This window comes from Streptosporangium pseudovulgare (genome assembly GCF_014648055.1).
Taxonomy (GTDB): domain Bacteria; phylum Actinomycetota; class Actinomycetes; order Streptosporangiales; family Streptosporangiaceae; genus Streptosporangium; species Streptosporangium pseudovulgare.
The window spans coordinates 1-41706 of sequence record NZ_BMQJ01000034.1; the positions used below are offsets into that span (position 1 = coordinate 1).

The following is a 41706-nucleotide window of genomic DNA, read 5'->3' on the forward strand; positions in this document are numbered from 1 at the left end:
TCGTCGCCGGAGGCGCGGAAGCCGTCGCCGTGGCCGCGGACGTGGACGCGTAGGGCGGTGTACTTGTCCTGGCCGATGCCGGGCAGGGTCTGGCAGCCGGAGGCGGGTCCGATCGTCGAGTCGGTGATGGTGAACCGGAAGGTCCTGTCACCGTCGGCGTTGACGACGTATCCGTCGATCTGGCTGTTCCTGATGGTCACGCCGTCGGCGTGGACGAGCAGCACGCCGGGGACGCGCACGCCGTCGAGGACGGTGCCGGACTTGGTGACGCGGTAGGCGGCGCCGTCCTCGTTCAGCGCCAGCGTCCGAAGCCTCGTGCCGGGCGGCACGCCCGTGCACGCCGGCGTCGGGTATCCGGGGCAGCGGCCGGCGGCCCCGGGAGCGGGGCCGGTGGTGGGCACGACCGGTCCGGGGGTGGGCCCGCCGCTCCTCGCCGGAGGAGCCGGTGCGGGGGTGCCGCACCCGGCCAGCAACGTCACGGCGGCCACCGGGACGGCGGCGAGCAGGCTGCCCCATCGCATCGCGTCGTTCACCTCGTCGCTTCCGGGCTCCGGAGCCGGTCCCGTAGTCGTTCCCATGATCCCGCGGAAAGATCCCGGTCGCTGATCGCGGAGACCGGAAGCGGCCAGTCGATCCCCAGCGCCGGGTCGTCGTAGCGGACCGACAGGTCCTCGACGGGGTCGTGTTCGCGGTCGATGCGGTAGCACACGTCGGTCTGCTCGGTCAGTGCCTGGAACCCGTGCAGCAGCCCCGGCGGCACGTAGAGGGTCACGAAGCTCTCGTCGTCGAGCAGCACCGAGATCCGCTCGCCGAAGGTGGGCGAGTCCGGGCGGGCGTCCACCAGCACGTCGTGCACTGCCCCGCGCGCGCAGCGCACCAGCTTGGCCTCGCCCCGGCCGGAACGGCCGTGCAGGCCGCGGATCGTGCCCCGGCGCGAGCGAGACTGGCTGTCCTGGACGAACGCGGCGGGGTCGAGCCCGGCCCGCTCGGCGACGACCGCGTCGAAGGTCCGGGTGAACAGCCCCCGGTCGTCACGGTGCGGCGTCGGTACGAACAACAGCACCCCGTCGATGGCGGTTCGCTCTACTCTCAAGGCGTCATCCCATTTCTCGCGGTTTCACGGTCGGTCGGGAGGCGTTCCGGTGAGCGACCAGGTGAACGACCCGGTGCCGGGCCCGGCGGACGTCCCGGCGACGGTTCCCGGGTGCGACCCGGCGGACGGTCCGGACGGCGCCGGCGGGGACTCCCCGTCCCCCGCCGGGTGGCCGGTGGTCAGCATCGTGGTGCCGGCGCACGATGAGGAGGCCGTCATCGCGGGCGGCCTGGCCCGGCTGCTCGACGGTTCGGCGCCCGGCGAGTTCGACGTCGTGGTGGTGGCCAACGCCTGCTCCGACCGTACGGCGCGGGCCGCCCGGCGGCCGGGCGTGCGGGTCCTGGAGACACCGGTTCCGGGCAAGGCCCACGCGCTGCGGCTCGGTGACGCGGCCTGCCGTACGTTCCCCCGTCTCTACCTGGACGCCGACGTCGAGCTGGACGCCGCGTCGGTGCGCGCGCTCGTCGCCGCCGCGGCCCGGCCGGGGGTGCTCGCCTGCGCCCCGGTGCCCGACTGGGACCTCGCCGGGACCGGCCTGGTCGCCCGGCGCGTGCACCGGGTGCACGACCGGCTCGTCGCGCCGCTGCGCGGGCTGGCCGGGGCCGGGGCCTACCTCCTCACCGGACGGGGGCACGCCAGGGTCTTCCCCATGCCGGACGTGATCTCCGACGACGGCTGGGTGCACGGGAGCTTCGCCCCGCACGAACGGGTGACCGTGCCCGAGGCCCGGACCCTCGTCCGGCCCGCCCCGACCGTCGCGGCGCATCTCAACCGGCGGGTGCGGGTACGGCTCGGCAACCGGCAGCTCGCCGCGCTGGGCCGGTCCGCGGCTGAGGGCCGCCTGCGGCTCGGCTCGCTGGCCGCCCTGGTGCGGGGGCGCCGGGTGAGCCCGCTCGACGCGGCCTGCTACCTCGCCGTCCTGCTCATGGACCGGGTGCTGACCCGGGTGCGCGCCCGCCGCGGCGGGCGGGTCCAGTGGGGCACGGACGGCGGCAGCCGCTCCCGCCCGGCCCGCTGACCCGCGTACCGTGGCGCGGCGCGCGGCGGCCGCTCCCGCCCCGCCGCCCGGTCCGAGTGCCGTGTCACGCCGCGCGGTGGCCGTCACCGCCCCTCCGGCCGGGCTCCGCGGGCCCGTCGCGGCGGGCTCAGGCATCGAGGGCATCGGGCCTCTCGGTGATCTCGTAGACCCGGGTCAGGCCGAACGGGCCCTCCTGGCGGGTCCCGCGCCCGTGCGTCACCGTGCGCAGGGGGCGGAAACGGCCGGTGCCCAGGAGGAACTCCTCCTCCGTGGGGTTGAAGTAGATCACCGTGACCCGGCGCGGGTTGCGGTCCACGCTCGCGACCAGCCGCCCGACCACGGTCTCGAAGGTCTCCCCCCGGAAGGGGTTGTTGAGGAACACCACGCTGACGTCGTCGGGGATCCGGTAGTCGAGCGCGTCCGACCGGACGAGCTCGACGTCCCGGCAGCGCAGGCGCAGGCGGGTGGTCGCGAGGTTCCGCCGGGCGATGTCGTTGAGCTGCTCCGACAGCTCGACGCCGATCACCTTTCCGAACCGGTACCGGGACGCGGCCTCCAGCACCATGCGGCCCATGCCGGACCCCAGGTCGACGAACACGTCGCCTTCGCCGACCTCGTCCCGCGGCAGCGCCCGGCGCAGCGTCCGCCAGTTCGCCGCCGAGTAGTAGACCCGGTCGTGGCGGGCCAGCCCGAACTCCTCCAGGCTCACGACCTCGGCGGTCCGCACGCCGTACCGGCGTTCGAAGAGCAGCCGCCCGGCGGCGCGGCGGAGCCAACGGTGGGCCCGCCCGAACCCGCCCAGCAGGCCGCTCGCCACCGCCGCCGACGCGTCGGCGACGGCCTGCGCGACGGGGGCGACCTCGGGGGACACGACGGTCTCGACGAGCACGCTCACGATGACCACTCCTTCGTCGTCAGGCCGGTACGGGTCCGGCGCCGGGGGTTTCCGGGACGGATGCCGCGCCGGGGGCCTCCGGCGCGGACCCGGCTCCGGGATCCCGCGGCGCGGGCCCGGAACCGGGGGTTCCCGGGCGCCGCGCCCTCCTCCACCCGGAGGTCACGACCCCGCGCGCCGGGGGAGGGCGGCCTCGTAGGCGGCCAGCAGCGCCGCCCGGGAGTGCTCCCAGGACAGCGGGCCGGCGACCCGCGCCTGGCCGATCTCACCCATCCGCCGCCGCTCCCCGGGGTCGTCGAGCAGCCGGGCGACGAGCTTGGCGAACGCCGACTCGTCGTTGGCCGGCGCGTACAGCGCCGCCTCCCCGGCCGACACCCTCGCCTCCCGCAGGTCGAAGGAGACGACCGGGCGGGCCATCGCCATGTACTCCATGATCTTGTTCATGGTGGACACGTCGTTGAGCGGATTGAGCGGGTCGGGCGCCAGGCAGACGTCGGCCGCGGACAGGTAGCGCAGCAGGTCGTCGTCGGGGATCCGGCCGGTGAACTCCACCTGGCCGGCCAGGCCCAGCTCACGGGAGAGGGCCACCATGTCGTCGAAGGTGTCGCCGGCGCCGACGAACACCGCGTGCCAGTCCGTACGGCCCAGCTCGTCGCGGAGCCGGGCCAGCGACCGCAGCGCGTAGTCCACCCCGTCCTGCGGGCCCATCACCCCGAGGTAGCACAGCAGGTGCGGCCTGCCCCGCCGGAGCCCCTCCTCGACGGGGACCTGGTGGAACCGTTCGACCATCGGGGCGCTGCGCACCACGAACACCCGCTCCGGCCGCTTGCCGCCCCGCCGGACCGCGACGTCGCGGTAGCTCTCGTTGGTCGCGATGACCACGTCGGCCGCGCGGTAGGTGAACCGTTCCAGGAGGCGGACGGCCCGGTAGAGGAGGTCCTCGCCGCGGCCGAAGCGCGACAGGTACAGCTCGGGCACCAGGTCGTGCTGGTCGAAGACGAACCGGGCGCCGCGCCGCCGCATCGCCAGGGCCACCAGGAACAGCAGGTCGGGCGGGTTGCAGGCGTGCACCACGTCCACCGGTCCGACCCGCCGGGCCAGCCGGAAGGTGTGCCACAGCGCCGTGCCGTACTCCCGCAGGTAGCCGAGCGGGCCGCCGGTCGCCGCCCGCAGCGGGTAGCGGTGGATGCGCACCCCCTCGACCTCGGCGTACGGTTCGGTGTCCCGTTTCGCGCCCCGCGGGCAGATGACGTGCACCTCCCAGCCGGCGTCGCGTAGCGCGGTGCTCTCCTGCCAGACCCGGCGGTCGAACGGCACGGAGAGGTTCTCGACGAGGATGAGTGCTTTCCTACCAGCCAAGGCCCACGTATCCAGGGTGTGCCCGGCGCGCGGCGGCGTCGGGGAGGCGGACGAGGTCGATGATCACGCGGTCTCCGGCTCCGGCCAGCGCGTCCAGCACGTCGGGGTCCTTGCATCCGACGACGCAGACGTCGGCGTGCGCGAGCACCTCGCCCGCGGAACCGCTCAGCAGGTCGCCCAGGTGCGGCAGCCTGCTGGCGATGTAGTCGCGGTTGGCCCCCACCAGCCGCGACAGGGAGACGTTGGCGTCGTAGATGCGCAGGTCGTAGCCCTTGCCCAGGAGCCGTTCGGCCAGCTCGACCATGGGGCTCTCCCGCAGGTCGTCGGTGCCCGGCTTGAACGACAGCCCGAACAGCCCGACCCGGCGGCCGCCCGCGGCGGTCACCAGCTCGAAGGCGCGGCGCAGGTGGTCGTCATTGGACGGCAGGACGTGCGCCAGCAGCGGCACCGAGACGTCGGCCCGGCGGGCCGCGTACACCAGGCCCCGCAGGTCCTTGGGCAGGCACGAGCCGCCGAAGGCGAAGCCCGGCCGCAGGTAGGCCGGGCTGACGTTGAGCTTGCGGTCGGCGAGGAAGACGTCCATCACCTGGTGGGAGTCGAGGCCGAGCGCCTGGCAGATCGCACCGATCTCGTTCGCGAAGCTGATCTTCAGGCCGTGGAAGGCGTTGTCGGTGTACTTCGTCATCTCGGCCACCGTGATCGGCACCCGGAACACCTCGCCCGGCAGCCCCTCGTAGAGTGCGGCGACCACGTCGCCGCTGGCACGGTCCAGCTCGCCGATGACGGTCTTGGGCGGGTCGAAGAAGTCGCGCACGCTGGTGCCCTCGCGGAGGAACTCCGGGTTGACCGCCACGCCGAAGTCGGTCCCGGCGGCCAGGCCGGACTCCCGCTCCAGGATCGGGACGAGCAGGTCCTCGCAGGTGCCGGGGAGCATGGTGCTGCGGAAGACGACGGTGTGCCGCCCTGCCCCGGACGCCGGCGTCCCTGTGGCGGGCGCCTCGGTCGCCTGAGTCGCCGGTGGTTCGGCGGCGGGCGTCCCGGTGGGCGTCTCGGCGGTGGTCGGTGTCCCGGTGGCGGGTTTCCCGGCGGTGGCCGGTGTCCCGGCGGCCAGCGCGCGGCCGATCTGCTCGGCGACCCGCTCCAGGTAGGCGGTGGACAGGCTGCCGTTCGGCGCGGACGGCGTGCCCACGCACACCAGCGAGACGTCGGTCGAGCCGACCGCCTCGGCGACGTCGGCCGTGGCCCGCAGCGCGCCGCTCCGCACGGCCTCCGCGGTCAGCTCGCCGATGCGCTCCTCGACGACCGGGGCCAGGCCGCGGGTGACCAGGTCGACCTTGAGCGGGTTGACGTCGACGCCGACCACCTTGTGCCCGGCGGAGGCGAGGCAGGCGGCGGAGACGCAGCCGACGTAACCGAGCCCGAAAACGCTGATTCTCACTGGGAACCGCCTCCATGGGGTCGTCCGCGGGCCGCGGGCGGGAGGCGTTTTCCGCGCCCCGCACTGCTCGTTCTTTAATCAGGTGATTTTCTGCGAGCGTTACGAAGTGAAAAATGGCAGCTCTGACACTTATGGCGTTAGTTTCTCATTAATGTACGGATTTTTCGGGTCATGTTTTGTAACCCCGGGCCCAGGGGCGACGCCTTCGCCGCGGCCACCGCCGAGTCGCGCGCCCGCCGCAGCGCCAGCCGGGCCGCGCTCCGGGTGACCAGCCCCTGGCACACCACCGTCTCGCCGGTCCTGGCCCGCCGCTTGTACTCGTCGTCCCCCCGCCCGAGGTCGACACGGGTGATGCCCAGGGCCGGGGCGGCGGCGACGATCTCACGCAGCAGGATCCACCCGGGGGACAGGCCCGCGAAGGCCGGGTCGTAGACGGGGAACCACCAGTGCAGCACGTTTCCCGAGCGGATCCCGAAATGCGCGGCGACCAGATGCGGGCCCGCGTGCACCGCGGACAGGATCCCGCCGAACGAGGGGTCCCGCACCCGCAGCAGCCGTTCCAGCAGCTCGCGGCGGCCCGGTTCGGCGAAGTGGTCGCGGACGCCGGTGGCGGCGTACTGTGCCCGCTTCAGCGCCACCACCCGCCCGAGGATCTCCGGGTCGGCCGCGTCGGCGGTGAAGCGCACCGCGCCGTGGTCCCGCTCGGCCCGCCTCGCGCGGCGCCTGGCCTGCGCCATGTTGTCCCGGCCGCTGCGCGAGGCCCGGCCCAGATACCCCTCCAGCCCCCCGGAGACGTCGAGGTACGGCGACGCCCGCCGCGACTCCACCCACGGGGTGAAATCCGCGCAGCTCTCCACGAGATGGTCGAACGCGAAGCCGCGCACCCCGCCGGTGAGCAGGGCCGGCGGGGGGAAGGACGAACCGGGCGCGAGCACCGGTCCCTGGAAGTCGGCGCCCGGCCAGCCCGCGGGCCTGGCCAGCGACCCCTCGCGGTGGTGGGGCAGCAGGGCGCTGACCACGCCGTCGCCGTCCCGGCCGACGGCGACCCGCACCTCGAAACCGCTCGCGTGCACGGCGGCGGCGAATCCGGGGTGGAAGTAGGGGCTGTCCAGCAGCGGGTTGGCCGCCCGCAGCGAATGCCAGGCGTCGAGCTCCTCGGCGGTGAGCGCGTCGAAGCCCACCGTCCGCACGCTTCGCACGGTCCGGGCGGCGGGCGCCGCGTCCGCGGGCATGGTCATCGTGGCCTCCCCCCGATCGCCGGTCAGTCGGCGAGCTTCCGGATCCGGCGTGACGGCAGCAGCAGCGCCATGACCGAAGCCCGCGACGTGCGGCGCCCGGCGAGCGCGCGGGCCCCCTCGCCGAGGACGACCGCGGCGAAGAAGAGGGACCCGGCGGCCGAGCCCCGGCGCCGCCGGAACAGCCGCACCCGGTTGACGGTGAGCAGCGCGGCCAGGGTGGGGTTGACGCCGGAGTCGCCGCCGATGTGCTCGAACACCGACGACGGCTCGTACCACAGCGTCCATCCCCGGTCCGCGGCGCGCAGCGCGAACTCGGTCTCCTCGCTGTAGAGGAGGAACGACTCGTCCCACGGGCCGATCTCCCGGATGAGATCGGTGGAGACGAGCATGGCCGCGCCCGTCGCCCACGCGGCCGGACCGGCCCGCTCGTACTCCGCGGGGTCGGTGACCAGCTCGCCCAGGGTGCCGATGCGGCCCGCGAGGCCGCCGCCGATCACCGCCTCGGCCAGCGCCCGCCGTACGGTCGGGGTACGGCGCAGCGAGGGCTGCAGGCTGCCGTCCGGGTTCACCAGCCGCGGCACGGCGATGCCGCACCCGGGCCGCCGCAGGGCCTCGGCGAGGGGGGCCAGCGAGCCCGGCCGCAGCCGGCAGTCGGGGTTGACCACCAGCACCGCGTCGAGCGCGCCGAGGTCGAGCTCCGCGACCCCCGCGTTGACCGCCGCGGCGTACCCGGCGTTGCGGCCGAGCTGGACGGTCCGGACCGGCAGGTCCGCCGCCTCCCCGGCGATCCGCAGCGAGCCGTCGCGGGAGGCGTTGTCGGCCACGACGACACGCGCGAGGCGCGTCCCGCGTGCGCCCTCGGCGAGGGAGCGCAGGCAGCCCGGGAGGACCTCCGCGCTGTTGTAGGTGACGACCACCACGGCGATCCTGGGCGCACCAGACGTCATGTACGGCTCATCGTGCCGCGCCGGGACGCCGTTACCGCGTTCCAAAAGGGCGTATCCGGGGCGATGGGGACCGGGGAACGCCGGGACCCGGGGATGCCGGGGTTCGGAGGACGCCGTGGCCCGGGGGTATCGGGGTTCGGAGGACGCCGGGACCCGGGAGTGTCGGGGCTCCGAAGGGTTCCGGGATGACGCCGGGACCCGGGAGTGTCGGGGCTCCGAAGGGTTCCGGGATGACGCCGGGATTCCGGGCCGTCCAAGCCGGCCGGCGCGGCCGACGGGGCCGGCGCGGCCGGCCGGTCAGCCGCGGAACCGCTTGACCACCCGGGCGACCGCCCGGCGGGCGCGCAGCGGCAGCGGCGGGGTGCCGTCCACGACGCGGGACGCCCAGGCCGGGTCGATGTCGTGCCGCAGGCTGTTGCGCGCCTGGAGCCAGGAACCCGGGCGGGCCCGGCCGCCGTCGCTGGTGTAGGCGCGGGTCACCCCGGCCCGCCTCAGCATGCCGAGCACCCGCCGGTCGTAGGACCCGAACGGGATGGCCACCCTCGTCACCGGCCCGCCCACCAGCTCGCCGAGCAGGCGGTTCGCGCCGTCGATCTCCTCCTTCGCCTGCCGGGCGTCCAGCCGCCGCCAGTCGCGGTGGGCCCAGCCGTGCGAGCCGACCCGCATGCCCGCCGCGACGAGCTCGCGGACCCCGTCGGCGTCCAGCCTGCCCGGCTCGCCGAGGAGCCCGGCCAGCACGAAGAACTCCGCGGTCAGGCCGCGTTCGAGCAGCCGGGGGAGGGCGATCTCCACGTCGGAGGCGTTGCCGTCGTCGAAGGTGACGCGGACGTCCCGGCGGCCCGCCACGGCGTCGAGCACCCGCTCGAACCGTTCCACGTCGACCCAGGTCTCGTCCTCGCCCTCGTCGAGCGGGCGGACGGCCGGGCCGATGCCGTGGACCGTGAGATTGACGACCGACTCCACCAGCGTCCCCTTCTCCGGCCGGGGTCTTTCGGCCACGCGGGACGGCGGGGCGGCGCGGCGTGCGGTCTTCCGGCTCCGTCCGGGATATCGGGGCCGCCCGCGTCCCCCGTTACAGCGGTGGACGCCCGCCCGGGTGGGAGCGTCCGGGGGCGACGCGACCGGGAACGGTCGAGGCCGACCGCCCGGACCAGGACGGACCGAGCGGCGCGGGGCAGGGCGGGGCGGGGCCGGTGGTTCAGGACGGGCCGGGCGCGTCCTGGAACTCGCCGGCCCGCAGCCGGTCGGCGTACCAGGCGACGGTACGGCGCAGGCCGTCCTCCAGCCCGATGACGGGCCGCCAGCCGAGCACGTCGGCGGTGGGGCCGATGTCGGCGATCCGGGCGCCGTCCAGCGGCCGGTCGGGGAGCGCGCCGTAGCGGGGACGCGCCACGCCGCCGGTGATCCGGACCAGCAGCTCGGCGGTGTCGCGGATGGTCGTCCGCGTGCCCGAGCCGACGTCGAGGCTCCGGCCGGCCGCCTCCGGGGTCGTGGCGGCGGCCAGGAACGCCTCGACGACGTCGTCCACATGGATCCAGTCGATCTCGCGCTTGCCGCTGCTCAGAGCCGGCTCCCGCCCCCGCAGCAGCGACAGCGCCATGTACGGCACCAGCCTGGCGAGGTTCCGCTCGCCCTGGCCGTAGACCATCGCGACGCGCAGGTTCGTCACGGGGACGTCCCACAGGCGGTGGAACATCAGGGCGTAGCCGCGCGCGGCCCACTTGGCGGCCGCGTAGGGGGAGGACGGCACGGCGTCGCCCTCGTCCGGGCGGAGCTCCTCCACCGACCCGGCCAGCACCACCCGCGCCCCGGGATCCTCGGCGACCGCGGTCAGCAGGTTGACCACGCTCGCCAGGTTGCCGCGGAGCATCGTCGGGACGAGCCGGGGGTCACGCGTGCCGGCGACCTCGCTGGCGAGGTGGAAGACGACGTCGGGGCGGACGGAGCGGATCAGCGCCCCGGCCGCCTCGGTGTCGCCGACGTCGGCGACGTGCCAGGTCCGGCCGTGCTCGGCCGCCCGGCCGGGTCCGCGGCTGACCGCGTGCACCCGCGCGCCGAGGGCGGCCAGGCGTTCCACCAGGCGGGACCCGATGAACCCGGTGGCGCCCGTCACCAGTACGCGGCGGTCGTGCCAGCCGGAGGCCTCGGAGCCCCCCTGACCCTCGGATCCCGTGAAGTCCCCGGAACCGCCGGAGCCGCCGGAGCCGTCGAAGCCCGGGAAGCCCCCGGAACCTCCGAAGCCCTCCCGCTCGGGCACGCTCGGCCGTTCGGATTCCGGGGCGGTCGGCATGGGTGTTCTCCCAGGGGTCGATGACGGCGCCGCCCGGCGCTCCGGCCGGGCCTCGGAGGGCACAGGCGTTTCATACCGCAACGGACCCGGCGATGTACCCGATAACCGATGTATCGGGAAGTTCTCCCTGGTTCTTCGGTGAGAAAAGCCACGGGGCCGCCCCCGTGCGGGAGCGGCCCCGTGGCCGTGTCTTCTTTCGTCCTCTCCGGGCTCCGGAGCGGTCCGTGCGCCAGGCGCGGTCAGCCGATGCGCCAGGTGTCCCCGGCGAGCAGCAGTTCGTCCAGGTCACCGGCGCCGCGCTGGGCGGTGGCCTCCTCCAGCTGCGCGGCCATCAGCTCGTCGTAGCTCGGGCGGTCGACGTTGCGGAACACGCCGATCGGCACGTGCTCGAACGCCGGCTCGTCCAGCCGCGACAGCGCGAAGGCCAGCGTCGGGTCGGCGCGGTGGGCGTCGTGCACGAGGATCTCCTCCTCGCGCACCTCCGAGCGGGCGACGACCTCGATGCCGCCGTCGGCCGAGCGGCGGACCGCCTTGGTGGCCGAGACGATCGGCTGCCCGTGCTCCAGTCGCAGGGTGATCTCGTCACGCTGCGCCGGATCCTTGAGCTGGTCGAAGGCGCCGTCGTTGAAAATGTTGCAGTTCTGGTAGATCTCCACCAGGGAGGTGCCGCGGTGCTCGGCGGCCTGGCGCAGCACCGACTGCAGGTGCTTGCGGTCGGAGTCGATGGTGCGGGCCACGAACGACGCCTCCGCGCCGAGCGCCAGCGACACCGGGTTGAACGGCTTGTCCAGCGACCCCATCGGCGTGGACTTGGTGACCTTGCCGACCTCGGAGGTCGGGGAGTACTGACCCTTGGTCAGCCCGTAGATCCGGTTGTTGAACAGCAGGATGTTGAGGTTGACGTTGCGGCGCAGCGCGTGGATCAGGTGGTTGCCGCCGATGGACAGCGAGTCGCCGTCACCGGTGATCACCCACACGCTGAGGTCCGGCCGGGAGGCGGCCAGGCCGGTGGCGATCGCCGGGGCGCGGCCGTGGATCGAGTGGAACCCGTAGGTGTTCATGTAGTACGGGAACCGCGACGAGCAGCCGATGCCCGAGACGAACACCATGTTCTCGCGCTTGAGGCCCAGCTCCGGCACGAAGGACTGGACCGCGGCGAGGATGGCGTAGTCGCCGCAGCCGGGGCACCAGCGGACCTCCTGGTCGGACTTGAAGTCCTTCATGCCCAGCGCGACGTCGGACTTGGGGACGAGGGACAGGCCCCTGCCGTTGGTGATGAGGTCACTCACTGTCGATCACATCCTGGATGACGCTCGCCAGCTCCTCGGCCTTGAACGGGAGCCCGCGCACGCGGTTGTAGCTGATGACGTCGACCAGGAAGCGGGCGCGCAGCAGCAGCGCCAGCTGGCCGAGGTTGATCTCCGGAAGCAGCACCTTGTCGTAGGACCGCAGCACCTCGCCGGTGTTGGCGGGCAGCGGGTTGAGGTGGCGCAGGTGGGCCTGGGCGACCTTGCCGCCGGACTTCCTGATCCGCCGCACCGCCGCGGCGATCGGGCCGTAGGTGGAGCCCCAGCCCAGCACCAGCACCCGGGCGTCGCCGTCGGGGTCGTCGACCTCCAGCGCCGGGATGTCGGCGGCGATGCCGTCGATCTTGGCCTGGCGCAGCCGGACCATCTTGTCGTGGTTGTTCGGGTCGTAGGAGATGTTGCCGGTGCCGTCGGCCTTCTCGATGCCGCCGATCCGGTGCTCCAGCCCCGCGGTGCCCGGGATCGCCCACGGACGGGCCAGGGTCTCCGGGTCGCGGGCGAAGGGCAGGAACGTCGTGCCGTCCTCGCCGTTCGGCGCGGTGGCGAAGTCGACGGAGATGTCGGGCAGCTCGGCCGCGCTCGGCACCTTCCACGGCTCGGAGCCGTTGGCGAGGTAGCCGTCCGACAGCAGCATGACCGGGGTGCGGTACTTCACCGCGATCCGGGCCGCCTCGACGGCCGCGTCGAAGCAGTCGGACGGGGTGGCCGGCGCCACGATCGGCACCGGCGACTCGCCGTTGCGGCCGTACATCGCCATCAGCAGGTCGGTCTGCTCGGTCTTGGTCGGCATGCCGGTGGACGGGCCGGCCCGCTGCACGTCGACCACGACCAGCGGCAGCTCCGTGGTCACCGCCAGGCCGACGGTCTCGGCCTTCAGCGCCACGCCGGGCCCGGAGGTGGTGGTCACGCCCAGCGCCCCGCCGAACGCCGCCCCGAGCGCGGCGCCGACACCGGCGATCTCGTCCTCGGCCTGGAAGGTGCGGATGCCGAACCGCTTGTGCTTCGACAGCTCGTGCAGGATGTCGCTGGCCGGCGTGATCGGGTACGAGCCGAGGAACAGCGGCAGCCCCGACCGCACCGAGGCGGCGATCAGGCCGTAGGCCAGGGCCTGGTTGCCGGAGATGTTGCGGTAGACGCCCGGGGCCAGCTTGGCCGGCTTGACCTCGTAGGACACCGAGAACGACTCGGTGGTCTCACCGTAGTTCCAGCCCGCCTGGAAGGCCGCGATGTTGGCCTTGGCGATGTCGGGCTTCTTGGCGAACTTGGTCTCCAGGAACTGGATCGTCGCCTCGGTCGGCCGGTGGTACAGCCAGCTCAGCAGGCCCAGGGCGAACATGTTCTTGGAGCGCTCGGCGTCCTTCTTGGACAGGTCGAAGCCCTCCAGGGCCTTGACCGTCAGGGACGTCAGCGGCACCGCGTGCACCCGCCACTCGGCCAGCGAGTCGTCCTCCAGCGGGTTGGCGGTGTAGCCGACCTTCTGGAGGTTGCGCTTGGTGAACTCGTCGGTGTTGGCGATGATGTCGCCGCCGCGCGGCAGGTCGGACAGGTTGGCCTTCAACGCCGCGGGGTTCATCGCGACCAGGACGTTCGGCGCGTCGCCGGGCGTGAGGATGTCGTGGTCGGCGAAGTGAAGCTGGAAACTCGACACGCCCGGCAGGGTCCCTGCGGGGGCGCGGATCTCGGCGGGGAAGTTGGGCAGGGTCGACAGGTCGTTGCCGAACTCCGCGGTCCCGGCCGTGAAGCGATCACCGGTGAGCTGCATGCCGTCGCCGGAGTCTCCGGCGAAGCGTATGATCACGCGGTCGAGTTGCTGAACCTGCTTGGTCACAGCTCGGTCCTCCTCGACGCGATGGGGCGCCGTCGCTGGTGGCACGTTTTTCTTTCCATGCTAGATCCCTCGGGGTCACGCTTCGGGTGTTCCGCGTTCCACATGGTGGAAAGGCGCGTGCTCGCGTCACACGTCCTCTGCGGGTCGCGGAGTCGGGCTTCGGAGGGGGTCGTGAAGGGCCTGGGGGCGGTCACGACCGCGAGCGACCTGCCCGACACAGCCCGGCGGTGATCCGGCACAGGTCGACGTGCAGGCGGCCGAAGAGGACGGTTGTGGTCACGATCCTCAACTATATGTCCCGCCTCAAGCCGGAACCTTCTCCCCCGTAGCCATCTCCCCGTGGCGCCGGGCCCCGGCGCCGGTCAGAGCATCGTCTGCTTGCCGAGGGTCCGGGCGCGCTCGCCGGACTCGGCGGAGTCGTAGACCACGCCCGGCCGCATCCCCTGCGCGCCGTACAGCTCGGGGACGGTGACGAAGGTGTAACCCTCGGCCTTGAGACGCCGCAGGACCTCAGCCGTGGCCTCGGCGGCCGATCCGCCCGTGTCGTGCATGAGGATGATCGCGCCGCGCGCGGCCCCCGCGACGGCCCGCGCGGCGACGTCCGCGGGGGCGTCGTCGTCGAGGTCGCCGGTGTCGACGCTCCACCGGACCACCGGCATGCCCAGCTCGCGGGCGGCGGCGGTGACCTGGTCGCCGACCCTGCCGTACGGCGGGCGCACCAGCGTGGGCACCTGCCCGGCGGCCTGGGCGACCGCGTCCCGGCCCCGGACGAGCTGGTCGATGATCATGTTCCGGGACATGGCGGTCAGGTCGCGGTGCGACCAGGTGTGACCGGCGACCAGATGCCCCTCGGCCGTCATGCGCCGGAGCAGGTCGGGGCGGGCCACCGCGCTGGAGCCGACGCAGAAGAAGGTGGCCCTCGCCCCCTGCGCGGCCAGGACGTCCAGCAGCCCGGCGGTGCCGGTGCCGGGGCCGTCGTCGTAGGTCAGCGCGACGCACTTGGCCTTCGCGCAGTCGACGTCGCCGCCGCGCGAGCTGGTCGCCTTCGGCCGGTCGGCGTTCGGCTCCTCCAGGGAGGAGGAGGGCGGCGGCGCCGTGGCCCGCCTGCCCGCCTCCTCGACGGCCGTCCGCTGCGCCCGCAGCCCGGTCGGCGACAGCATCGGCCCGGCGGTCCCGGCCGGCACGGCCACCGCGACCCGGCCGAGGAAGCCCGGCCCGACCTGCGAGTCGTCGAACTCCACGACGAGGTCGCCGTGCATGTTGAAGGCGATGGAGTCGAAGATCTTCGGGTCCGGGGTGACCGCCTGCGGGTTCGCCGCCGCTCCCCGGGACAGCAGGCTCCGCCTGGCGAGCCGGGCCAGCTCGGTCAGGGCCGCGCGGTCCCTGAGGAGACCGGCGGAGTCCATGGCGCGCTTGTCCACCCGGTCGTACCAGACGGTGGTACGGGACTCCGTCCAGCCGCCGCCGGCGGACTCGCCGGTGCGCAGCCGTACGCCGAGCACCTCCTTCGAGGCGGCGGTGAGCTGCCAGTCCACGTTGAACTCGGCGTGGGGCGGCTGTCCCGCGGTGCCCTTGCGATCCGCCCGCACGCTCCGGTCGAACAGGCCGAGCTGCGCGGTCACCGTACGCCGGAGCTCCTCGGTGAGGCGGGGGGCGTCCGCGACCGAGGGGTAGGCGGCGTGCACCTCCGGTCCACCGGGGTCGCGCCGGGAGACGGTGCGGACGTCGAGCCCCCGCACGGCGGTGGGCGCCACGTAGTCGACCATCGTGGGCTCCGAGGGGAGGGGAGCCTCGGCGCCGGAGGAGACCACGCCGCAACCCGCCGCGGAAGCGACGATCAGCGCGATTCCTCCGGTGAGTCGCAGATTGGGCATGGGTGCCAGGCTAGGGGCGATAAATGGCTGTTTGCCGTTTTTTGGGGTTAATGGCGGAGAGGTTTTGATCGTGAGAAGGTTTGGGCCCGCCATGGGGTGACCGGTGCCGCGGATGCTGATATAGCTGGTCAGAAGGGGCGTACGCGCGGGACCGTCGCGGGCTCCGAAGTCGGCCGGAAGGGAGCCGCGCGGGAGGACCGACGCGGGCTCCGGGACCGGTTCGAGAGGCGTGCGCGGTGGGACTCCCGCCGGGCGCGCCGGTGACGGAAAGGGGAGGTCGTGACCGTGTCCCTCGGGTATCTCGGCTCCTACGCCGCGGTCCTCGCCCTGTTCGTGGTCGGGGTGGCGATCGTCGCCGGGGCGCTGTTCGCCAACCGGATGCTCAGGCCCACCCGGCCGACCCCCGACAAGCTGGCGACCTACGAGTGCGGCGTCGACCCGGTGGGCGAGGGCTGGGCGCAGTCCCAGGTCCGCTACTACGTCTTCACCTACCTCTACGTGATCTTCGCGGTGGACGCGGTCTTCCTCTTCCCCTGGGCGACGGTCTTCGCCGCCCCCGGGTTCGGAATGACGACGCTGGTGGAGATGTTCGTCTTCCTGGGGTTCATCGCGCTCGGCATCCTGTACGGCTGGCGCAAACGCGTCCTGACCTGGGCCTGACCGCCGGGCGGCGCGGCCCGCCGAAAGCCCGCGCCGGGAAGCGGCGCCCGGCCCCGCCGAGGGTCCCGCGGCCCCGGCCGACCGACACGGAAGGGAGAATGCATCACATGGCTGATCTCCCGATGCCCACCGTGGGGCCGGTCTCCCGGCTGGCTCCCAAGCCCATGCGCTTCGTCCTCAACTGGGGCCGGCGCTACTCGCTGTGGGCGTTCAACTTCGGTCTGGCCTGCTGCGCCATCGAGTTCATCGCGACCTCGATGAGCAGGCACGACTTCATCAGGTTCGGGGTCATCCCGTTCGCCAACGGCCCCCGCCAGGCCGACCTGATGATCGTCTCAGGCACGGTGACCGACAAGATGGCGCCGGCGGTCAAGCGGCTGTACGAGCAGATGCCCGACCCGAAGTACGTGATCTCCTTCGGCGCGTGCTCCAACTCGGGCGGGCCGTACTGGGACTCCTACTGCGTCACCAAGGGCGTCGACCAGATCATCCCGGTGGACGTCTACGTCCCGGGCTGCCCGCCCCGGCCCGAGGCGCTGCTGCACGGGATCATGATGCTCCAGGAGAAGATCGCCGCCGAGAACCTGGGTGACCGGTATGTCTGAGCCTTCGACTTCTGAGCCGCCCGCGCGCCCCGCGACCGGGTCCGGGTCCGCGACCCCCGAGCCGCCCGCGCGCCCCGGGACCGGGTCCGGGTCCGCGACCCCCGAGCCGCCCGCGCGCCCCGGGACCGAGCCAGGGTCCGTGACCCCTGAGCCGTCCGCGCGCCCCGCGACCGGGCCAGGGACGTCCGCGCGCCCGGGGCCCGCCCGCCGGGAGCCCGGGGACTCCCCGGACCGGGCCGGGACCCCCGTCCGGGACGCCCTCCTCGCCCGGTACGGCGAGCGCGTCCAGGTGTCGGAGTCCTTCGGCGAGATCACCGCCGACGTCCCGCCGGGCGACTGGACCGACCTGCTGGAGTTCGCCCGCGACCGGGGATACGTGTTCTTCGACTGGCTGACCGGCGTGGACGAGCCGCCCGACGCCTTCTCGGTGGTCGCCCACCTCTACGACCCCGTGACCCGCGCCCACCTGCTGCCCCGCACCCGGGTGCCGCGCGCCGACCCCCGCCTGCCCAGCGCGGTCGGCGTGTTCCGGGGCGCCGACTGGCACGAGCGCGAGACCTTCGAGATGTTCGGCGTGGTCTTCGAGGGCCACCCCAACCTCGTGCCGCTGCTGCTGCCCGAGGGCTTCGAGGGGCACCCGCTGCGCAAGGACTTCGTGCTGGCCGCCCGGGTCGCCAAGGCGTGGCCCGGCGCCAAGGAGCCGGGCGAGTCCGGCCACGGATCGCCGAGCCGCCGCAAGACGCTCCCGCCCGGCGTGCCCGCCGCCGGCTGGGGGCGTGACGCCGAGGAGCGGTAGCCGGGGACGGCACGCGGCCGGGACCGGGTCGCGGTGACGCGTCCGCTGCGGGGAATTCGGACGCCGCATGGGTCCGAACACCGCGGTGGGTCCGGACGCTGCATGGGGTCCGGACGCCGCGGTGGGGTCCGGACGCCGCGGTGGGTCCGAACACCGCGGTGACCCGTCCGCCGCGGTGGGTCCGGACGCCGCGGGGATCGGGAATCCCGCGACGGGCGTGATTCTCGCGGCGGCGGGCGGGGATGCCGCGGGCCGGGCCGGGGCATGATGACCGGGAGACCGGCGGACCCGGCCGATCCCGCCCGCGGGCGCGGCGGCCGAGAGGCCGGGTCCCGGCCCCCGGGCCCGGCGTTTGGAGGCGTTATGGCCGTGGTGCTCGACGTCGCCGTCCGGCTGGCCGTGATCGTGGCGGCGTTCCTGGTGCTCCCGCTGATCGCCGGGCAGGCCGAGCACAAGGTCATGGCCCATATGCAGGCGCGCCTGGGCCCGATGCGCGCCGGGGGCTTCCACGGCTGGGCGCAGCTGATCGCGGACGGGGTCAAGTTCGCGCAGAAGGAGGAGGTCGTCCCGGCCGCCGCCGACCGCCGGGTGTTCGCCCTGGCCCCCGCGGTGGCGCTGATCCCGTACCTCGTGGTGCTGGTGGTCGTCCCGGTCGGCCCCGGCCTGGTCGGGGTGGACCTCGACGCCGGGCTGTTCTTCGTCCTCGCCGTGATGGGGATCGGCGTGCTCGGCTCGATCATGGCCGGCTGGGCGTCCGGCAACAAGTACTCGGTGCTCGGCGGCATCCGCTCGGCCGCCCAGCTCGTGTCCTACGAGCTCCCGCTGGTCCTGGCCGCCTCCAGCGTCGCGATGGCCGCCGGGACCCTCTCCCTGCCGGGCATCGTGGAGGCGTGGCGGTGGTGGTGGCTGCCCTGGCAGGCGATCGGCGCGGTCGTCTTCTTCACCGCCGGGCTCGCCGAGCTGCGTCGCCCGCCGTTCGACATGCCGATCGCCGAGTCCGAGATCATCATGGGCCCGATGACCGAGTACACCGGCATGCGGTTCGCCCTGTTCATGCTGGCCGAGTACGCCGGGATCATCGTGCTGTCCGCGCTGACCACGGTCCTGTTCCTGGGCGGCTGGCACGGCCCGCTCCTCCCCGGGCCGGTCTGGACGCTCCTGAAGGTGGCCGCCCTGGTCTTCGTGGTCATCTGGGTCCGGGTGAGCTATCCCCGGCTGCGCGAGGACCAGCTCCAGAGACTCGCCTGGGTGGGACTGGTGCCGCTGGCGCTGGTCCAGCTCGCGCTGACCGGGATCGTCCGTGTCCTGGCGGGCTGATCCCGGTGCGTCCGGCGGCCCCCGGGTGTCGTGTCCGGTTCCGGCCACGTGTCGCGCCGCCGGATACGGCCTCCGGGATTTCAAAGCGTGCACGCTGGGCAGGAGGAGGACCCGCATGTGAGACAGCACGGCCATAGGACGGAACCGATGACCCTCGCACTCGCCGTGGACCACGACGACCTCGTCGTCGAGGTGCCGGAACACCCGCCGGTACGGCTGCCGCTCGCGGGCGGCGCCCGGGTGTGCACGCTGCTGTTCTTCGACTACCCGGGCCGGAGCAGGACCAGGTACGGCCTGGCGCTGCTCGACGAGTCCGGCCTGGTGATCATGCAGGCCCCCGGTTCCCGTTCGCGCGCCGATCTGGAGGCGTTCGCCCGGCGGCACGGCCTGACGTTCGAGGAACGGCGGTTCGCCACTGGCGAGGAGGCCCGCGTCGCGCTCGCCCGCCGGTCGCCGGGGTGGTGCATGGTGGGCTGGCGCATGCCGCCCCCGGCCCTGCCGCGGCTGCGCGTCCCCGGCCCGCGGAGCCTGCGGCCCCCCAAGGGGCCGGCGAAGGTCTGGTGGCGCGAACAGCTCCTGTACGCGCTGATGTGGCTGGTGCTCGCCTACGGCGCCGCCTTCGCCACCCTCGTCGTCCTCAACATGACGAACTTCACCGACGTCACCCGGGGCATGGACACGCTCGGGATCACCTCCCTGGTGCTGGCCGGGCTGACCGCCACCGGCGCCGCCGCCGTCTTCCTGGTCGGGATCGGCAGGCGGCGGGCCCGCAGGCAGACCGCCGACAGCCGCGAGCTGCAGCGGCAGGGCAAGCCGCACTGCCGGCTCGTGGTGGTGCACGACCGGCTGCTGCTGGAGACCGAGCGCAGGACCCGTGAGATCGAGGCCGACCGGCTGCTTCTCTACTCGGCCGACCCCGGGATGACCGGGCTGATCGTCGGGGAGGGCCGGTTCCACCTGCCGGGGCACTGGGACCCGGATGCGGCGCGCCGCTTCGCCGTACGGAACGGGCTGGAGCTGGAGACCCGGACGCTGAGCCGCGAGGAGTATCTCGATCTGACGAGCCGGGTCGGGGACGCGGTGCCCTGATCCGGAACCGGTCCGCCGATCCGCCTCCGGCCGCCCCGAGGGTCCGCCGCCGGTGATCCGCCCGCCGTCGGTCGCCGGCTGTCCTCACCGATCACCGGTCACCGATCACCGGTCACCGATCACCGGTCACCGGTCACCGGTCACCGGTCACCGATCACCGGTCGCCGGTCGCCGGTCGCCGGTCGCCGGTCGCCGGTCGCCGGTCGGCTGTTCCATCCGTCCCCTGCCCGGGGGACGGCTAGTGCACGATCCGCAGCATGATGTCGGCGGCCGTCGGCCGGTTGGCGGGCCGCTTGTCCAGGCAGACGGCGGCCAGCGGGCGCAGTGACGACGGCAGTGAGGACAGGTCGGGGTGGTGGCTGATCACCCGGTTCAGGATCGCCGGGATGGTGTCCGCGCCGAAGGCCGCCCGGCCGGAGGCGGCGAAGATCATCGTGGACGCCCAGCTGAACACGTCGGACTCCGGGCCGACGTGCTCGCCGGAGATCTGCTCCGGGGACATGTAGGCCGGGGTGCCGATGACGCTGCCGGTGGCCGTGGCCGTCGCCTGGTCCAGGGCGCGGGCGATGCCGAAGTCGATCACACGCGGCCCGTCCCCGCCGATCAGCACGTTGGCCGGTTTGAAGTCACGGTGCACCACGCCCGCCCGGTGGATCGCGGCCAGCGCGCCGGCCGTGGCCAGGGCCAGCCGGGTCAGGCCGTCCTCGGTGCGGGGACCCTGCTCGCGGACCAGCTGCTCCAGGGAGACGCCGTCGACGTACTCGCTGACGACGTAGGCCTGGTCGTCGGTGATGTTCACGTCGAGCACCCGGGCCGTGGAGAACGTCGCCACCCTCCGCGTCGCCTCCACCTCCCGGATGAACCGTTCCCTGACCACCGGGTCGCCGGTGAAGTGCTCGTGCAGAACCTTGATCGCCACCTTCTCCCCCCGGGGGGTGAGCGCCAGGTGGACCGTGCCCTGACCGCCCCTGCCGAGGGTGCCGATCAGCCGGTACGGTCCCAGACGGCCCTCCTCGCGGTCGTGACCGCCCTGCGGGTCGCGCCGGTCGCGCCGGTCGTGGTCGTCGTGCCGGCCGCCGCGGTCGCGGTGGCCGTCGTGGCTGTCGCGGCCGTCATGACCTTCGTGGCCGCGGAGGGAGCCGGCGGGCCCGCCGGCTCCGGTGAAGGTCCCGGCGGGCGAGGGCCGGTCGTAGGGTCCCGGGTCGTGGTGGGCCGGGGTGTGGTGGGCCGGGGTCCGCGACGTGCCGTACGGCGGTTCGCCGGGCCGGGGCCCCCACGGGGAGGCGGGCTCCCGGCCGGGGACGGGGGGAGCCGGGTGCGGCGCGGCGACGGCCGGGGCGTGCGACCCCGGCGGTCCGTACGGCGTCACCGGACCCGTTCCGTGCGAGGCCGAGGCCGGCCCGTACGGCGTCACCGGACCCGCTCCGGGCGCCGCCGAAGTCGCTCCGTGCGACCCCGGGGCCGATCCGTGCGACCCCGGGACCGGCCCGTGCGCCGAGGAGGCCGATCCGTGCGACGCCGGGACCGGCCCGGCCGGTGGTCCCGCCGGCGTCCTCGGCTGCGCGTACGGGCCGGGCGGCGAGCCGTACCGTGACCGTGACCCGTGCGGAGCCGGTTCGTGCGGTTCATGCGGTTCGTATGGCTTGTATGGCTTGTGTGGCGACCCGGGCGGCGGCTCGGCGGAGGACCCGTGCGGTGACCGGCGCGGCGCCTCGTACGGCGACCCGTACCGTGAGGGGTGCGTCGTCTCGTGCGAGGGCCCGTGCCGCGAGCCGTGCTTCGTCCCGTACGGCTCGCCGTACGGTTCGTACGACCCGTACGGCGCCGCCTGCCGCGGGGAGCCCTCCCGCCGGAACACCGCGCCCCGGATGATCAGCGCGTGTCCCAGGCCGCCGATCCAGCTGCCGAAGAAGCCGATCATCATCGTGGTGTCCAGCCAGGTGGGGATCAGCTCCGAGTCACCGTAGGTGCCGGCCCCGACCAGGAACGTCGCGACGGCGATGCCGTACAGGACGGTTGCGAGGGCCAGCCCGGGACTGCGCAGGCGGCGGGCGGCGTGGCCGATGACGAACGGCGTGCCGATCCCGAAGGTGAACAGGGGCACCAGGGCCCAGGCCACGCTCCATCCCGTGGAGGGCCGCGGAGGCGTCTGCGGGTACCGGCCGGGGCCGTACTGGTGGGACATGTCGCGAACAATACGTATTCCCACCGTCAGCCGCAGTCTCCGCGGGTGTCCTTTCCGTATCGGCCTTCGGATGGGGTCCGATACTCGAACACACAGTCTGTGGATAACTTCTGTGGACAACCCTCGGAGGCTGGATCGGTGTCCGATATGGGCGTTTTACTGGACGCCGCATTCCCGGGCGCGCCCCCATGCGTCATGATGTGGTGTTGTGGCACGGATACCAGGAGTGGGGCTGGCGAAAGGGCTCTCCGTCACCCTTCGCCACATGCTGAGCAAGTCGGTGACCCAGCAGTACCCCGACGTCAGGCCCGATCTGCCCGCCCGGAGTCGCGGCGTGATCGCCCTGGTCGAGGAGAACTGCACGGTGTGCATGCTCTGCGCCCGTGAGTGCCCCGACTGGTGCATCTACATCGACTCCCACAAGGAGACCCTCCCCGCCCCGGAGGGCGGCCGTCCCCGCGCCCGCAACGTGCTCGACCGGTTCGCGATCGACTTCTCGCTGTGCATGTACTGCGGCATCTGCATCGAGGTGTGCCCGTTCGACGCGCTGTTCTGGTCGCCGGAGTTCGAGTACGCCGACGGCGACATCCGCAACCTCCTGCACGAGAGGGACAGGCTGGCGGCCTGGGCGCAGACGGTCCCGCCGCCCCCGGCCCACGAGCCCAACGCCGAGCCGCCCAAGGAACTGGCGGCCGCCTCGCGTCCCGCCCGTCCCCGCACCACCGCGGGGCCGGCCCGGACGGCACCGGACGCGGCAGGGACGCCGCCGGCGCCCCCCGAGGCGTCCGCGTCCCCCACGCCGCCGGAGGCGTCCACGTCTCCCGGGCCGTCCACGTCTCCCGGGCCGTCCACGCCGCCGGAGGCGTCCGCGTCTTCCGGGCCGCGCCGTCCCGAGCGGAGGACCTCGACCCGGCGCGCGGACGTCCGGGCGATCCGCCCGCCGGGCGCGCTCCCGAAGAAGGACGCTCCCCCCGCCGGGGGCGAGCCGGTGGAACCCCCGGGAGGACGTCCCGAGGACTCCACGCCGGTGGATTCCGAGCCCGCCGGTTCTTCTCCCCCCGGTCCCGAGCCCGCCGGTTCTCCTCCCCCCGGTCCCGGCCCCGGGCCCGCGGGCTCCGGGTCCGCCGGTTCCCCGCCGGCCGGTTCCGAACACGGTGACCACCCGCCGTCTCCCGCCGCGTCTTCCCGGCCGGAGCGGCCGCAACGGAGGACCTCCACCCGGTTCTCGGACGTCCGGGCGATCCGCCCGCCGGGCGCGCTCCCGAAGAAGGACACCCCGCCCGCCGAGAAGTCATCCACAGAACAGGGTGGTGCGCCCCCGGACGAAGGCCCGGCGGAGCAGACTTCTGCCACGGACCAGGTTGAGGAGTCCGAGGAGGAGAAGTGACCGACGCGCCGTCCTATCTGTCACCGACCGGGCAGGAGATCGTCTTCCTGCTGCTCGGCGCGGTGGCGGTCGGGGCGGCGCTGCTGGTGGTGACCACCAGGCAACTCGTCCACGCGGCCCTCTGGCTGGTCGTCACGTTCGGCGCGCTCGCGGGGTGCTACCTCGTCCTGACGGCTGAGTTCGTCGCCTGGGTCCAGGTGCTGATATACGTCGGCGCGATCGTGGTCCTGCTGCTGTTCGGCATCATGCTCACCCGCGCCCCGATCGGCAGGTCGGCCGATCTCGACAGCGGCAACCGGCCGGCCGCCGCGCTCGTGGCGCTCGCCACGGCCGCCGTTCTGGTCACCGTCGTGGTCGACGGCTTCCGCACCGCCTACGCCCCCCTCCGGGCCGGCGGCGGTTCGGCCGGTGAGATCGGCTCCAGCGTCTTCCGCAACTGGGTGCTGCCCTTCGAGGCACTCTCGGTCCTCCTGCTGGCCGCCCTGATCGGCGCCATCGTGCTGTCCCGCACCGACATCCGGGGGAGGGGCTGACGTGCACATCGTCTACCCGGCGGTCGTCTCGGCGCTGCTGTTCTCCATCGGCGTGTACGGCGTGCTCGCCCGGCGCAACACGATCCTGGTCCTGATGTCCGTCGAGCTCATGCTCAACGCGGTCAACCTCAACCTGGTCGCGTTCGACGTGTGGCTGCGCGACCGCCTGCACGCCGGCCAGGTCCTCACCCTGTTCGTCATCGTGATCGCCGCGGCGGAGGTCGGTCTCGGCCTGGCGATCATCCTCGCCCTCTACCGCAACCGCCGGACCGTCGATCTCGACCGCCTCCGTCTCCTGGCCGAGACCCCCGCCCCCGCCGGATCCGCCCTTTCCCCCGAGTCCGCACTCACCGCCGGGCCGGCCTCCGCCACCGGATCCTCCCCGGTCTCCGCCCCCGTCAGGACCGGACCTCCACCCCCCACCGGGTCCCCACCCGCCGGACCCCCACCTCCCGCCGGACCTCTGCCTCCCACCGGGTCCACGCCATCCACCGGGCCCGTATCCCCGCCTCCGGCCGGCTCCCCGTTCCCGCCTTCCCCCGGGCCCGGTGAGGGCCCGTGACCACCGCCGCCGTCCTCGCCATCCTGTTGCCGTTCGCCGCCGCGGCCGCCGGCCTGCTGGGCTCCCGGTTCCCGAAGGGGCTCCGCGGAGGGGCGGCCGACGCGGCCGCGAACCGGCGGGCCGCCTGGATCGCGATCGTGCCCACCGCGGTCTCCACACTGCTCACGATCTGGCTGGCCTATTCCATACGGACCGGTCAGGCCGCCGGGGGAGGTGACTGGCTCTCCCGGTTCACCGGGTCGGCCGGCACCGCCCGTGTCGCCACGGCGTCCGTGGCCGTCGACACGGGCTCGGTGCCGATCTCCATCGGGCTGCTCGTCGACGGCCTCGCCGCGACGATCGCGGTGCTGGTCACCGTGGTGGCGCTCGCCGTCCAGGTCTACTCCGTGGGCTACCTGCGCGACGACCGGCGTTACCCCTCCTACAGCGCTTTCATCAGCCTGTTCACCAGCGCCATGCTCCTGGTCGTCTACGCGGCCGACCTCCTCGTCCTCTACGTGGGCTGGGAGGTCATGGGCCTGTGCTCCTACCTGCTGATCGGGCACTGGTGGGAAGACCGGGCCAACTCGCGGGCGGCGGTCAAGGCGTTCCTGGTCACGCGGATCGGCGACGTCGGCTTCCTGTTCGGCGTCTTCGTCCTCGGCACGGCGGCCGGCGGCTTCCGGATCGCCGACGTCCTCGCCAAGCTCCCGGAGCTGCCGCCCGGCACGATCCTCGCCGCCGCCCTCCTGCTGCTGGCCGGGGTCGCCGGGAAGAGCGCCCAGGTGCCGCTGTACACCTGGCTCCCCGACGCGATGGCCGGTCCGACCCCGATCAGCGCCCTCATCCACGCGGCCACCATGGTCGCGGCCGGCATCTTCGTCGTCGCCCGCCTCTATCCGGTCTTCCTGGCCTCCGGACCCGCCCTGGACGTGCTGGCGGTCATGGCCGCGCTCGGCATGCTCGGCGCCGCACTGGCCGCCCTGGCGCAGGACGACCTCAAGCGGGTGCTGGCCTACTCCACGATCAGCCAGCTCGCCTACATGGCCGGGGCCCTGGCCGTCGGCTCCCGCGACGCGGCGGTCTTCCACCTGATCACCCACGGCGCTTTCAAGGCCCTGCTCTTCCTGTGCGCGGGAGCGGTGATCCACGCGGTCGGCTCCAACCTCATGAGCGCGATGGGCGGTCTGCGCCGGGGGCTGCCCGTCACCTTCGCGGCGATGACGATCGGGTTCGCCGCCCTGGCCGGCCTCCCTCCGGCCAGTGGCTTCTTCAGCAAGGACGAGGTGCTGGCGGCGGTCGAGCGGTCCCTGTCCGCGGGCCACCTCGCCGCCCCCGTGGCCCTGCTCCTGTACGGCTGCGCGCTCGCCACCGTCGCGGTGACCGGCGCCTACGCCACCCGCGCGTGGCTGCGGACGTTCTTCGGCGAGCGTGCTCCCTCCGGCCTCCCCGGCACCGCCGTCCCCGAGCCCGGACCGTCCGCCGCCCTTGAGTCCGCACCGCCCGCCGCCGTCCACGAGGCGCCGCCCGTCATGCGCTGGCCGATCATCGTTCTCGCCGTTCCCGCCCTGCTCCTGGGCCTGCCCGGCGTGCTCCACATCCACTGGGGCACGGCCGTCCTCAGCGTCGCGCTCGCGCTGCTGGGCGCCGGCGCGGTCCACACCGTGTGGCGGTCCGATCCCCGGCGGGACCCGGCCCGGCTGCTCGGCCCTCTCCGCAGGCCCTGCGAGCGGGCGTTCTCCGTTGACGCGCTGTACCGCGCGGTGTTCGTCCGTCCCACGCTGCTCCTCGCGTACGTGGTCGCCCGTGCCGACGGCCGCGTGGTGGACGGAGCGGTGCGCGGTTCCGGCCGGACGGTCACCGGGCTGGCAGGCCTGGTGCGCCGGGCGCAGAACGGCAACGCCCAGCTCTACGTCACCGGCCTGCTCGCGGGCGTCCTGCTTCTCGCGGTGGGAGCGGTGATGCTCGGATGACCCCCACCCGCAGGCCCGTCCTCGCAGGTCCAGCCGGTTCCGCCCGGCAGGCCGACGGCGGCTTCCGGATCGACGCCGCCCACCGGCCGGCCTCATCCCCGGGGCCGGTTCCGGACCGGGCCGGTCCCGCGCGCCGGCCCTGTTCCGCGCGCCGGCCCTGTTCCGCGCGCCGGCCCGGTCAGGCCCGGGTTCCCGGTGCCGGGCCGATTCCCGCACCGGAGAGAGCCGTGACCGGGAGGTGGCGGGTGACATGAACTGGTTGCCGGTCGCGTTGCTCGCGGTCCCGCTCGCCGGGGCGGTCCTGCTGGCCGTTCCGGTGGGCTCGACGACCCGGGAACGCTGGTTCCCCCGGTACGGCCTGGCGGTGTCCGGGGTCGCGCTCGCGCTGTCGGCCGCCCTGGCCGCCGCCTTCGACCACGACGACCCGGCCCGGATGCAGTTCGTCACGAACCTGCCGTGGATTCCCGGCCTGGGCCTCAGGTTCCACCTCGGCGTGGACGGCGTCTCGCTGCCGCTGGTCCTGCTGACCGCGCTGCTGACCTTCCTCTGCTTCGCCTACCTCTGCCGGGGTCGTCCCGCCGGTTCCGGCCGCGCACCCGCCCCCGGCCACCCGGCGACGCCTCCACCCGGAAGCCCGTCCACGCCTTCGCCCGGCGACTCACCGGGGGCGGCGTCCGGTCGTCCGTCCGAACCCGTGGGCGGCGGCCGCCCACGGGCCCTGGTGTTCACGCTGCTGGTCCTCGAAGTGGGCATGATCGGCACCTTCCTGGCGCTGGACCTGCTGCTGTTCTTCGTGTTCTTCGAGGTCGTCCTGATCCCGATGTACTTCGTGATCGCCGTCTGGGGCGGTCACCGCCGCCGGGCGGCGGCCACCAAGTTCATCCTCTACACGCTCCTCGGCTCGGTGGTGCTCCTGCTGGGTCTGCTGCTCATCTGGGCGCAGACCGGCACCCTGGACATGACCGCCCTCGCCCGTGCCCACGGAACCGGCATGTCCCGGGCCGCGCAGATCCTCGCCTTCCTGGCGGTCGGCGCCGGTCTCGCGGTGAAGACCCCGATGTGGCCACTGCACACCTGGCTGCCCGACGCCCACACCGAGGCGCCCACCGTCGGCTCGGTGCTCCTCGCGGGCGTCCTGCTCAAGATGGGCACGTACGGCTTCGCCCGCATCGCCGTCCCGATGCTCCCCGGCGGCGCCACCGTCCTGGCCCCGTGGCTGGGCGCCTTCGCGGTGATCGGCATCATCTACGGTTCCCTGGCCTGTCTCGCCCAGCGTGACCTCAAACGGATGATCGCCTACTCCTCCATCGGTCACATGGGCTTCGTCCTCCTGGGCTTCGCCGCGCTCACCCCGGCCGGCTTCAACGGGGCGCTGTTCGGCAACATCGCCCACGGCCTGATCACCGCGCTGCTGTTCTTCGTCGTCGGCTCGATCAAGGAGCGTTACGGCACCGCGGAGATCCCGTCGCTCGGCGGTGGGATGCTGGCACGCCTGCCCCGGCTCGGCTCCGTGCTCACCTTCGCCGCCGTCGCCTCCCTGGGCCTGCCCGGCCTGGCGGGCTTCTGGGGGGAGGTGCTCTCCCTCCTGGGGGCGTTCCGGCCGGCGGCGGGCCTGCCGCGTTCCCTCTATCTCGTCTTCATGGCCCTCGGTGGCCTCGGCACCGTCCTGACCGCCGCGTACTTCCTGTCCATGCTCTCCCGCGTCACCCACGGCAGGCCCGTCGAGACCGTCCACGCCCCGGTGCTGGCCGCCGTCGGCCCGGCGGACACGGGCGGCACCGGTGACATGGGGCACACCGGCGGCGCCGGGAACGCCGGAAGCGGAGAGGGCACGGCCGACGCGGGGAACGCCGGCCGTGGAAGGGGCTACGGCAGGCGGGGCATACGGGACGTCGCGCCCCACGAACTCGTCGCCTGGGTGCCGCTCATGGCGCTGATCCTGTTGCTCGGCCTGTGGCCCAAGGCGTTGCTCGACGTCACCGGCCCGGTGGCCCGAAGCCTCCTGGGGGCGCCGTGATCCAGCCGATCGACTACTACGCCGTCGCGCCGCCGCTGATCCTGGCACTCACCGCCGGGCTCGTGCTGCTCCTGGACGTCTTCCTGCCCCGCGCGCCGTACGCCAGGCCACTGCTCGGGATCGTGACGCTGGCCGGGGTGTCCGGCGCCCTCGCCGTGGTGATCTCCCAGGCCGTGCGGGCGGCGGGGCCTCTGCGCACCTTCTGCGTGCCCCCCGGCCTGCCGGGTGCCGCCGCCCCCGGACCCGGCGCGCCGTTCCCGGTCACCGCGCCGGAGGCGGGCGCCGCGCCCCCGTGCTCGTTCGTGGTGGACGGCTTCACCCTGGTCTTCGCGGGGCTCGCGCTGGCCGCCGGGATCATCGTGGTGCTGCTGTCGATGACCGAACTGTCGTTCGGCGACATCCCCGCCGGTGAGTGGCACTTCCTGCTGCTCTGCACGCTGACCGGCGCGGTCGCGCTGCCCGCCTCCCGCGACCTGGTCATGCTGGTGGTCGCGCTGGAACTGGCCTCGCTGCCGGTCTTCGCCCTCACCGCGCTCAGGCGTTACGACGGCCGCGGTTCGGAGGCCGCCGTCAAGCTCTTCCTCGTCTCCGTGGTCTCCACGGCCGTGATGCTCTTCGGGATCTCCCTGCTGTACGGCCTGACCGGCACCGTCTACCTCGAACGGCTGGCCCGGGTGCCGCACGCGGTGCCCGGGGCCGCGGTGGGCGCCGTATCCGGTCTCGGCTCGGTGCCGGCCGGGCCGGACGCCGTCACGGCGGGCGGCGTCGACGGGGCGTACGCGTCCTCGCTCCAGATCGGCTACGACCTGCCGCCCGTGCTCGCCGTCGCCGCGGTCCTGGTGCTCGCCGGGTTCGCCTTCAAGGTGGCCGCGGTGCCGTTCCATGCCTGGGCGGGCGACGTCTACGAGGGCGCCCCCATCCCCGTCGCGGCCCTGCTCTCGGTGGTTTCCAAGGCCGCGGGGTTCGCCGGGCTGATCCTCGTCCTGGTCGGCGGCCTGCGGAACCTGGCGCCGGTCTGGGCCCCGCTGGTCGCGGTCGTCGCCGCGCTGACCATGACCGCCGGAAACCTGCTGGCCCTGCGGCGGCGCCGTGCCGTACGGCTGCTCGCCTGGTCGTCGGTCGCCCAGTCGGGTTACATCCTCGCTCCCCTCGCGGTCCGTGACGAGCGGGCGATGAACGCCTCCGTCGCCTACCTGGCGTTCTACGCGGCGATGAACCTCGGCGCCTTCGCGGTGGTCATGCTGGCGGCGCGGCGCGGTGAGTCGGGTGAGCTGGACGGCTACCGCGGGTTCGCCGCCCGCAGCCGGATCGCCGGTCCGGCGCTGGCCTTCTTCCTGATCTGCCTGGCGGGCCTGCCGCCGGGGCTGGCCGGGTTGTTCGCCAAGATCGTGGTGTTCCGGGAGCTCGTCGGCGGCGGGCTGGGCTGGCTGGCCGCCGTGATGGCCGTCAACACGGTGATCGGCCTGTACTACTACGTCGCCTGGGTCGTACGGATCTTCACCCCGGCCCCTGTTCCCGCCGCGCTCACCACCCCGGCTCCGGCCGAAGCCCCGGCCATGGCTCCCGTTCCGGCTCCGGCTCCGGGCGTGGCGGGCACCGCGCCCGAAGCCGTCCCGGTCGCGCCGGGAGCCGCCTCCGCGGCGGCCGGCGACCGTACCGGGCAGGTGGCGGCGGGTGTGGCGATCGCCCTGGCGGCCATCGTCGCCGTGCTCTTCTCCGTCGCCCCGCAGACGGTGTTCGTCCTCCTGCCGGAGGCGCTCATCGCCACCGGCTGAGTGCTTCCGGTCCCGCGTCGCCGTTGACCGGGCCTGTGCGGGGACCGCCCACCGCTGCCGGCCAGGCCCGTGCGGGAATCCGCCCGTCACCGCCGGCCATGTCCGGGCGGATACCACCCATCGCCTCGGGCGGGCCTCTGCCGGGGCCGTCCACCACTGTCGGCAGAGCGCCCCGGGGAAGGTCGGGCTTGGCCGGGGAACGTTCGACCTGGCCGAAAACGTTGGCACTGATGAATCGGCACCAGCCGAATCGCATCCACCGAAAGGACGGTGCAGTGCGCCACAACGGTCTGCGTACCGCGGTCCTCCTCGGCACGCTGTCGGCGATCATCATCGCGGTGGGCGCCTGGCTGGGGGGCGGCGCGGGCGTGCAGATCGCCGTTCTCGTCGCGCTGGCCTCCAACGGTTTCGCCTACTTCTTCTCCGACCGCATCGCCCTGTCGGCGATGCGCGCCCGCCCGGTGAGTGAGGTCGAGCAGCCGGTCCTCTACCGCATCGTGCGCCAGCTCTCCACCGAGGCCCGCCAGCCCATGCCGCGGCTGTACGTCTCGCCGACGATGCAGCCCAACGCCTTCGCGACCGGCCGCAACCCCCGGAACGCCGCGGTCTGCGTGACCTACGGCATCACCCAGCTCCTCGACGAGCGGGAGCTGCGCGGCGTCATCGGGCACGAGCTGTCCCACGTCTACAACCGCGACATCCTGATCTCCTCGGTGGCCGCCGCGCTCGCCACAGTGATCACCTACCTCGGTTACATCGGCATGTTCTTCGGCGGCGGGGACGACGACGAGGGCCCCGGCTTCGTCGGCGCGCTGCTGATGATGGTGCTCGGCCCCGTCGCCGCCGGGATGATCCAGATGGCCGTGTCCCGCTCCCGGGAGTACCAGGCCGACGAGTCCGGCGCCCGGCTCACCGGTGACCCGCTGGCCCTCGCCTCGGCTCTGCGGAAGATCGAGATGGGCGCCCGCCGGCTGCCGCTCCCGGAGAACGGCCGTATCGCCTCCGCCTCCCACCTGATGATCGCCAACCCGTTCCGGGGTGCGGGCATCGGCCGCCTGTTCTCCACCCACCCGTCCACCGCCGACCGCGTCGCCCGCCTGGAGCGGATGGCCGGCTACCGCCGCTGAGCCGTCGCGGACGCCCTCTTCCCGGAGGGCCGGGGCGAGGACGGCCGCCAGGGCTGGAACCCGTCCCTCAGGAGTGGTGGGCGACGGGGTCGGTCTCCTCGGGAGCGAGGCCGGGGATGCCGTCGATGCTCTCGCGGTTGTGCTTGGCCCGGTAGGCGCGCCTGCGCTGGACGTCCTTGCGCCCGGTCCACTCGTCCAGCAGCGTCCGGTCCTGGTCGAAGGACATGAACGGCACCGAGTAGCCGCAGGAGTCGGCGATGCGGTCGCATTCGACGACGATGATCGTCCGGACGCCCGGATGCGGGCCGAAGTTCCGGATCAGCTCGGGGAAGTCGGGGTCGGCCGGGAGGACGACCCGGCCGGTGCCGTACAGGCGGACGATGTTGGGCGGCCCGGAGAAGGCGCAGAACATGATCGTGATGCGGCCGTTCTGGCGGAGGTGGGAGACGGTCTCCACTCCGCTGCCGTCCAGGTCGAGGTAGGCGACGGTGGTGTCGCCGAGGACGGCGAAGGTGTCGGCGTATCCCTTGGGGGAGACGTTGACGTGTCCGCCCTGTTCGGGGGCGGTGGCGACGAAGTAGACCGGCTGCGCCTCGATGAACGCGCGCAGCCGGCCGTCGATCCTGTCATGAATTTTCCCCATAAGAGGGAAGATAGCGAGTGGCTATTCTCCGGGTGCCCACCAGATCCACGAATCCCGCCGGGGCTTGAAGGAGTCCAGCCTGCGAGTGACGCCGGTCTCGGCGTCCACCGTCCGCTTCACCGCGAGGACGGTCTCCCCGTCCCCGTTGCCGACGTAGTTCCACATGGTGAGGGCGCCCGCCGGCCCCCAGCCGAGCAGCTGCACCTCCTCGCCCTTCGGCAGGCTGAACCGTACGGCGCCGGAGACGGCGTCGGAGGTCAGGTCGTAGGTGTGCAGGCGGGGCCTGCCCGAGTCCCCGCCGACGACCACGGCGACCGTGGTCCCGTCGTCGGCCAGCGCGACCGGGGTGTTGTTGGCGACGATCTGCGGGACGACCCTGTGCGCGGTCCTGCGGCCGTCCTTGCCGAAGACCGAGAACTCGGTGGTGTTGTCGGCGGTCCGCCGGGTGGTCAGCAGATGCTCGCCGTCCGGGCTGAAGCCCGCCACGTCCTCCTTCGCCGGCAGCGTGACCACCTTGCCGGTCCTCAGGTCGGCGATGAGGCTCGGCAGCCTGTCGTTCGCGTCCCCGTAGTCGACCACGACGACCGAGCCGTCGGAGGAGAGGGCGGTGGACACCTCCCCCTCGTCGGCCCCCCGGGGGAGGGTGGCGGCCCGGCCTGGCAGCGGCCTGACCTCGCCGCTGCCCACGTCGCGGACGACGAGCCGGTCGTTCCTGAGGTAGCTCACGATCCGGCCGTCCTCGCTGACCCGGAACGGGGCACCGACATCCTTGTCGATCTTGCCTCCGGGCCTCCTGGGGAAGGACTGCGCGTCGGTCAGCGTAATGGTCTTCCCGCTGCGCATGGCCAGCTTCCACTTCCCGCAGGGAACGGTGTAGTCCTTCCTGGGGCAGCTCTTGATCCACGCGTAGTTGACGGAGTCGGCGGACACGGCTCCCGTCCTCGCGTCCGCCGGACCCGCGACCAAGAACGAGGTCACCGCCGTCACGGCGGTGAGGAGTGCGGCTGCGCCGCGTGAGGGGTTCATCGGGGCTCCTTTCACCCACCGGGATAGATGCGCCTCGGGGACGAAAGGTTCGGTCACGAATCGAGCACTCCATCCGGCGGTGCCGGCGGTCTCGACCGGCCTTGTCCCGCGCGGCCGGCCGGTCCCGCCGACGTCGAATCGGCGTCCCCGGTGAACCCCGGCGCATGGCCCGGATATCCGCCTCGCGTTCGTCGGCATGTCGCCGGGCCGAAGACGCCACTGCCGCAGGATCCCTGCCTTGACCGTGTCATTCGGCTTCGTCATTCGGCTTCGAAGAGGCGGTGGAGGATCATCGGCCCCTTCGGTCAGAGCTCTGCCTCGTGGGCGGACAGCTGGGTATTCTGATCCCGCTCCACGGTGAGAACACCGGCTTGGAAGCCTCTGTCCCAGGGAGCACAGACATGGCGGAGCGGATCTGGCTCGACATCCCCTACAGCCAGAAAGACGAGGCCAAGGCGCTCGGAGCGCGATGGGACGCACAGGCGCGCCGCTGGTACGCGCCTCGCCACGGCATGGCCGCCCTCGACCGATGGACGGCCCTGCCTCCGGTGCCGGACCTCCTGCCGGGGGAGGACCGTTCGTGGGGAGCGGGACTGTTCGTCGATCTCGTGCCTTCCTCGTGCTGGTTCACGAACGTCCGAACCTGTGTCAGTGAGAAGGACTGGGAACGACTCCGCCGTATGATCACTGAGCGCGCCGGACGGCGCTGCGAGGCGTGCGGACGCGGAGAGGACCGCGGCGCACGTCGCCATCTCGAAGCCCATGAACGATGGGCCTATGACGATGCCACCCTGACGCAGCGTCTTCGCCGTCTGATCTGCCTCTGCGGCGACTGCCACACGGCCACGCACTTCGGGCTGGCCACCGTCCGCGGTGTGGACACGCAAGCCCTGGCCCACCTCTGTACGGTGACCGGCATGACCTCCGTCCAGGCCCGGCGTCATGTCGATGAGGCGTTCGGGCTCTGGCGGTACCGTTCGCGTTTCACCTGGAGACTCGATCTGAGCGTCCTGACGAACGCGGGGGTGACACTCGCCCGGCCCCCCGAGGCCGAAGCGCGTGATCGAGCTGCCCGGGAGGGGCTGCGAGCGGCACGGGCGATCGACGCGGAGACGGGCCGATAGCATCCCGCGCCCTTCGGAAGGACACGGTTCCTGGGTCGCGTGCCCTGCGCGTCATTCCGGCCGGGATGTGCCGTGGCTACGGCCGCCGCCGGACGTGGCCGGGTCCTCCCACTCCTCCATCCGATGAGCGATCGCATGCGCCGTTGTCGAAACGGCGCATGCCTTCCTGCCCGGTGGGCGGGGAACGGCGTGCGGGAGAGGGCGGGCTCGGGCGGGCGTGCCGTTCGCATGCCCCGGGTGTGCCCTCCCAGGAGAGCAAGGCCCTGACACCACAGATCAGGGCCTTGGTTCCCGGTACGTCAACGGTAGTTGGTGAACTGCAGGGCGATCTCCAGGTCCTTGCCCTTGAGCAGGGCGATGACCTCCTGCAGCTCGTCCCGCTTCTTGGAGCTCACACGCAGCTCCTCGCCCTGGATCTGGGCCTTGACGCCCTTGGGCCCCTCATCCCGGATGATCTTCGAGATCTTCTTGGCGTGCTCCTGGTCGATGCCCTCCTTGAGGTTGACCATGAGCCGGTACTCCTTGCCGGACAGCTTGGGCTCGCCGGCGTCCAGGATCTTGAGGGAGAGCCCGCGCTTGATCAGCTTGTCCTTGAAGACATCGAGGACGGCGTTGGCCCGCTCCTCGCTGTTGGCCCGGATCTCGACGGCCTTCTGTCCGCCCGCCCAGGCGATGTTCGCGCCGGTGCCCTTGAAGTCGAACCGGTGCCCGACCTCCTTGACCGTCTGGTTCAGCGCGTTGTCGGCCTCCTGGTGGTCGATCTTGCTGACGATGTCGAAACTGCTGTCGGCCATGCCTTGGCTGTCCTCTCTAGCTCTCCCGCCGACACTAGCGCCTTCGCCGGTCGGCACACATCGAACGTCACCGTCAACACCCCGACGACGGTGACAATGATCGCTCACCACCGGTACGGGCCCCGCCCCGGCGGGGCCCTTCGCACGGTGACCCCACACGGCAGGGCCCCGTACGGCGGGATCCGCACGGTGGGACCTCCGCGCGCGGGATTCCTTGTGGCGGCGGAACTCCCACGCGACGAAACGCCCGTACGGCGGGCCATGACCTCCGTACGGCGGGCCCGTACGAGCCGGATCCCGCCGATGTCACGTCACACCCCGAAGTCCGCTATTCTTTCTCATGTCGCCGCTTCGAGCGGATGACGCGGCAGGTTGCCCGAGTGGTCAAAGGGAGCGGTCTGTAAAACCGTCGGCTCAGCCTACGCAGGTTCAAGTCCTGCACCTGCCACCAGCCAAACGGCAGCTCAGAGGCCCTACGGGGCCTCTTTTGCTTTTCCGGGCCATGCAGCCGAACGCCGCGCCGAGCGGCCGTGCGTCGGTGGTCGCGCAATATACGCGCAATGATCTTGATGGCGTTTCCCCAGGTCGCGCCTGGCTTCCGGCCGGTTCGGGAAGGGACGCCGGCCCCGGAAACGCCGAAGGGTCCCGGGGGAGTCCGGGACCCTGATCGTAGGCGGGTGGCTCATGTGGTGAGCGCGTCGCTGATCCGCCTGTTGGCGATCTCCTTATGCCCGTCGAGGCACTTGGCGTAGACCCGCAGCAGGACGTCCACGCCGTGACCGGCCCGCTCGGCCACATCCGGGGCTGGAACGCCCGAGTTCAGCCACAGGGAGACCGCCGCGTGCCTCAGGTCGTACGGCCGCCGCGCGAGGGGAGAAGCCACCTGGGCGGGAGTGAGGGCGAGGGTTCGCGCGTCCTGCCAGACCTCGGTGTAGGCCGTCGAGGCGATCACGCCACCGCGTTCACTCCGGAAGAGACGGCCGTCCTCGCCGGCCCCGTACTCCTCGATGTGCTGCCGGAGGATCTTCACCAGCTCAGGAGGGATCGGCACCGGCCGTACGTCGGCCCGGCCCCGGTGCTTGAGGCCGCGTTCCTCGTGGGCGTTCCCGCTGTCGGTCCACTGCGTGTTGACCTCCGGCCGGGAGACGTCGATCGTCAGCCGTCCCCAACCCTCGTCGGGCAGGTGGCAGTCCTGGAGTCGCAGACCGACCGCCTCAGCCGGACGCAGGGCCGCGTAGTACATGCAGGCGAACAGCGCCATGAGCCGCCGGCCCCTGCCCCGGCCGCCCACGTAGGTGACCATGGTCAGCAGCTCCCGAGCCTGCCGCGGATTGACCACCACGCGGGGATCAACGGTCTCGGTGGTCTTGGGCGGCTTCCACCTCACCTTGTGCAGCGGATTGGCCTCCAGTTCCTCCAACTCCACCGCGTACTCAAGGACGGCGTGCAGGACGGCCCGCTTCCGGGCGATCGTGTTCGGAGCCGCGGCCCTGCCATCGAGACGAAGGGCGAGCGCGTCCAAAGCCAGCCGTACGATCTTCGTCTCTCCCAGGTCGGCCAGGTCCAGCGAAGCCCCTTCCAGCCATCGGATCGCCCTCGCCATGTCGTGAGGAGCATTCGGCCTCTTGCCGGAGGGAAGCAGCGCGTACTTCCGGAGCGCGGCCCTCAGAGTCTCGGCGTCAGGACGCCCCGGCCGGTCCTTGGTCAGCGCGGGAAGCACCGTCGCGAGCGCGTCGGACATGCTGTCCCGGCTCTTGGCCGCCGCATGAGGCCACTTCATGTCGACGTAGGCCCGCACGAACTCGAAGACCGTCCGGGCGCTCTTGGCCTGGAGCATGGAGAGGGGGAGCCCGGTCTCCATGTCGAAGGCTTCACCCCGCTTGGCCGCCTGCCGAAGGTCCGACAGGAAGTTCTCGGCGAGCGCTTTGGTTCGTAGCGTCTTGGACTTCTGTCGACCGCCGACCTTCCAGCGGACCACGTAGGACGGTGTCTTGCTCGTCTCGTTCCGGCGGGTCTCCCAGAACTTCACGTCGTAGGAGGTGTTCACGCCGCCTCCCGCAGGGATTCGAGCCAGGCGGTGAACTCGCTGCGCCAGACGCGGATCTCGCCGTTGGGGAGCTTGATTCCCTGTGGGGCGTGGCCGATCTCGCGCCAGCGGTAGAAGGTGCGCCGGGAGACGCCGCCCAGTTCGGCGAGGATCTCGGGGACGGTCATCAGCTCGTCACGGTTCTTGCTCATGCCGCCTCCCGCGTCTCGGCCGCCGGAATCTCCTGTCCGTCTGCTCTGGCTTCCAGGGCGAGCAGGGTTGCTCGCCAGCGTTGGCGTTCGGCGACCATGCGCAGCAGTCGCAGGGCGAGTGAGGGGGTATCGGCGTCGCCGGCCGGGACGGGCTTCCAGACGTAGCGGTGCGGGTCCGTGGCCGTGGGGTCGTCGGCGAGGCCGAGGGCTTCCAGCGCCCAGGTTCGGCGGTCGCGCTTGTGCTCGGCCAGGGTCTTGTTCGACCACTTGCGGGAGACCAGCACGCGGCGTCCGGCGTAGCCGAGGTGTTCGGGCTTGTGCGCCTTGCCCCGGCAGCGACCTGGCGTCATGCCCGGTTTGGCACCTTTGGGCTGCACGCCGTACCGCAGCCAGTTCGGGCACGAGGGCGAGCAGGGTTCGTAGCGGAGTGCCTCGACCAGCCGGGCGGCGTGGTCCCGGCGTGCGGGGTCGTCGGCGTCGAGACTCTCGCCGAGGCTTTTGGTGAGGTACTTGCTCAGGTAGCGGATGCACTGGTCGGCGTCCGGGGTTCCGGCGAGCACGCCTTGGACGTCGATCTGGTCGCCGAAGCGGATCACATGCAGGGGTTCGGCATCGTCGTCCTGGCCGAGCCGGTCGAGCGCCTCGTCCCAGGTGGGCAGGACTTCCCCGGTGTCGGGGTCGAGGTAGTCGCCGACCTGGCCGTCCGGGTGACTCTGCCCCTCGGGGAGGTCGGCGCGCGGAGCCCAGACCGGCAGGTGTTCGCCGTCAAAGCGGACCTCGTCGGCTTCCGGCCACCACACCTGGTGGTACGTCGCGGCAGCGATGGCCTTGACCTCCGCCCGGGGCAGGGTGCCGCGGATGGCCATGTGTAGATGCGGGGCCAGGCGCTTCTGTGGCTCCACGGTGGCGAAGTACTGCACGTCGTAGCCGGCCACCCGGCGGAGGTTCTGCACGAAGCGGTCGACGAGCTTGGAGAAGTGCAGCGCGTCCCGCGCCGCCCGCGCGTAGTCATACGTGCTTGGATTGACGGGGACGCCTCGTCCGGCCTGGATGCGGCCGTAGGACGGCAGGGTCAGGGTGAGGAACAGCGACGGGCGGAACACCTTACCTTCGGTGCCGGTGAAGGTCCGCCCCAAGGTGGTGGGGCGCATGGCCCGCTGGGGCAGGTCCGGGGCGTCCTGGCGGCGCCGGGTCGAGCGGGAGCGGCGAGGAGCGGACCTGCCGGACAGGGTGCCCCGCATTCCCGCCGCGCGGATCTCCTCGTCGATGGCCTGAATCGCGGCGTCCCAGTCGGCGACCTCCTCCACCTCCCCGGCGCGCTCAACGGCGTCGCGCTTGGCCTGGACGTCGGCGCGGAACTCGATCAGCCACCGCTGGTCCTCGGTGGCGGGGGCAGGTTCGGTGACGGGTTCGTGGTCGAGGTGCCAGCCTTCGCGGCATTGGGCCTTGCGGAGTTGCTTGTTGCGCCGGGCGCACGGCGGGCAGACGGTCTCCCGGGTGGACCCGCACGGGACGTTGACGTCTTCGCTCTGTCCGGTGCAGGTGTCCAGGCGGCGCAGGAGGATGGGGCGGATGCATACGCCGTTGGCCTTGGCGACCTCCACGGCCACGTCCAGGGCGACGGGCATCTTCTGCTTCTCGGCCCGGGTCAGGGTGCGGTCGTTGACGGGGTTCATTCGGTCACCTCCTCGCGGTGCACTTCGGTCAGGTCGGCGGCCAGCCGGAACAGCGAGCCGTAGGGGTCGGTGGTCACCGAGACGTTGAACAGCTCGAAGGCCACCATCGGCTGAGTACGGCGCGGGCCGACCATCGCCAGGACGGGGCGCCGGCAGATGCGGGTGATCTCCTCGTCAGTGCCGTAGAAGCAGACCCTCACGCGGCCACCGCCTCGGCCATGGCGCGGATGTCGGCATCGGAGACGTAGGCCGCGCGAACCCGGATCGGATCGGGTGAGGCTTCCAGCCGCACGTAGGCGACGCCCGCGCCCTGTTCGGGGATCGGGGAGATGTGGTCGGCCAGCGCTCCCCGGTCGCGGGCGCCGTCCCCGAGGACCATGTCCACCTGCTCCGACTCGTCGAGCCGGAGGGCGATCTTGTCGGGGAACAGGTTGCGGATGTTCATGACCTCCTTGCGCGGGTCCTGGAGCGCGGCCAGGACCCCGACGCCGACCGCCCGCCCCTGCGTCGTCAGCGTGGCGAGGGCGGCGGAGATGCGCAGCTTCAGGCCCTTGTCGGATTGGTAGGCGGTCAAGAACGCCACCTCGTCAACGACCACCAGGACAAACGGATCCTCCGGCGTCGGAGTATGGGAGCGCTGGTGACCGGCGAAGCGGTCGGCGCGTTCCTGCATCACCGCCACGGCCGCCTCCAGCAGGTCGGCGCAGTCGGCCGGGGTCGCGGCATAGCGGTTACCGAACAGGGATCGACCGAAGGACAGCTCCATCCGCTTGGGATCGAGGGCCCAGATCTGCACCAGGCCCGCGCGGACGGCGGGGAGGAGGCCGCGGATGGCCGACCAGATCACCGATCCCTTGCCGGCCCCGGTGGCCCCGGCGACCAGGACGTGGGTGCCGTGGACGGTCAGCAGCCAGGGTGAGCCGTCCTCACGGGTGCCGACCCGCACCGGTCCCACCGACACCTCGTCCGGGATCGGGACCGCGGGCATGGGGACGGCGAGCGGATCACGCCGGGGGAAGATGAGGTGCAGGCGGCCCGCGCGGGAGATGGAGGCGCGGCAGGAGCGGGCGCCGAAGCCGTGTGCGAGCTGGTCGAGCCGGTCGGCCCAGTCCTTGACCGCCTGCCCGTGGAGCATCTTGACGGTGACCACGTCGGCCCAGGAGGTGCAGTGGACCCGCATCAGACGAGGGAGGTAGTCCCGGCCGCGGAGGTGCCGCCCTAATCCGGAGATGATCATTACCGGTTGCCAGTGCCGCCGGTAGATCCAGACCAGGCGCCAGAAGGCCAGCAGCCGCCAGCCGATCAGGCGCAGGAACGAGGGCTGGTGCAGGGTGAACCACAGCGCCGATACGGTCATGACCACCGCGATCGAGATCAGGCCCGCCCGCCAGCCGTACCAGCAGGCCAGCGCGCACGGGGCGGCGACGACGGCCGAGGTGACCGGGTGCCGCCAAAGGAGCTTCACCAGGCCGGCCAGCAGCCGAGCGGCGAAGATGACGAGTGCGACGAACGCCGGGGTGCGCAGCACAGCGGGGCGGAAGACGACGGCGGTGTCGGGGGTGGTGGAGACCAGGCGTTGTGCCTCGTCGCCGGGCAGTTTCCGGAACATTAGGCTGGGGTCCTCTTCTTGATGTGGTGTCAGGGGGAGATGTGAGGGGCCGCCGGAAGTTGCCGCTTCTGGCGGCCCCGCTTGCGTGTCAGCCCGGTAGGTCGTCCAGTCCGGGCAGGGTGGGGCCGGGGTCCTGCTCGTTGTGGATGCGGACGCAGTCGCCGAGGTAGCGCACCGCGGCGGCGGCGATTTCCTTGGCCAAGGCGACGTCGGAGGCGGTGACGGGTCCGCCGCCGGTGGTGGTGATGGTGACCTGGGCCTCGGAGGTGGCCAGGTTCAAAAACGGCCGTCCGCTGGTGGTCACCGCGGCCACCACGCCGACGTCCGGGGTGCTGAAAGACAGGTCCAGGCGGGTCAGCCCGTTGCGCAGGACGCCGGTGAGGTAGATGTGCGGGGCGGGGGTGTTCACGCTGCGATCTCCTTGCTGGTCGTGGTGGTGTTCTTGCCGGGGGCGGCCGGAGCGGCGGCGCGGGGTGCGCGCATGGTGCGGGCGCGGATGGACCAGGCCAGGCGTCCGGTGTTCTGGGCGACGTAGGGGGTGACGGTCATGCCGTCGAACTCGACCGGGACGAACGGCAGACCCGGCAGCGACGCCGGGGGGACGGGCTGCACGTCGGCGAGGATCTTGACGGTGACGGTCTTCTGGCCGGCCTTGACGGTGGGGTCGGCGTCCATGACGGCGACCTGCCAGACCGGCTCACCGGTGGTCTTGTCCTTGGCGTAGACGGTCCGGCCGTTCGCCGAGGCGGTGAAGTCCTTGACCTGCTCGACCTCGCCGACGATGTAGCAGCCGTGCGGGAAGACCTGCTCGAAGCTGACGGGTATGGGGCCCTGGATGGCCATGGCGGATGAGTCCTTTCATGGGTGGTGATGGACAGCGGGATATTCGATCGTCCACTTGTCCGACTGAGTTGAGGCTAGCTTCCCCAACTCGTCCGCACAAGTGGTTAGGGGAAGGGGGTGGGGTTCATTGCTGGTCGACGTGCGTCAGAAGCTCAGTGGCAGCGGATGTCCAGCCCCGCGTCAGTGCTGTCGATCAGCTCCACGATCACCGACCGGCGACCATAGACCGCCTGCTCCGACGACGGTCGAATCCAGGCGGTGATGCTCGGCCGGCTCGACTCGACCCCCGCGATGTCCGCCTGCTTGTAGTAGGCGAGAAGTTCCCTAACGGGTAACTCCGTCTCCAGTGTGAACCGGGAGCCTTTTTCATGCTGAAATTGCAGCTCATAGCCGGTGAGCCCAGCGATCATCAGGGCCTTGGCCGCGCCGATCGCAAGCAGTTCAGCACCTCTTGCGATGCT

Annotated in this window: 36 protein-coding genes, 1 tRNA gene and 2 pseudogenes; 15 read left to right on the top strand and 24 right to left on the bottom strand. The window is 72.5% G+C overall.

Annotated features, from left to right (window positions below; translation table 11 throughout):
• Positions 1-521 (bottom strand): hypothetical protein (locus IEZ10_RS36690; protein ID WP_229812030.1); only part of this gene is annotated, 521 nt, incomplete at its 3' end.
• An 8-nt stretch (positions 522-529) separates the two neighbouring features.
• Positions 530-1093, bottom strand: coding sequence for a dTDP-4-dehydrorhamnose 3,5-epimerase family protein (locus tag IEZ10_RS36695; RefSeq protein ID WP_179820317.1), 564 nt, complete (start codon positions 1091-1093; stop codon positions 530-532).
• A 49-nt stretch (positions 1094-1142) separates the two neighbouring features.
• Between IEZ10_RS36695 and IEZ10_RS36700 the strand changes: the two genes are divergently transcribed.
• Positions 1143-2111: a glycosyltransferase family 2 protein gene (locus IEZ10_RS36700; protein WP_229812031.1), complete on the top strand. Its 969-nt coding sequence runs from the start codon at positions 1143-1145 to the stop codon at positions 2109-2111.
• A gap of 127 nt (positions 2112-2238) precedes the next feature.
• Here IEZ10_RS36700 and IEZ10_RS36705 read toward each other — a convergent pair whose 3' ends face one another.
• The 10 genes from IEZ10_RS36705 to IEZ10_RS36750 form a co-directional block, all read right to left on the bottom strand.
• Complete coding sequence (locus IEZ10_RS36705; RefSeq protein WP_189251114.1) at positions 2239-3006, bottom strand: methyltransferase domain-containing protein; 768 nt, start codon at positions 3004-3006, stop codon at positions 2239-2241.
• A 162-nt stretch (positions 3007-3168) separates the two neighbouring features.
• On the bottom strand, positions 3169-4365 hold the full coding sequence (locus IEZ10_RS36710) for a glycosyltransferase family 4 protein (RefSeq protein ID WP_189251115.1): 1197 nt from the start codon (positions 4363-4365) through the stop codon (positions 3169-3171).
• Entirely contained in the window at positions 4355-5803 is a 1449-nt protein-coding gene (locus tag IEZ10_RS36715) for a nucleotide sugar dehydrogenase (RefSeq protein ID WP_189251116.1), read from the bottom strand. Before IEZ10_RS36715 ends, IEZ10_RS36710 begins: the two co-directional genes overlap by 11 nt.
• Positions 5804-5940: 137 nt before the next feature.
• Complete coding sequence (locus IEZ10_RS36720; RefSeq protein WP_229812032.1) at positions 5941-7041, bottom strand: GNAT family N-acetyltransferase; 1101 nt, start codon at positions 7039-7041, stop codon at positions 5941-5943.
• A gap of 23 nt (positions 7042-7064) precedes the next feature.
• Positions 7065-7988 carry a glycosyltransferase family 2 protein gene (locus IEZ10_RS36725; RefSeq protein ID WP_189251117.1) on the bottom strand — a complete coding sequence of 308 codons (924 nt, stop codon included), beginning with the start codon at positions 7986-7988 and terminating at the stop codon, positions 7065-7067.
• A gap of 297 nt (positions 7989-8285) precedes the next feature.
• Entirely contained in the window at positions 8286-8951 is a 666-nt protein-coding gene (locus IEZ10_RS36730; RefSeq protein ID WP_189251118.1) for a polysaccharide deacetylase family protein, read from the bottom strand.
• A gap of 235 nt (positions 8952-9186) precedes the next feature.
• On the bottom strand, positions 9187-10278 hold the full coding sequence (locus IEZ10_RS36735; RefSeq protein WP_189251119.1) for an NAD-dependent epimerase/dehydratase family protein: 1092 nt from the start codon (positions 10276-10278) through the stop codon (positions 9187-9189).
• Positions 10279-10517: 239 nt separating this feature from the next.
• The gene (locus tag IEZ10_RS36740) at positions 10518-11567 is read right to left on the bottom strand and encodes a 2-oxoacid:ferredoxin oxidoreductase subunit beta (RefSeq protein ID WP_189251120.1); all 1050 of its coding nucleotides are present in this window, start codon (positions 11565-11567) and stop codon (positions 10518-10520) included.
• Positions 11560-13413, bottom strand: coding sequence for a 2-oxoacid:acceptor oxidoreductase subunit alpha (locus tag IEZ10_RS36745; protein ID WP_189251121.1), 1854 nt, complete (start codon positions 13411-13413; stop codon positions 11560-11562). The genes IEZ10_RS36740 and IEZ10_RS36745 overlap by 8 nt, the downstream gene beginning before the upstream one ends.
• A 362-nt stretch (positions 13414-13775) precedes the next feature.
• Positions 13776-15287 (bottom strand): polysaccharide deacetylase family protein, encoded by a 1512-nt coding sequence (locus IEZ10_RS36750; protein WP_189251122.1) that lies wholly within the window; start codon positions 15285-15287, stop codon positions 13776-13778.
• Between the two features lie 279 nt (positions 15288-15566).
• Between IEZ10_RS36750 and IEZ10_RS36755 the strand changes: the two genes are divergently transcribed.
• The 5 genes from IEZ10_RS36755 to IEZ10_RS36775 all read left to right on the top strand — a co-directional run bounded on the left by IEZ10_RS36755 (position 15567) and on the right by IEZ10_RS36775 (position 19754).
• On the top strand, positions 15567-15947 hold the full coding sequence (locus IEZ10_RS36755; protein WP_189251123.1) for an NADH-quinone oxidoreductase subunit A: 381 nt from the start codon (positions 15567-15569) through the stop codon (positions 15945-15947).
• A gap of 107 nt (positions 15948-16054) precedes the next feature.
• Positions 16055-16552 carry an NADH-quinone oxidoreductase subunit B gene (locus IEZ10_RS36760; RefSeq protein WP_179820297.1) on the top strand — a complete coding sequence of 166 codons (498 nt, stop codon included), beginning with the start codon at positions 16055-16057 and terminating at the stop codon, positions 16550-16552.
• Between the two features lie 139 nt (positions 16553-16691).
• Positions 16692-17348, top strand: a complete 657-nt coding sequence (locus tag IEZ10_RS36765; protein WP_373287457.1) for an NADH-quinone oxidoreductase subunit C — start codon at positions 16692-16694, stop codon at positions 17346-17348.
• A gap of 363 nt (positions 17349-17711) precedes the next feature.
• Entirely contained in the window at positions 17712-18665 is a 954-nt protein-coding gene (gene nuoH / locus IEZ10_RS36770) for an NADH-quinone oxidoreductase subunit NuoH (RefSeq protein ID WP_189251124.1), read from the top strand.
• Positions 18666-18812: 147 nt separating this feature from the next.
• Positions 18813-19754 (top strand): hypothetical protein, encoded by a 942-nt coding sequence (locus IEZ10_RS36775; protein ID WP_189251125.1) that lies wholly within the window; start codon positions 18813-18815, stop codon positions 19752-19754.
• A gap of 238 nt (positions 19755-19992) precedes the next feature.
• Here IEZ10_RS36775 and IEZ10_RS36780 read toward each other — a convergent pair whose 3' ends face one another.
• The gene (locus tag IEZ10_RS36780) at positions 19993-21939 is read right to left on the bottom strand and encodes a serine/threonine protein kinase (protein WP_189251126.1); all 1947 of its coding nucleotides are present in this window, start codon (positions 21937-21939) and stop codon (positions 19993-19995) included.
• 265 nt (positions 21940-22204) lie between these two features.
• Between IEZ10_RS36780 and IEZ10_RS36785 the strand changes: the two genes are divergently transcribed.
• The 7 genes and pseudogenes from IEZ10_RS36785 to htpX all read left to right on the top strand — a co-directional run bounded on the left by IEZ10_RS36785 (position 22205) and on the right by htpX (position 31292).
• Positions 22205-23326, top strand: coding sequence for a 4Fe-4S binding protein (locus IEZ10_RS36785; protein ID WP_229812033.1), 1122 nt, complete (start codon positions 22205-22207; stop codon positions 23324-23326).
• Entirely contained in the window at positions 23323-23859 is a 537-nt protein-coding gene (locus IEZ10_RS36790; protein ID WP_179820288.1) for an NADH-quinone oxidoreductase subunit J family protein, read from the top strand. Before IEZ10_RS36785 ends, IEZ10_RS36790 begins: the two co-directional genes overlap by 4 nt.
• Before the next feature lies 1 nt (position 23860).
• Positions 23861-24157 (top strand): annotated as a pseudogene (gene nuoK / locus IEZ10_RS36795) (NADH-quinone oxidoreductase subunit NuoK); the annotation flags it as partial.
• 260 nt (positions 24158-24417) lie between these two features.
• On the top strand, positions 24418-26373 hold the full coding sequence (locus tag IEZ10_RS36800; RefSeq protein WP_189251128.1) for an NADH-quinone oxidoreductase subunit 5 family protein: 1956 nt from the start codon (positions 24418-24420) through the stop codon (positions 26371-26373).
• Between the two features lie 250 nt (positions 26374-26623).
• Positions 26624-28390: a complex I subunit 4 family protein gene (locus IEZ10_RS36805; protein WP_189251129.1), complete on the top strand. Its 1767-nt coding sequence runs from the start codon at positions 26624-26626 to the stop codon at positions 28388-28390.
• Positions 28387-30165, top strand: a complete 1779-nt coding sequence (locus IEZ10_RS36810; RefSeq protein ID WP_189251130.1) for an NADH-quinone oxidoreductase subunit N — start codon at positions 28387-28389, stop codon at positions 30163-30165. The genes IEZ10_RS36805 and IEZ10_RS36810 overlap by 4 nt, the downstream gene beginning before the upstream one ends.
• Positions 30166-30440: 275 nt before the next feature.
• Positions 30441-31292 carry a zinc metalloprotease HtpX gene (htpX, locus tag IEZ10_RS36815; protein WP_189251131.1) on the top strand — a complete coding sequence of 284 codons (852 nt, stop codon included), beginning with the start codon at positions 30441-30443 and terminating at the stop codon, positions 31290-31292.
• 67 nt (positions 31293-31359) lie between these two features.
• On the opposite strand, the gene IEZ10_RS36820 is transcribed toward htpX, so the two are convergent.
• Both IEZ10_RS36820 and IEZ10_RS36825 read right to left on the bottom strand, forming a co-directional pair.
• Positions 31360-31935 (bottom strand): pyridoxamine 5'-phosphate oxidase family protein, encoded by a 576-nt coding sequence (locus IEZ10_RS36820; protein ID WP_189251132.1) that lies wholly within the window; start codon positions 31933-31935, stop codon positions 31360-31362.
• A gap of 21 nt (positions 31936-31956) precedes the next feature.
• Positions 31957-32961: a hypothetical protein gene (locus tag IEZ10_RS36825; RefSeq protein ID WP_189251133.1), complete on the bottom strand. Its 1005-nt coding sequence runs from the start codon at positions 32959-32961 to the stop codon at positions 31957-31959.
• A gap of 401 nt (positions 32962-33362) precedes the next feature.
• Between IEZ10_RS36825 and IEZ10_RS36830 the strand changes: the two genes are divergently transcribed.
• Positions 33363-34085: a DUF5710 domain-containing protein gene (locus IEZ10_RS36830; RefSeq protein ID WP_189251134.1), complete on the top strand. Its 723-nt coding sequence runs from the start codon at positions 33363-33365 to the stop codon at positions 34083-34085.
• 299 nt (positions 34086-34384) lie between these two features.
• Here the strand turns inward: IEZ10_RS36830 and IEZ10_RS36835 are convergent, their stop codons facing one another.
• On the bottom strand, positions 34385-34879 hold the full coding sequence (locus tag IEZ10_RS36835; protein ID WP_179820268.1) for a YajQ family cyclic di-GMP-binding protein: 495 nt from the start codon (positions 34877-34879) through the stop codon (positions 34385-34387).
• Positions 34880-35245: 366 nt separating this feature from the next.
• Between IEZ10_RS36835 and IEZ10_RS36840 the strand changes: the two genes are divergently transcribed.
• Positions 35246-35330: transfer RNA gene (locus IEZ10_RS36840), tRNA-Tyr, on the top strand.
• Between the two features lie 231 nt (positions 35331-35561).
• Here the strand turns inward: IEZ10_RS36840 and IEZ10_RS36845 are convergent.
• The 8 genes and pseudogenes from IEZ10_RS36845 to IEZ10_RS36880 form a co-directional block, all read right to left on the bottom strand.
• On the bottom strand, positions 35562-36926 hold the full coding sequence (locus tag IEZ10_RS36845) for a tyrosine-type recombinase/integrase (protein WP_189251135.1): 1365 nt from the start codon (positions 36924-36926) through the stop codon (positions 35562-35564).
• Positions 36923-37117, bottom strand: a complete 195-nt coding sequence (locus tag IEZ10_RS36850) for a helix-turn-helix transcriptional regulator (RefSeq protein WP_189251136.1) — start codon at positions 37115-37117, stop codon at positions 36923-36925. Before IEZ10_RS36850 ends, IEZ10_RS36845 begins: the two co-directional genes overlap by 4 nt.
• Positions 37114-38793, bottom strand: a complete 1680-nt coding sequence (locus IEZ10_RS36855) for a replication initiator (RefSeq protein ID WP_189251137.1) — start codon at positions 38791-38793, stop codon at positions 37114-37116. Before IEZ10_RS36855 ends, IEZ10_RS36850 begins: the two co-directional genes overlap by 4 nt.
• Positions 38790-38993 carry a hypothetical protein gene (locus IEZ10_RS36860; RefSeq protein ID WP_189251138.1) on the bottom strand — a complete coding sequence of 68 codons (204 nt, stop codon included), beginning with the start codon at positions 38991-38993 and terminating at the stop codon, positions 38790-38792. The genes IEZ10_RS36855 and IEZ10_RS36860 overlap by 4 nt, the downstream gene beginning before the upstream one ends.
• The gene (locus IEZ10_RS36865; protein WP_189251139.1) at positions 38990-40402 is read right to left on the bottom strand and encodes an FtsK/SpoIIIE domain-containing protein; all 1413 of its coding nucleotides are present in this window, start codon (positions 40400-40402) and stop codon (positions 38990-38992) included. Before IEZ10_RS36865 ends, IEZ10_RS36860 begins: the two co-directional genes overlap by 4 nt.
• Positions 40403-40490: 88 nt before the next feature.
• Positions 40491-40811: a hypothetical protein gene (locus IEZ10_RS36870; RefSeq protein WP_189251140.1), complete on the bottom strand. Its 321-nt coding sequence runs from the start codon at positions 40809-40811 to the stop codon at positions 40491-40493.
• Positions 40808-41245 carry a plasmid replication, integration and excision activator gene (locus IEZ10_RS36875; protein ID WP_189251141.1) on the bottom strand — a complete coding sequence of 146 codons (438 nt, stop codon included), beginning with the start codon at positions 41243-41245 and terminating at the stop codon, positions 40808-40810. The genes IEZ10_RS36870 and IEZ10_RS36875 overlap by 4 nt, the downstream gene beginning before the upstream one ends.
• A gap of 152 nt (positions 41246-41397) precedes the next feature.
• A pseudogene (locus IEZ10_RS36880) lies at positions 41398-41706 on the bottom strand (hypothetical protein); the annotation flags it as partial.

Excerpts from the sequence above, each read along its gene's own strand:
- IEZ10_RS36875 (WP_189251141.1), bottom strand. The coding sequence starts at position 41,245 with ATGGCCATCCAGGGCCCCATACCCGTCAGCTTCGAGCAGGTCTTCCCG.
- IEZ10_RS36760 (WP_179820297.1), top strand. The coding sequence starts at position 16,055 with ATGGCTGATCTCCCGATGCCCACCGTGGGGCCGGTCTCCCGGCTGGCT.
- IEZ10_RS36725 (WP_189251117.1), bottom strand. The coding sequence starts at position 7,988 with ATGACGTCTGGTGCGCCCAGGATCGCCGTGGTGGTCGTCACCTACAAC.
- IEZ10_RS36750 (WP_189251122.1), bottom strand. The coding sequence starts at position 15,287 with ATGCCCAATCTGCGACTCACCGGAGGAATCGCGCTGATCGTCGCTTCC.
- IEZ10_RS36780 (WP_189251126.1), bottom strand. The coding sequence starts at position 21,939 with ATGTCCCACCAGTACGGCCCCGGCCGGTACCCGCAGACGCCTCCGCGG.
- IEZ10_RS36805 (WP_189251129.1), top strand. The coding sequence starts at position 26,624 with ATGAACTGGTTGCCGGTCGCGTTGCTCGCGGTCCCGCTCGCCGGGGCG.
- IEZ10_RS36720 (WP_229812032.1), bottom strand. The coding sequence starts at position 7,041 with ATGACCATGCCCGCGGACGCGGCGCCCGCCGCCCGGACCGTGCGAAGC.
- IEZ10_RS36785 (WP_229812033.1), top strand. The coding sequence starts at position 22,205 with ATGCTGAGCAAGTCGGTGACCCAGCAGTACCCCGACGTCAGGCCCGAT.
- IEZ10_RS36735 (WP_189251119.1), bottom strand. The coding sequence starts at position 10,278 with ATGCCGACCGCCCCGGAATCCGAACGGCCGAGCGTGCCCGAGCGGGAG.
- IEZ10_RS36855 (WP_189251137.1), bottom strand. The coding sequence starts at position 38,793 with ATGAACCCCGTCAACGACCGCACCCTGACCCGGGCCGAGAAGCAGAAG.
- IEZ10_RS36835 (WP_179820268.1), bottom strand. The coding sequence starts at position 34,879 with ATGGCCGACAGCAGTTTCGACATCGTCAGCAAGATCGACCACCAGGAG.
- IEZ10_RS36775 (WP_189251125.1), top strand. The coding sequence starts at position 18,813 with ATGACCCTCGCACTCGCCGTGGACCACGACGACCTCGTCGTCGAGGTG.
- IEZ10_RS36825 (WP_189251133.1), bottom strand. The coding sequence starts at position 32,961 with ATGAACCCCTCACGCGGCGCAGCCGCACTCCTCACCGCCGTGACGGCG.
- IEZ10_RS36830 (WP_189251134.1), top strand. The coding sequence starts at position 33,363 with ATGGCGGAGCGGATCTGGCTCGACATCCCCTACAGCCAGAAAGACGAG.
- IEZ10_RS36850 (WP_189251136.1), bottom strand. The coding sequence starts at position 37,117 with ATGAGCAAGAACCGTGACGAGCTGATGACCGTCCCCGAGATCCTCGCC.
- IEZ10_RS36820 (WP_189251132.1), bottom strand. The coding sequence starts at position 31,935 with ATGGGGAAAATTCATGACAGGATCGACGGCCGGCTGCGCGCGTTCATC.
- IEZ10_RS36865 (WP_189251139.1), bottom strand. The coding sequence starts at position 40,402 with ATGTTCCGGAAACTGCCCGGCGACGAGGCACAACGCCTGGTCTCCACC.
- nuoH (WP_189251124.1), top strand. The coding sequence starts at position 17,712 with ATGGCCGTGGTGCTCGACGTCGCCGTCCGGCTGGCCGTGATCGTGGCG.